The sequence below is a fragment of the Streptomyces mexicanus genome (assembly GCF_902506575.1).
Taxonomy (GTDB): Bacteria; Actinomycetota; Actinomycetes; order Streptomycetales; family Streptomycetaceae; genus Streptomyces; species Streptomyces mexicanus.
In genome coordinates this window covers 3927496-3984644 of sequence record NZ_LR732544.1, presented here as the reverse complement: position 1 = coordinate 3984644, position 57149 = coordinate 3927496, and the positions used below count along the sequence as shown (strand labels likewise).

General features: G+C 69.7%; 52 protein-coding genes and 1 pseudogene (1 of these 53 running past the window's edge). 23 read left to right on the top strand and 30 right to left on the bottom strand.

The genetic code is table 11. The annotated features are described in order from the left end of the window. The 7 genes from gyrA to dnaA all read right to left on the bottom strand — a co-directional run. On the bottom strand, positions 1 to 1164 hold the start of the coding sequence (gene gyrA / locus GV126_RS17805) for a DNA gyrase subunit A (RefSeq protein ID WP_159667772.1). The gene continues 1431 nt to the left of window position 1, outside the view; only the first 1164 of its 2595 coding nucleotides appear in the window; the start codon lies at positions 1162 to 1164; the stop codon falls past the left edge of the window. 42 nt (positions 1165 to 1206) lie between these two features. Then, the gene (gene gyrB, locus GV126_RS17800) at positions 1207 to 3285 is read right to left on the bottom strand and encodes a DNA topoisomerase (ATP-hydrolyzing) subunit B (protein WP_028421245.1); all 2079 of its coding nucleotides are present in this window, start codon (positions 3283 to 3285) and stop codon (positions 1207 to 1209) included. Positions 3286 to 3684: 399 nt separating this feature from the next. Then, on the bottom strand, positions 3685 to 4266 hold the full coding sequence (locus GV126_RS17795) for a DciA family protein (RefSeq protein ID WP_159667769.1): 582 nt from the start codon (positions 4264 to 4266) through the stop codon (positions 3685 to 3687). Then, on the bottom strand, positions 4263 to 5384 hold the full coding sequence (gene recF, locus GV126_RS17790) for a DNA replication/repair protein RecF (protein ID WP_159667766.1): 1122 nt from the start codon (positions 5382 to 5384) through the stop codon (positions 4263 to 4265). The genes GV126_RS17795 and recF overlap by 4 nt, the downstream gene beginning before the upstream one ends. Positions 5385 to 5461: 77 nt before the next feature. Then, positions 5462 to 6340 (bottom strand): phosphogluconate dehydrogenase (NAD(+)-dependent, decarboxylating), encoded by an 879-nt coding sequence (gene gnd, locus GV126_RS17785; RefSeq protein ID WP_159667764.1) that lies wholly within the window; start codon positions 6338 to 6340, stop codon positions 5462 to 5464. A 171-nt stretch (positions 6341 to 6511) separates the two neighbouring features. Continuing rightward, a complete protein-coding gene (dnaN, locus tag GV126_RS17780) occupies positions 6512 to 7642 on the bottom strand; it encodes a DNA polymerase III subunit beta (RefSeq protein WP_159667761.1) in 1131 nt (376 codons plus the stop codon). A gap of 1103 nt (positions 7643 to 8745) precedes the next feature. Beyond that, positions 8746 to 10773, bottom strand: coding sequence for a chromosomal replication initiator protein DnaA (gene dnaA, locus GV126_RS17775; protein WP_159667758.1), 2028 nt, complete (start codon positions 10771 to 10773; stop codon positions 8746 to 8748). A 367-nt stretch (positions 10774 to 11140) separates the two neighbouring features. On the opposite strand from dnaA, the gene rpmH reads away from it, so the two are divergent. From rpmH to GV126_RS17730, 9 genes are all read left to right on the top strand, one after another. After that, positions 11141 to 11278 carry a 50S ribosomal protein L34 gene (gene rpmH, locus GV126_RS17770; RefSeq protein WP_003956500.1) on the top strand — a complete coding sequence of 46 codons (138 nt, stop codon included), beginning with the start codon at positions 11141 to 11143 and terminating at the stop codon, positions 11276 to 11278. Positions 11279 to 11299: 21 nt separating this feature from the next. Continuing rightward, complete coding sequence (rnpA, locus tag GV126_RS17765) at positions 11300 to 11671, top strand: ribonuclease P protein component (RefSeq protein ID WP_112466324.1); 372 nt, start codon at positions 11300 to 11302, stop codon at positions 11669 to 11671. Further along, on the top strand, positions 11668 to 12021 hold the full coding sequence (gene yidD / locus GV126_RS17760) for a membrane protein insertion efficiency factor YidD (protein WP_028421252.1): 354 nt from the start codon (positions 11668 to 11670) through the stop codon (positions 12019 to 12021). The genes rnpA and yidD overlap by 4 nt, the downstream gene beginning before the upstream one ends. A gap of 3 nt (positions 12022 to 12024) precedes the next feature. Further along, positions 12025 to 13338: a membrane protein insertase YidC gene (gene yidC / locus GV126_RS17755; protein ID WP_159667755.1), complete on the top strand. Its 1314-nt coding sequence runs from the start codon at positions 12025 to 12027 to the stop codon at positions 13336 to 13338. 15 nt (positions 13339 to 13353) lie between these two features. Beyond that, on the top strand, positions 13354 to 13866 hold the full coding sequence (locus tag GV126_RS17750; RefSeq protein WP_159667752.1) for a Jag family protein: 513 nt from the start codon (positions 13354 to 13356) through the stop codon (positions 13864 to 13866). Positions 13867 to 13983: 117 nt separating this feature from the next. Beyond that, positions 13984 to 14700 (top strand): 16S rRNA (guanine(527)-N(7))-methyltransferase RsmG, encoded by a 717-nt coding sequence (gene rsmG / locus GV126_RS17745; protein WP_028421255.1) that lies wholly within the window; start codon positions 13984 to 13986, stop codon positions 14698 to 14700. Between the two features lie 267 nt (positions 14701 to 14967). Next, a complete protein-coding gene (locus GV126_RS17740) occupies positions 14968 to 16041 on the top strand; it encodes a ParA family protein (RefSeq protein WP_159673855.1) in 1074 nt (357 codons plus the stop codon). After that, positions 16038 to 17150, top strand: a complete 1113-nt coding sequence (locus tag GV126_RS17735) for a ParB/RepB/Spo0J family partition protein (RefSeq protein WP_159667750.1) — start codon at positions 16038 to 16040, stop codon at positions 17148 to 17150. Before GV126_RS17740 ends, GV126_RS17735 begins: the two co-directional genes overlap by 4 nt. A gap of 222 nt (positions 17151 to 17372) precedes the next feature. Beyond that, positions 17373 to 17990: a GNAT family N-acetyltransferase gene (locus GV126_RS17730; protein ID WP_159667747.1), complete on the top strand. Its 618-nt coding sequence runs from the start codon at positions 17373 to 17375 to the stop codon at positions 17988 to 17990. Positions 17991 to 18091: 101 nt separating this feature from the next. On the opposite strand, the gene trxA is transcribed toward GV126_RS17730, so the two are convergent. The 6 genes from trxA to murJ all read right to left on the bottom strand — a co-directional run bounded on the left by trxA (position 18092) and on the right by murJ (position 25510). Continuing rightward, positions 18092 to 18424, bottom strand: a complete 333-nt coding sequence (trxA, locus tag GV126_RS17725) for a thioredoxin (RefSeq protein ID WP_159667744.1) — start codon at positions 18422 to 18424, stop codon at positions 18092 to 18094. Between the two features lie 44 nt (positions 18425 to 18468). Further along, the gene (gene trxB / locus GV126_RS17720) at positions 18469 to 19440 is read right to left on the bottom strand and encodes a thioredoxin-disulfide reductase (RefSeq protein WP_028421260.1); all 972 of its coding nucleotides are present in this window, start codon (positions 19438 to 19440) and stop codon (positions 18469 to 18471) included. Between the two features lie 231 nt (positions 19441 to 19671). Next, positions 19672 to 20640 (bottom strand): RsmA family anti-sigma factor, encoded by a 969-nt coding sequence (locus tag GV126_RS17715; protein ID WP_159667741.1) that lies wholly within the window; start codon positions 20638 to 20640, stop codon positions 19672 to 19674. After that, positions 20637 to 21377 carry an RNA polymerase sigma factor SigM gene (sigM, locus tag GV126_RS17710; protein ID WP_159667738.1) on the bottom strand — a complete coding sequence of 247 codons (741 nt, stop codon included), beginning with the start codon at positions 21375 to 21377 and terminating at the stop codon, positions 20637 to 20639. The genes GV126_RS17715 and sigM overlap by 4 nt, the downstream gene beginning before the upstream one ends. Positions 21378 to 21403: 26 nt before the next feature. After that, positions 21404 to 23125, bottom strand: coding sequence for a protein kinase family protein (locus tag GV126_RS17705; protein WP_159667735.1), 1722 nt, complete (start codon positions 23123 to 23125; stop codon positions 21404 to 21406). Between the two features lie 126 nt (positions 23126 to 23251). After that, the gene (gene murJ, locus GV126_RS17700) at positions 23252 to 25510 is read right to left on the bottom strand and encodes a murein biosynthesis integral membrane protein MurJ (protein WP_236570038.1); all 2259 of its coding nucleotides are present in this window, start codon (positions 25508 to 25510) and stop codon (positions 23252 to 23254) included. A 174-nt stretch (positions 25511 to 25684) separates the two neighbouring features. Between murJ and GV126_RS17695 the strand changes: the two genes are divergently transcribed. After that, positions 25685 to 25885 carry a hypothetical protein gene (locus GV126_RS17695; protein ID WP_438947882.1) on the top strand — a complete coding sequence of 67 codons (201 nt, stop codon included), beginning with the start codon at positions 25685 to 25687 and terminating at the stop codon, positions 25883 to 25885. On the opposite strand, the pseudogene GV126_RS37675 reads toward GV126_RS17695, so the two are convergent. Further along, positions 25862 to 26042, bottom strand: a pseudogene (locus GV126_RS37675) (hypothetical protein); the annotation flags it as partial. The gene GV126_RS17695 and the pseudogene GV126_RS37675 sit on opposite strands and share 24 nt — an antisense overlap. Before the next feature lie 45 nt (positions 26043 to 26087). After that, positions 26088 to 28571: a DUF6049 family protein gene (locus tag GV126_RS17690; protein ID WP_159667732.1), complete on the bottom strand. Its 2484-nt coding sequence runs from the start codon at positions 28569 to 28571 to the stop codon at positions 26088 to 26090. Between the two features lie 346 nt (positions 28572 to 28917). Here GV126_RS17690 and GV126_RS17685 point away from each other — a divergent pair, with 346 nt between their 5' ends. After that, entirely contained in the window at positions 28918 to 30360 is a 1443-nt protein-coding gene (locus GV126_RS17685; RefSeq protein ID WP_159667729.1) for a CCA tRNA nucleotidyltransferase, read from the top strand. A gap of 118 nt (positions 30361 to 30478) precedes the next feature. On the opposite strand, the gene GV126_RS17680 is transcribed toward GV126_RS17685, so the two are convergent. From GV126_RS17680 to GV126_RS17665, 4 genes are all read right to left on the bottom strand, one after another. Then, the gene (locus GV126_RS17680) at positions 30479 to 31009 is read right to left on the bottom strand and encodes an LppU/SCO3897 family protein (protein ID WP_185947329.1); all 531 of its coding nucleotides are present in this window, start codon (positions 31007 to 31009) and stop codon (positions 30479 to 30481) included. A gap of 128 nt (positions 31010 to 31137) precedes the next feature. After that, positions 31138 to 32400, bottom strand: a complete 1263-nt coding sequence (locus tag GV126_RS17675) for an MFS transporter (RefSeq protein ID WP_159667723.1) — start codon at positions 32398 to 32400, stop codon at positions 31138 to 31140. A gap of 84 nt (positions 32401 to 32484) precedes the next feature. Then, entirely contained in the window at positions 32485 to 33567 is a 1083-nt protein-coding gene (locus GV126_RS17670; protein WP_028421269.1) for an inositol-3-phosphate synthase, read from the bottom strand. Between the two features lie 44 nt (positions 33568 to 33611). Beyond that, the gene (locus GV126_RS17665; protein WP_159667720.1) at positions 33612 to 34295 is read right to left on the bottom strand and encodes a PadR family transcriptional regulator; all 684 of its coding nucleotides are present in this window, start codon (positions 34293 to 34295) and stop codon (positions 33612 to 33614) included. Between the two features lie 397 nt (positions 34296 to 34692). Between GV126_RS17665 and GV126_RS17660 the strand changes: the two genes are divergently transcribed. Both GV126_RS17660 and GV126_RS17655 read left to right on the top strand, forming a co-directional pair. Then, positions 34693 to 37398, top strand: coding sequence for a transglycosylase domain-containing protein (locus tag GV126_RS17660; RefSeq protein WP_159667717.1), 2706 nt, complete (start codon positions 34693 to 34695; stop codon positions 37396 to 37398). A 106-nt stretch (positions 37399 to 37504) separates the two neighbouring features. Beyond that, on the top strand, positions 37505 to 39019 hold the full coding sequence (locus GV126_RS17655; protein WP_159667714.1) for a glycosyltransferase family 87 protein: 1515 nt from the start codon (positions 37505 to 37507) through the stop codon (positions 39017 to 39019). Positions 39020 to 39172: 153 nt separating this feature from the next. Here GV126_RS17655 and GV126_RS17650 read toward each other — a convergent pair whose 3' ends face one another. The 3 genes from GV126_RS17650 to GV126_RS17640 all read right to left on the bottom strand — a co-directional run bounded on the left by GV126_RS17650 (position 39173) and on the right by GV126_RS17640 (position 41880). Then, on the bottom strand, positions 39173 to 40204 hold the full coding sequence (locus GV126_RS17650; protein WP_159667711.1) for an alanine racemase: 1032 nt from the start codon (positions 40202 to 40204) through the stop codon (positions 39173 to 39175). Between the two features lie 84 nt (positions 40205 to 40288). Then, positions 40289 to 41410 carry a peptidoglycan bridge formation glycyltransferase FemX gene (gene femX, locus GV126_RS17645; protein WP_159667708.1) on the bottom strand — a complete coding sequence of 374 codons (1122 nt, stop codon included), beginning with the start codon at positions 41408 to 41410 and terminating at the stop codon, positions 40289 to 40291. A 149-nt stretch (positions 41411 to 41559) separates the two neighbouring features. Further along, positions 41560 to 41880: a hypothetical protein gene (locus GV126_RS17640; protein ID WP_159667705.1), complete on the bottom strand. Its 321-nt coding sequence runs from the start codon at positions 41878 to 41880 to the stop codon at positions 41560 to 41562. 264 nt (positions 41881 to 42144) lie between these two features. Here GV126_RS17640 and rpsF point away from each other — a divergent pair, with 264 nt between their 5' ends. The 4 genes from rpsF (at position 42145) to rplI (ending at position 43854) form a co-directional block, all read left to right on the top strand. Then, positions 42145 to 42435 carry a 30S ribosomal protein S6 gene (gene rpsF, locus GV126_RS17635; protein WP_014673750.1) on the top strand — a complete coding sequence of 97 codons (291 nt, stop codon included), beginning with the start codon at positions 42145 to 42147 and terminating at the stop codon, positions 42433 to 42435. A 73-nt stretch (positions 42436 to 42508) separates the two neighbouring features. Further along, entirely contained in the window at positions 42509 to 43072 is a 564-nt protein-coding gene (locus GV126_RS17630; RefSeq protein WP_159667702.1) for a single-stranded DNA-binding protein, read from the top strand. A gap of 80 nt (positions 43073 to 43152) precedes the next feature. Then, positions 43153 to 43389, top strand: coding sequence for a 30S ribosomal protein S18 (gene rpsR / locus GV126_RS17625; RefSeq protein ID WP_003949403.1), 237 nt, complete (start codon positions 43153 to 43155; stop codon positions 43387 to 43389). An 18-nt stretch (positions 43390 to 43407) separates the two neighbouring features. Next, positions 43408 to 43854: a 50S ribosomal protein L9 gene (gene rplI / locus GV126_RS17620; protein ID WP_159667699.1), complete on the top strand. Its 447-nt coding sequence runs from the start codon at positions 43408 to 43410 to the stop codon at positions 43852 to 43854. A 122-nt stretch (positions 43855 to 43976) separates the two neighbouring features. Here the strand turns inward: rplI and GV126_RS17615 are convergent, their stop codons facing one another. Continuing rightward, positions 43977 to 45314 (bottom strand): MATE family efflux transporter, encoded by a 1338-nt coding sequence (locus GV126_RS17615; protein ID WP_159667696.1) that lies wholly within the window; start codon positions 45312 to 45314, stop codon positions 43977 to 43979. Positions 45315 to 45774: 460 nt separating this feature from the next. On the opposite strand from GV126_RS17615, the gene dnaB reads away from it, so the two are divergent. Both dnaB and GV126_RS17605 read left to right on the top strand, forming a co-directional pair. Further along, the gene (dnaB, locus tag GV126_RS17610; RefSeq protein ID WP_028421278.1) at positions 45775 to 47250 is read left to right on the top strand and encodes a replicative DNA helicase; all 1476 of its coding nucleotides are present in this window, start codon (positions 45775 to 45777) and stop codon (positions 47248 to 47250) included. A gap of 98 nt (positions 47251 to 47348) precedes the next feature. Beyond that, positions 47349 to 48734, top strand: a complete 1386-nt coding sequence (locus GV126_RS17605; protein WP_159667693.1) for a serine hydrolase domain-containing protein — start codon at positions 47349 to 47351, stop codon at positions 48732 to 48734. Positions 48735 to 48887: 153 nt separating this feature from the next. Here GV126_RS17605 and GV126_RS17600 read toward each other — a convergent pair whose 3' ends face one another. Together GV126_RS17600 and GV126_RS17595 are read right to left on the bottom strand one after the other, a co-directional pair. Continuing rightward, entirely contained in the window at positions 48888 to 49340 is a 453-nt protein-coding gene (locus tag GV126_RS17600; RefSeq protein WP_159667689.1) for a GNAT family N-acetyltransferase, read from the bottom strand. Between the two features lie 9 nt (positions 49341 to 49349). After that, positions 49350 to 49814, bottom strand: coding sequence for a MarR family winged helix-turn-helix transcriptional regulator (locus GV126_RS17595; protein WP_159667686.1), 465 nt, complete (start codon positions 49812 to 49814; stop codon positions 49350 to 49352). A gap of 137 nt (positions 49815 to 49951) precedes the next feature. Between GV126_RS17595 and GV126_RS17590 the strand changes: the two genes are divergently transcribed. Together GV126_RS17590 and GV126_RS17585 are read left to right on the top strand one after the other, a co-directional pair. Continuing rightward, the gene (locus GV126_RS17590; protein WP_159667683.1) at positions 49952 to 51169 is read left to right on the top strand and encodes an MFS transporter; all 1218 of its coding nucleotides are present in this window, start codon (positions 49952 to 49954) and stop codon (positions 51167 to 51169) included. Between the two features lie 145 nt (positions 51170 to 51314). Next, complete coding sequence (locus GV126_RS17585; protein WP_159667680.1) at positions 51315 to 51731, top strand: GlcG/HbpS family heme-binding protein; 417 nt, start codon at positions 51315 to 51317, stop codon at positions 51729 to 51731. Positions 51732 to 51741: 10 nt separating this feature from the next. Here the strand turns inward: GV126_RS17585 and GV126_RS17580 are convergent, their stop codons facing one another. The 5 genes from GV126_RS17580 to GV126_RS17560 all read right to left on the bottom strand — a co-directional run bounded on the left by GV126_RS17580 (position 51742) and on the right by GV126_RS17560 (position 56224). Further along, a complete protein-coding gene (locus GV126_RS17580) occupies positions 51742 to 52608 on the bottom strand; it encodes a GNAT family N-acetyltransferase (RefSeq protein WP_159667677.1) in 867 nt (288 codons plus the stop codon). A 180-nt stretch (positions 52609 to 52788) separates the two neighbouring features. Continuing rightward, entirely contained in the window at positions 52789 to 53271 is a 483-nt protein-coding gene (locus tag GV126_RS17575; protein ID WP_159667674.1) for an NUDIX domain-containing protein, read from the bottom strand. Positions 53272 to 53380: 109 nt separating this feature from the next. After that, positions 53381 to 54286 carry a LysR family transcriptional regulator gene (locus GV126_RS17570; protein WP_159667672.1) on the bottom strand — a complete coding sequence of 302 codons (906 nt, stop codon included), beginning with the start codon at positions 54284 to 54286 and terminating at the stop codon, positions 53381 to 53383. A 230-nt stretch (positions 54287 to 54516) separates the two neighbouring features. Beyond that, a complete protein-coding gene (locus tag GV126_RS17565) occupies positions 54517 to 55698 on the bottom strand; it encodes a cystathionine gamma-lyase (RefSeq protein ID WP_202035568.1) in 1182 nt (393 codons plus the stop codon). 148 nt (positions 55699 to 55846) lie between these two features. Then, on the bottom strand, positions 55847 to 56224 hold the full coding sequence (locus tag GV126_RS17560) for a phage holin family protein (protein WP_159667669.1): 378 nt from the start codon (positions 56222 to 56224) through the stop codon (positions 55847 to 55849). Between the two features lie 48 nt (positions 56225 to 56272). Here GV126_RS17560 and GV126_RS17555 point away from each other — a divergent pair, with 48 nt between their 5' ends. Beyond that, entirely contained in the window at positions 56273 to 56590 is a 318-nt protein-coding gene (locus GV126_RS17555) for a cupin domain-containing protein (RefSeq protein ID WP_159667666.1), read from the top strand. A 177-nt stretch (positions 56591 to 56767) separates the two neighbouring features. Further along, positions 56768 to 56980 (top strand): DUF5326 family protein, encoded by a 213-nt coding sequence (locus GV126_RS17550; protein WP_159667663.1) that lies wholly within the window; start codon positions 56768 to 56770, stop codon positions 56978 to 56980. Positions 56981 to 57149 lie beyond the last annotated feature (169 nt).

Below are 57149 nucleotides of genomic sequence, written 5' to 3'. Positions count from 1 at the left end.
GGCCTTGCGCAGCCTAAAGCGGGTGCGGCGGACGATGACCTCGATCTGGTGCGTCACCCAGTGGCGGATGAACGCGTCCAGCGACAGCGTGCGCGGCACGCCGTCCACCAGCGCCAGCATGTTGGCGCCGAAGTTCGTCTGCAGGTCGGTGTGCTTGTACAGGTTGTTCAGGACGACCTTGGCGACCGCGTCCCGCTTGAGGACGATCACCAGGCGCTGGCCGGTGCGGGAGGAGGTCTCGTCGCGGACGTCCGCGATGCCGCCGATCTTGCCGTCCTTCACCAGGTCGGCGATCTTCTGCGCCAGGTTGTCCGGGTTGACCTGGTACGGCAGCTCGGTGACCACCAGGCACTGGCGGCCCTGGATCTCCTCGACCTCCACCACCGCGCGCATCGTGATCGAGCCGCGGCCGGTGCGGTACGCCTCCTCGATGCCCTTGCGGCCGACGACGAGCGCGCCGGTCGGGAAGTCCGGGCCCTTGATCCGCTCGATGAGCGCGTCGAGCAGCTCCTCGTGGGTGGCGTCGGGGTGCTCCAGGTACCACTGGGCGCCGGCGGCGACCTCGCGCAGGTTGTGCGGCGGGATGTTGGTCGCCATGCCGACCGCGATGCCCGCCGAGCCGTTGATCAGCAGGTTCGGGAAGCGGGAGGGCAGGACGGTCGGCTCCTGGGAGCGGCCGTCGTAGTTGTCCGTGAAGTCGACGGTCTCCTCGTCGATGTCGCGGACCATCTCCATCGACAGCGGCGCCATCTTGCACTCGGTGTAGCGCATGGCCGCCGCGGGGTCGTTGCCCGGGGAGCCGAAGTTGCCGTTGGAGTCCACCAGCGGCATCCGCATCGCCCAGGGCTGGGCGAGCCGCACGAGGGCGTCGTAGATCGAACTGTCGCCGTGCGGGTGGTAGTTGCCCATGACGTCACCGACCACACGGGCGCACTTGTAGAAGCCGCGCTCGGGGCGGTAGCCGCCGTCGTACATGGCGTACAGCACGCGGCGGTGGACGGGCTTGAGGCCGTCCCGCACGTCCGGCAGCGCACGCGAGACGATGACGGACATCGCGTAGTCGAGGTAGGAGCGCTGCATCTCCGTCTCGAGCCCGACGGGCTCGACACGCTGGGCGATGACGCCGTCGCCTTCAGGGGTGACGGGAGTGTTCTCGTCGGCCATTGCTGGTGGGGATCCTTCCTGGTGCGGTCAGCTGAGACCGACTCAGATGTCGAGGAAGCGGACGTCCTTGGCGTTGCGCTGGATGAACTGGCGGCGGGCCTCGACGTCCTCGCCCATGAGGACCGAGAACAGGTCGTCGGCCTGGGCGGCGTCGTCGAGGGTGACCTGACCGAGCACCCGGTGCTCCTGGTCCATGGTGGTCACCCGCAGCTCCTCGGCGTTCATCTCGCCGAGACCCTTGAAGCGCTGGATCGAGTCCTCGCGGACGCGCTTGCCGCGCTGGCGGCCCAGCTCCAGCAGCGCGTCGCGCTCGCGGTCGGAGTACGCGTACTCGACGTCCTCCCGACCCCACTTGATCTTGTACAGCGGGGGGCGCGACAGGAACACGTGGCCGGCCTCGACCAGCGGCCGCATGAAGCGGAACAGGAAGGTCAGCAGCAGCGTGTTGATGTGCTGGCCGTCGACGTCGGCGTCCGCCATCAGGATGATCTTGTGGTAGCGGAGCTTGCTGATGTCGAAGTCCTCGTGCACGCCCGTGCCGAACGCGGAGATCAGCGCCTGGATCTCCTGGTTCTGCAGGATCTTGTCGATGCGCGCCTTCTCGACGTTCAGGATCTTGCCGCGGATCGGGAGGATCGCCTGGTACTCCGGGTTGCGGCCGGACTTGGCCGAGCCGCCGGCGGAGTCGCCCTCGACGATGAAGATCTCGCACTTGGAGGGGTCGTTGGACTGGCAGTCGGCCAGCTTGCCCGGCAGGGAGGCGGTCTCCAGCAGGCCCTTGCGGCGGGTCAGGTCGCGCGCCTTGCGGGCCGCCACGCGCGCGGTGGCCGCCTGGATGGCCTTGCGGACGATGTCCGCCGCCTCGTTCGGGTTGCGGTCCAGCCAGTCGTTGAGGTGCTCGTAGACCGCCTTCTGCACGAAGGTCTTCGCCTCCGTGTTGCCCAGCTTGGTCTTGGTCTGGCCCTCGAACTGCGGCTCGCTCAGTTTCACCGAGATGATCGCGGTCAGGCCCTCGCGGATGTCGTCGCCCGTGAGGTTGTCGTCCTTCTCCCGCAGCAGCTTCTTGTCGCGCGCGTACTTGTTGATCAGCGACGTCAGCGCGGCGCGGAAGCCCTCCTCGTGGGTGCCGCCCTCATGGGTGTGGATGATGTTGGCGAACGAGTACACGCCCTCGCTGTAGCCGTTGTTCCACTGCATGGCGACCTCGAGGGACAGGCTCTTGTCCTTGTCCTCGGCCTCCAGGTCGATGATCGTGGGGTGCACCACCTCTCCCTTGCGGGAGTTGAGGTACTTCACGAAGTCGACGATGCCGCCCTCGTAGTGGTACGTGACCGTCTTGACCTCGGCCTTCTGGTCTGCGCCCGCCTCGTCCGCGCCGCTGGTGGCCTTCGCCGACTCGCGCTCGTCGGTGAGCCGGATCGTCAGGCCCTTGTTGAGGAACGCCATCTCCTGGAAACGCCGCGAGAGCGTCTCGAAGGAGTAGTCGGTGGTCTCGAAGATGTCCGGGTCGGCCCAGAAGGTGACCGACGTGCCGGTCTCCTCCGTCGCCTCGTGCCGGGCCAGCGGAGCCGTCGGCACGCCCATCTTGTAGTCCTGCGTCCAGCGGTACCCGTCGGTCTTGACCTCGACGGACACCTTGGTCGACAGGGCGTTGACGACGGAGACGCCGACGCCGTGCAGACCACCGGAGACCGCGTAGCCACCGCCGCCGAACTTGCCGCCCGCGTGCAGCACGGTCAACACGACCTCGACGGCCGGCTTGCCCTCGGAGGGGACGATGCCGACCGGGATGCCGCGGCCGTTGTCGACGACGCGGACGCCGCCGTCGGCCAGGATCGTCACGTCGATGGTGTCCGCGTGCCCGGCCAGCGCCTCGTCGACGGAGTTGTCGACCACCTCGTACACGAGGTGGTGCAGGCCGCGCTCACCGGTGGAGCCGATGTACATACCGGGTCGCTTGCGGACCGCGTCCAGACCCTCGAGGACGGTGATGGCGCTGGCGTCGTACGAAGCCGCGGCTCCGCCTGAGGTGGCGGCACCGCTCACGCCGGCGTCGGTGGACGGGATGTTCTCGTTGGGGTTGCCGGAATCGGCCACGAAGCGCCCTTTCTGGCACAGCACGAGCCGGGCTCCTGGAATGCCCCCTTGGGGGGAGGTGCCGGAGCGGCTGCGGCATGGTGCGTTGGTCAGCCTTGATCAGCGTTGCTCAGCTTTTCCCGGACGGTCCCCACGTTCGGGGCGGGATTGTCCTCCAGTCTACCGGTAGCGCTGACAGTGATGGGGGTTTGCCGGTACCTGAGTCCGCATGTGCCGCCCTGAACCGGACTCGGCCGGGTACCGATATGCGGATGGGGGTTCCAAGAGGCTCACAGCGGCACTCAGCGCTTCGAGCCGTCAACCCTTCGCTACTCCCGGGTCAGGTGGGGGTCAGGCAAGTATTCGCATGAGCGTGCGGATGTGACGTGAAGCGCTCGGCCGCGGGCGTGCGCGGCCTTCCGTCACCGTGTGATGTGAAGTACGTCACCCATAGGTGTCGCCGGGCCCGGTGCTGCCCGGAGCGCGCAGCGGGCCGAAGCGGCGGGGGCCCCCGCCGGGGTTGAGCACCTTGATCAGCCGTACGGTGCCGTGGCCCAGGTCCTCGTTCAGCCGGGCCACCAGCGTGGGCGCGAGCACCCGCAGCTGGGTCGCCCACACCGTCGAGTCGCACTGGACCGTCAGCACCCGCTCGTCCTCGTCGTACCGCTGCGGCACGCAGTGCTTGGCCAGGTCCTCGCCGACGATCTGCGGCCAGCGCCCCATCACCCCGCCCACCGCGGCCGGGGTCTCCCAGCCCCGTTCGGTGATCAGCCGGTTGATCGCCGCGCCGAGCGCCATCGGCTCGCGGCCGTCGGCGCGCACGCCGGAGCGTGCTCCTCTGCGCCGCGCCTGCCGCTGGGACTGCGTCGCCTCGCCCCGCGCGCGGGCCGCCTCCTTCGCCGCGCGCAGCGCCACCCGCGCCAGGTCCACGCCCGAGGGCGCGGGAGCCGGGGCGGCCTTCGGGGAGGGCTGCCGGGCCGCGGGGGCGGACTCGTACCGGGCGACCGGGTCGTGCTCGGCGCTCATACCCGCTCCACCGTCCCGCCGGACACGGCGAACCGGGCCCCGGCCAGCACGTGCGGCACGTCGTCGTCGACCGCCGCGGTCACCAGCACCTGTTCACCGGGCGCCACCAGCTCGGCCAGCCGCTCGCGACGCCGGGCGTCCAGCTCGGCGAAGACGTCGTCGAGGATCAGCACCGGCTCGTTGCCCTCGGCGCGCAGCAGGTCGTACGACGCCAGCCGCAGCGCCAGCGCGTACGACCAGGACTCGCCGTGGGAGGCGTATCCCTTGGCGGGCAGCCGGCCGAGCTTGAGCACCAGGTCGTCGCGGTGCGGTCCCACGAGGGTGACGCCCCGTTCGATCTCCTGCTTGCGGGCGTCGGCGAGCGCCGCGATGAGCTGGGCGAACAGGTCCTCGCGCGTGTGCGCCTCGCCGGGCGCGGACGGCTTGTACTCCAGCGCGACCGGGCCGCCGCCCGGGGCCAGCTGTTCGTAGGCCTTGTCGGCCAGCGGCTGCAGCGCGGTGATCAGGTCCAGGCGCTGGGCCAGCAGCTCGGCGCCGGCGCGCGCCAGGTGCTGGTCCCAGACGTCGAGGGTGGACAAGTCCATGGAGCGGCCGCCGTGCCGGCGGGCCAGCGCCGCGGTCTTCAGCAGGGTGTTGCGCTGCTTGAGGACGCGTTCGTAGTCGGAGCGCACGCCCGCCATGCGCGGGGAGCGCGCCGTGATCAGCTCGTCCAGGAAACGGCGGCGCTCGCCCGGGTCGCCCTTGACCAGCGCGAGGTCCTCGGGCGCGAACAGCACCGTGCGGACGATGCCCAGCACGTCCCGCGGCCTGCCCTGGGAGGAGCGGTTGATGCGGGCGCGATTGGCCTTGCCCGGGTTCAGCTCCAGCTCGACCAGCTGCTGCCGCTCGCCCTGCCGGACCTGCGCCCGGATGACGGCCCGCTCGGCGCCCATGCGGACCAGGGGGGCGTCGGAGGCGACCCGGTGGCTGCCGAGGGTGGCGAGATAGCCGACGGCCTCGACGAGATTGGTCTTGCCCTGGCCGTTGGGGCCGACGAAGGCGGTGACGCCCGGGTCGAGCGGGACCTCGGCCCGGGCGTAGGAGCGGAAGTCGGCCAGCGACAGATGCGTGACGTGCATGGTCTCTCGCCGGCCTCCCCCAGCGTCGTGGACCGTCGTACGGTCCGGTGGATTGCTTCCTCGCTACGAGGTCGTCGTTACGCCTTCTTCTCGACGGCGTGGCCGCCGAACTGGTTGCGCAGCGCCGCGATCATCTTCATCTGCGGCGAGTCCTCCTGGCGGGAGGCGAACCGCGCGAACAGCGAGGCCGTGATCGCGGGCAGCGGCACGGCGTTGTCGATGGCGGCCTCGACGGTCCAGCGGCCCTCGCCGGAGTCCTGCGCGTAACCGCGCAGCTCGTCCAGGTGCTCGTCCTCGTCGAGGGCGTTGACCGCGAGGTCCAGCAGCCAGGAGCGGATGACCGTGCCCTCCTGCCAGGAGCGGAAGATCTCCCGGACGTTGTCGACGGAGTCGACCTTCTCCAGCAGCTCCCAGCCCTCGGCGTAGGCCTGCATCATCGCGTACTCGATGCCGTTGTGGACCATCTTCGCGAAGTGCCCGGCGCCCACCTTGCCGGCGTGCACCGAACCGAAGTCGCCCTCCGGCTTGAGCGCGTCGAAGATCGGCTGCACCTTGGCGACGTTCTCGGCGTCGCCGCCGTACATGAGCGCGTAGCCGTTCTCCAGGCCCCACACACCGCCGGAGACGCCGCAGTCCACGAAGCCTATGCCCTTGGCGGCCAGCTCCTTCGCGTGCTTCTCGTCGTCCGTCCAGCGGGAGTTGCCGCCGTCGACGACCACGTCACCGGGCTCGAGCAGCTCGGCGAGTTCGTCGATGGTCGACTGGGTCGGGGCACCGGCCGGCACCATCACCCAGACCACGCGCGGGCCCTGCAGCTTGTCCACGAGCTCTTGCAGGCTGTGGACGTCCGCGAGATCCGGGTTGCGGTCGTATCCGATGACGGTGTGGCCCGCGCGGCGGATCCGCTCGCGCATGTTGCCGCCCATCTTGCCGAGGCCGACGAGACCGAGCTCCATCAGTTGTGTCCTTAGGTGTCCGACGTGGCGTGGGGGCACATTCGTACCCGCGTCCGAGCCTAAACCCGGACCTTCCCGCACATCCGTGGGCATAGGCGCTCAAACGCACACACTCGAGGGCGTGGCGCGGCGGCCCACAGGCTGTGGACCACCGCCGCGCCCGCGCGCGAATCAGCCGCTCAGCCGCACCGGCATGATCAGGTACTTGTACGCCTCGTCCGCCTCGGCGTCCATCGCCGGCTTGCCGCTGAGCAGCGCCGGCTTGGTGGAGGTGGTGAAGGACAGCTGGGCCACCGGGGAGTCGATGGCGCTCAGACCGTCCAGCAGGAACGTCGGGTTGAACGCGATCGAGATGTCGTCGCCGTCCAGCTGGGCGTCGACCCTTTCCACAGCCTGTGCGTCGTCGCTGGAGCCGGCCTCCAGGATCAGCACGCCCTGCTCGAAGCTCAGCCGCACCGGGGTGTTGCGCTCGGCGACCAGGGCCACGCGCTTGACGGCCTCCACGAACGGGGCGGTCTCGATGGTGGCCACCGAGTTGAACTCCGTCGGGAAGAGTGTGCGGTACTTCGGCAGGTCGCCTTCGAGCAGACGCGTGGTCGTCCGGCGCCCGGCGCCCTCGAAACCGATCAGGCCCTCGCCGGCGCCCGAGCCGGACAGCGCCAGGATGACGCTGTCACCGCTGGTGAGCGACTTGGCGGTGTCCAGCAGCGTCTTCGCCGGGACCAGGGCGACCGCGGAGGCGTCCGGGTTCTCCGGCTTCCACAGGAACTCGCGGACCGCGAAGCGGTAGCGGTCGGTGGAGGCCAGCGTCACGGTGTCGCCCTCGATCTCGATGCGGACACCGGTCAGCACGGGCAGCGTGTCGTCGCGGCCGGCCGCGATCGCGACCTGCTGCACGGCGGAGGCGAAGACCTCGCCGGGGACGGTGCCCGTGGCGTTGGGCATCTGCGGCAGGGCCGGGTACTCCTCCACAGGCAGGGTGTGGAGGGTGAACCGTGAGGAGCCGCAGACCACCGTCGCCCGTACACCGTCTGTGGAAATCTCCACCGGGCGGTTGGGCAGCGCCCGGGAGATGTCGGCGAGCAGGCGGCCGGAGACCAGGACCGTGCCCTCCTCCTCGACCTCGGCCTCCACCGACACCCGTGCGGAGACCTCGTAGTCGAAGCTGGACAGGCTCAGCTGGCCGTCCTCGGCCTTGAGCAGCAGGCCGGCGAGAACAGGCGCCGGCGGACGGGCCGGGAGGCTGCGTGCCGCCCAGGCCACTGCCTCCGCGAGTACGTCGCGTTCCACCCGGATCTTCACCGTAAGCCGCCTCCTGCTGCTGTTGCTTCTGAGTCCTCCGACTCGGTGTCACCGCCCACTGCGACGGGAAGGACACCGGGGACCAGTCTGACGCACGGCACTGACAGTAGGTGCCCATCGCGGTCAAGTCGCTCCGAGGGGCAGCCGGGCTCGAGAGAGCCAGTTGTGCACAGGGCCCACTTCGAAACGAATTCCGCGCTCTCTCTAGTCGGGAGTAGTAGTAGGGCCTGTGGATACCGTGGATAACCTCGTTTGCCCAGGTCAGCGCAGGAATTTTGTCCACGGGCCCTGTGGGCGGCGACGGTGGACAACTCGGGGGCTCTGTGGAGAACAGGAAGTTCTGCACACCCCACCCACAGCCCGAGGGCAGTTCTCCCCAGCTGCGTCCCCAGATTTACCCACGTTTCCCACACCCCAATCCGGCAGGTTCGTGTGACGCCTTTCACTCGACGCGGTGAGCGGGGACGGAGGGTTGCCGAACAGTGGACAGGGATGTGGAGAAGACGCCGATCACTGGGGACAACCGGCCGCAACCTGTGGGTTGCCCGTGGACAACTTCCTGCACAGCCTGTGGATCCTCGCTTCGTCCACAGCCTGTGGAGAGCGCTCGTCCACGAGTCCACAGGCTCCTGAGCTGCGAGGACGACTCTCGCACAGCGGAGCTGTGGACACCGTTCGGGACAACTTCGCAGTCCCCAGCGTGTGGACGGAAGAAAGTCACCGAATCTGTGGAGAAGGGCCGTAACCAGGTCACTAATCGAACAGCGGGCGTGGCCGCCGGCCACCCGACTCGGGCGCCCGCCGGGTCCGCGGATGCGGAAAGGGCGCGTCGGCGGCTCGGCTGCGCGGGCAGGCGACCGACCGGGTGCGCGGATACGCCGACCGACCGGGTGCGCTGCGCGGATACGGGGGGCGCGTCGGTGATTGCGTGGGCCGGGAGGTCCAGGGAAGGCGCGCGGTGGTGGCTGCGTGGGCCGGGAGGCCGACAGAAGTGGAGCGTGGTGGCTGCGCGGGCGGGGAGACCGACCTGCCGGTCCGCGGATGCGGAAAGGGCGCCCCCGGATCGTTCCCGGGGCGCCCTCGACGCCGATCTCGGCGGGCCCTCAGCCGTTCTTGATGCGGTTGGTCAGCTCGGTGACCTGGTTGTAGATGGAGCGCCGCTCGGCCATCAGCGCGCGGATCTTGCGGTCGGCGTGCATGACGGTGGTGTGGTCGCGGCCGCCGAACTGCGCGCCGATCTTCGGCAGGGACAGGTCGGTCAGCTCACGGCACAGGTACATGGCGATCTGCCGCGCCGTGACCAGCGCGCGCCCGCGCGAGGTGCCGCACAGGTCCTCGACCGTCAGCCCGAAGTAGTCGGCGGTGGCCGCCATGATGGCCGTCGCCGTGATCTCCGGGGCGGAGTCCTCCCCACCGGGGATCAGGTCCTTCAGGACGATCTCCGTCAGGCCCAGGTCCACCGGCTGCCGGTTCAGCGAGGCGAACGCCGTCACCCGGATCAGCGCGCCCTCCAGCTCGCGGATGTTGCGCGAGATGCGGGAGGCGATGAACTCCAGCACCTCCGGCGGGGCGTTCAGCTGCTCCTGCACCGCCTTCTTGCGCAGGATCGCGATGCGGGTCTCCAGCTCCGGCGGCTGGACGTCGGTGATCAGTCCCCACTCGAAGCGGTTGCGCAGCCGGTCCTCCAGGGTGACCAGCTGCTTGGGCGGCCGGTCGCTGGAAAGCACGATCTGCTTGTTGGCGTTGTGCAGCGTGTTGAACGTGTGGAAGAACTCCTCCTGCGTCGACTCCTTGTCCGCCAGGAACTGGATGTCGTCGACGAGCAGGATGTCCATCTCGCGGTAGCGCTTGCGGAAGCTGTCGCCCTTGCCGTCGCGGATGGAGTTGATGAACTCGTTGGTGAACTCCTCCGAGCTGACGTACCGCACGCGCGTGCCCGGGTACAGGCTGCGCGCGTAGTGCCCGATGGCGTGCAGCAGGTGCGTCTTGCCGAGCCCGGACTCGCCGTAGATGAACAGCGGGTTGTACGCCTTCGCGGGGGCCTCGGCCACGGCGACGGCGGCCGCGTGCGCGAACCGGTTGGAGGCCCCGATGACGAACGTGTCGAACAGGTACTTGGGGTTCAGCCGCGCCGTCGGCTCGCCGGGACCGCCGGCCGAAGCGGACTGCCCGCCCGACGGGCCGACGGCGCCGGATCCGCCCGGCCCGGCCGGGCCCGCGCGGTGCACGGGCCCGGAGCCGGTGGGCGGCTCGGGCAGCTCGCGGCGCCCGGGCTCGCGCGGCTCGTAGTCGCGTTTTTCGTAGTCCCGCTGGTCGAAGTCGCCGCGCGCGGAGTCGTACTCCGGGCGCGACGGATCGTACGGGGGGCGGTCCACCGGGCGCGCGCGGTAGTCCTGCGGCGCCGCGGAGTAGGTGTCCTGTCCGGGGCCGTAGGCGTCCGCGGCCCCGTAGCCGTCCCGGGAGCCGTACGGCGACTCCTGTGCGGGCGAGGCGTACGGGTCACGTTCGGGGAAGCCGAGCCGCTGCTGCTGCCAGCCGTAGTCGTCCTGGCCGTGGCGCGGCCAGGCGCCGGGCTCGGGACGCTGGTACTCGGCGTAGTCGGTGTACTCCGAGGGGTAGGCCGGGCGGGCGGTCGGCAGCGCATCGCCGTCGGCCGGCTGCGGGCCGGTGCGTGGCGGCGGCAGCTGGTCACCGGGGGTGCCCGGGTGCTGGTCGGCGCGCGCGGGGCGGGGTCCGTCGGACCGGTGCTCGGCGCGGTGCCGGCCATAGCCCTCGTAGCCGCCCTGGCCGGAGGGCAGCTCCTGCTCCTCGTAGCGCGGCGCCGGGGTCGGCGGCGTGGGCGTGCGGGGTTCGCCCACGGAGCTGTCGACGGTGATCGCGATACGGATCGGCCGGCCGCACTCCCGGGTCAGGGTCTCGCTGACGACCGGGGCGAGGCGGCCTTCGAGCACGCCCTTGGCGAACTCGTTCGGCACGGCGAGCAGCGCGGTGTCCGCGACCAGCGCCAGCGGCTGGCACCGGCGGATCCAGTGTTCGTCCTTCGCCTCGACGCCCTGTCCGCGGCCCTCCCCGAGGAGCTGCTCCAGTACTCGCGGCCACACTGCGGCAAGATCGGCGGGTACGTCAGCCACAGGGCACGCTCTCTCACGGGTCCCACGAACGTGTGGTTCGGGACGGGTCGGGATGTAAACGGGGGACAAGGGAACGAATGGGAGTCCGGCCACGGTAGTCAGCGCAGCGGGTACGGTTCAAGTTGTTGTCCCCAGGCTGTGGACAAGTGTGCCGCGCCCCGGGCTGGTTTGACCGGACGGCGTAACCGCGCGTACCGTAGCGAGGTCGAGTTGTCGATGGCTGCTGCCGCCTGCCTCCGAAGGGCACAGATCACGTCAAGGTGATCGGTAAGCGGTGCACTCGGGCGTCACTGCGAGCTACTCGTGGGCGCACGGTGACAGCCAGGACGGCACCCCGCCACTACCGATTTCTTTCTGGAGCCCCCGAGTGAGCAAGCGCACCTTCCAGCCGAACAACCGTCGTCGCGCGAAGACCCACGGCTTCCGGCTGCGTATGCGCACCCGTGCCGGCCGCGCGATTCTCGCGTCCCGCCGTAGCAAGGGTCGCGCCCGTCTGTCCGCCTGATCCCGGTCAGGTCATGACGTCGTGCTGCCCACCGAGAACCGGCTGAGGCGGCGCGAGGACTTCGCGACCGCGGTTCGACGAGGCCGTCGGGCAGGACGCCCGCTCCTCGTCGTCCACCTTCGTAGCGGTGCCACGGACCCGCACGCGCCAGGGGAGAGCGCTCCCCCGCCGCGTGCGGGTTTCGTCGTGAGCAAGGCAGTGGGTGGCGCGGTCGTGCGCAACACGGTCAAGCGCAGACTTCGCCATCTGATGCGTGAGCGGGTCGCCCTGCTGCCCCCCGGTAGCCTGGTAGTCGTACGAGCGCTGCCCGGGGCGGGCGACGCCGACCACGCACAGCTGGCCCGAGACCTGGATGCCGCCCTTCGACGATTGCTGGGAGGGGGCGCGCGATGAAGTACCCGCTGCTGGCACTGATCAAGTTGTACCAGTGGACCATCAGCCCGTTGCTCGGGCCGGTGTGCAAGTACTACCCGTCGTGTTCCCACTACGGCTACACGGCTATCGACCGGCATGGTGCGATCAAGGGAACGGCACTGACCGCCTGGCGCATCCTGCGGTGCAACCCGTGGTCGCTGGGCGGTGTGGACCACGTTCCGCCGCGCAAGCGTCCGCGGTGGCACGAATTGCTGCGCGACGCCTGGCGCGCACGCAAGGGCGGGCCCTCCGCCGCCGAAACGGCCACCGACGGGACCCTCCCGTCGAGCCCGGCCGCGAAGACCTCGTCCCATGCCCAAGGAGCATGATTAGTGGACACGATTGCCAGCCTCTTCAGTTTCATCACCTGGCCCGTCTCCTGGGTCATCGTCCAGTTCCACAAGGTGTACGGCGCGCTCTTCGGCGCCGACACGGGGTGGGCCTGGGGCCTGTCCATCGTGTCCCTGGTGATCCTCATCCGCATCTGCCTGATCCCGCTCTTCGTGAAGCAGATCAAGGCGACGCGCGCGATGCAGACGCTCCAGCCGGAGATGAAGAAGATCCAGGAGCGCTACAAGAACGACAAGCAGCGTCAGTCCGAAGAGATGATGAAGCTGTACAAGGAGTCGGGCACCAACCCGCTCTCCTCGTGCCTTCCCATCCTGGCGCAGTCCCCGTTCTTCTTCGCCCTGTACCACGTGCTCAGCGCGATCGCGACGGGCAAGACGATCGGCGTCATCAACGAGCCGCTGCTCGCCAGCGCCCGCCACGCGCACATCGTCGGCGCTCCGCTGGCCGCGAAGTTCATGGACAGCTCCGACAAGGTCGCGGCGCTCGGCGCCTCGCTGACCGATGTCCGGGTCGTCACCGCGGTCATGATCATCATGATGTCGGCGTCGCAGTTCTACACGCAGCGCCAGCTGATGACCAAGAACGTCGACACCACGGTGAAGACGCCGTTCATGCAGCAGCAGAAGATGCTGATGTACGTCTTCCCGATCATGTTCGCCGTCTTCGGCATCAACTTCCCGGTCGGTGTCCTCGTCTACTGGCTGACCACCAACGTGTGGACCATGGGCCAGCAGATGTACGTCATCCACAACAACCCGACCCCGGGTTCCAAGGCCCAGGCCGCCTACCTGGAGCGCCTGTACAAGCACGTCACGCACCACGGCAAGACCCGCAACCGGCGTGAGCGTGCCATCGTCAAGGCGATCGTCGCCAAGGGCCGCGACCGCAACGAGTTCGAGCGCAAGTTCATCAACGGCCTGAACAAGGCCGGCCTGGCGGCCCAGCCCGATGGCACCGTGGTGAAGAGCGAGACCGCCGTCGTCGCGCAGTCCGAGGACGGTACGACCACCACCACCGCGACGACCGCGCCCCGACGCCAGCAGCCCAAGCGGCAGACCAAGGCCCAGCGCCAGTCGGGCGGCCCGAAGGCGGCCGGTGAGTCCGTGGCGGACGACTCCTCGACGTCGCTGGACAAGCCCGACCAGCCCCAGGACGCCGCGCCCGCCACAGCCGGCAAGGCCGCCGCGAAGCCCGGGAACGGCGCCCGCAGCAAGGCCCAGTCCGGGCAGCGCAGCAAGGCCCAGTCCGGCCAGCGCAAGGGCCCGCAGCGGCCGAAGTCCCCGTCCAAGAAGTAAGAAGGAGTCCATCCCGTGACGGAAGGCACCACCTCCGCCGCTGCCGAGGGCGCAGACACCCTGACCCGCCTGGAGCAGGAGGGCGACATCGCGGCGGACTACCTCGAGGGTCTGCTGGACATCGCCGACCTCGACGGCGACATCGACATGGACGTCGAGGGCGACCGGGCCTCCGTGTCGATCATCAGTGACACGGGCAGTCGCGACCTGCAGAAGCTGGTCGGCCGGGACGGCGAGGTGCTGGAGGCGCTGCAGGAGCTGACGCGGCTGGCCGTGCACCGGGAGACCGGCGACCGCAGCCGTCTGATGCTGGACATCGCCGGCTACCGCGCCCGCAAGCGGACCGAGCTGTCCGAGCTGGGTGCCAAGGCCGCGGCCGAGGCCAAGAGCAGCGGCGAGGCCGTGCGGCTGAAGCCGATGACCCCGTTCGAGCGCAAGGTGGTGCACGACGCGGTCAAGGCCGCGGGCCTGCGCAGCGAGTCCGAGGGCGAGGAGCCGCAGCGCTTCGTCGTCGTGCTCCCCGCCTGAGCGGTTCCACAGTCCCCTCGGCCCCGTCTGTAGCGCAGGCGGGGCCGAAACTTTCTCAGCCTGATAGTTCTGGTGGTCGGCGCGGACGCGCTGATGCGGTACGGAAGGACGGTCCCCGTGACGGAGGCAGCTGAGCTTCCCCCTGCGCCCGAGCAGGCACGCGACGTATTCGGTGAGCGCTTCGCGGATGCGGTCCGGTACGCCGAGCTGCTGGCCGAGGCAGGAGTGCAGCGAGGGCTCATCGGCCCGCGCGAGGTGCCGCGCCTGTGGGAGCGGCACCTGCTGAACTGCGCCGTGCTCTCCGAGGTGGTCCCCGAGGGGGTCACGGTGTGCGACGTCGGCTCCGGCGCCGGTCTGCCCGGTATCCCCCTGGCGCTGGTCCGGGACGACTTGAAGATCACGCTGCTGGAGCCGCTGCTGCGCCGCACCAACTTCCTCACCGAGGTCGTCGAGCTGCTCGGCCTGGACCACGTCACCGTCGTCCGGGGCCGGGCCGAGGAGGTCATGGGCAAGCTGCCGCCGGTGCACGTGGTCACCGCCCGGGCCGTCGCGCCGCTGGACCGGTTGGCCACCTGGGGGATTCCCCTGCTGCGCCCGTACGGCGAGATGCTCGCGCTCAAGGGCGACACGGCCGAGGAGGAACTGAAGAGCGCCGCGAGTGCGCTCAGCAAGCTCGGCGCGGTCGAGACGTCCATCCTGCATGTGGGTGAAGGAGTGGTGGACCCGCTGTCCACCGTCGTGCGTGTCGAGGTCGGGGAGAGCCCGGGCGGTGTGCGGTTTGCGGCCAAACGGGCGAAGGCGGCCCGGACGGGCCGCGCTCGGCGCCGCCGCTGACCCTGGCCGCATCGGCGACTCCTACTCCACACAAGCTGCCAAACTCGGGCATGACGGAGTGTCGCGACAGTTCGGCCACGGCTGCTGTGCATCGTGTTTCACGTGAAACGTCGCTCACTGCTGCACGGCATCATCAACCGTGGCCGCGCTGCGGCCCAACCGCGTGACCGCAGGCCTCTCGGTTCACCCGGACAGGGAACGGAGTTGTCCACAGAGCCGGTTTTCTCCACAGAACAACAGGCCTCACTGGTTCGCGACCCCGAAGGCATGGGAGGCTCTGTTTGTCCCGAGCCTGAAGTCGAGGAGAGTGAATCCTTGCGGTCCGACGCCAACATCGCGGGACCGATGACCGATCCGGTCCCCGGCCCCCGTACCGAGTCGACGGGGGAGCATGTTTCACGTGAAACACCGCCCCCGATGGACGACACTCCCATCGGTCGAGCTGCCCAACTGGCGGTCGAGGCTCTGGGCCGTGCCGGCGAGGGGCTCCCGCGGCCCGAACGGACACGCGTCATCGTGGTCGCCAACCAGAAGGGCGGCGTCGGCAAGACGACGACCACCGTCAACCTCGCCGCATCGCTGGCCCTGCATGGCGCACGCGTGCTGGTGATCGACCTGGACCCGCAGGGCAACGCCTCCACCGCGCTGGGCATCGACCACCACGCCGAAGTCCCGTCCATCTACGACGTGTTGGTGGAAAGCAAGCCGCTGGCCGAAGTCGTCCAGCCTGTCCGGGACGTCGAAGGTCTCTTCTGCGCCCCCGCCACGATCGATCTCGCCGGTGCGGAGATCGAGCTGGTGTCCCTGGTGGCGCGGGAGAGCCGCCTGCAGCGCGCGATCCAGGCCTACGAACAGCCGCTGGACTACATCCTCATCGACTGTCCGCCCTCGCTGGGGCTGCTGACGGTGAACGCGCTGGTGGCGGGGCAGGAGGTCCTCATCCCCATCCAGTGCGAGTACTACGCCCTGGAGGGCCTGGGCCAACTGCTGCGCAACGTCGACCTGGTACGGGGCCACCTGAACCCCACGCTGCATGTGTCGACCATCCTGCTCACCATGTACGACGGCCGGACGCGGCTGGCGTCCCAGGTGGCGGAAGAGGTGCGCAGCCACTTCGGCGACGAGGTGCTGCGGACGAGCATCCCCCGCTCGGTCCGTATCTCCGAGGCACCCAGTTACGGGCAGACGGTGCTGACTTACGATCCTGGATCAAGTGGCGCTCTCTCCTATCTGGAAGCGGCACGAGAAATCGCGCTGAAGGGTGTGGGCGTCAGCTACGACGCCACCCACGCCCACATCGGCGCACAGAGCGACCCGAGCATGGTGGAGGGGATGCAGTGAGCGAGCGACGGAGGGGGTTGGGGCGCGGACTGGGCGCACTGATCCCTCCTGCCCCAACCGGGGAGAAGACGGCGGCCCAGGCGGCACTGGGGGGTGGAGCCACTACTTCGCCGGCGTCCGTCCCGCTGCTCACCGCCGAGCGCAGTGACCGTGGGGTCGCCGCGGCTAAGGTGGCCACGCTGCCCTCGGTTTCACGTGAAACAGAGGAGCCGTCGGCGAGTGGCGCCCCGGGCCTCCCGGCACCGCCGGTGGGGGCTCACTTCGCGGAGATCCCTCTCGACTTCATCACCGAGAATCCCCGTCAGCCGCGCAAGGTCTTCGATGACGAACCGCTGGCCGAGCTGGTCACCTCGGTCAAGGAAGTCGGCCTTCTCCAGCCCGTGGTCGTGCGGCAGCTCGGCCCCGAGCGCTATGAACTCATCATGGGTGAGCGCCGCTGGCGCGCCTGCCGTGAGGCGGGATTCGAGAAGATCCCGGCGATCGTACGGGCCACCGACGACGACAAGATGCTGCTGGACGCCCTGCTGGAGAACCTCCACCGGGCCCAGCTGAATCCGCTGGAAGAGGCGGCCGCCTACGACCAGTTGCTGAAGGACTTCAACTGCACCCATGACCAGCTGGCCGACCGTATCGGCCGCTCCCGGCCGCAGGTCTCCAACACGCTGCGCCTGCTGAAGCTCCCGGCGGCGGTACAGAGCCGGGTCGCGGCCGGGGTGCTGTCGGCCGGCCATGCCCGGGCGCTGCTGTCGGTGGAGGACCCGGAGGAGCAGAACCGGCTGGCTCGCCGCATCGTGGCCGAGGGGCTGTCGGTACGGGCCGTCGAGGAGATCGTTCAGCTGATGGGGGCGGGGCCACAGACAGCCTCACGCTCCAGGGGGCCGCGTGCCGGTGCCCGGGTCTCCCCGGCGCTGTCGGAACTCGCGACCCGGCTGTCCGATCGCTTCGAAACCCGGGTCAAGGTCGACCTGGGCCAGAAGAAGGGCAAGATCACCGTCGAGTTCGCCTCCATGGAGGATCTGGAGCGCATCCTCAGCACGCTGGCCCCCGGAGAGGGCCCGGTGCTGCAGAAGAGTCTCGGGGACGGCGCAGCGGAGGAAGCGGACGCCTGAGGCCGCCCCTGCGCGAGCGACCGCTTCGGCTCGGGGCGCGCAGGGTGCTCGACAGAGGCGGGTCGTGTCCGGTGGGTACCGGAACACGGCCCGCTCTTTGCGTTGAGACGGTATCGAGGGAATCGCATCGTGGTTACGATGCGATCGAGTATGCGTTTCCCCTCATCGTCGGTCGACGGCCGCTCGTGACGTTGCAGGCGAAGGAAGCGAGGAACAGCCTTCATGGGCCGCAAGCTCCTACCGCTCACACTCGACAACCTTCAGGACCTGCCCAAGCGCTGTCGGGCGTGTGTTTTCTGGGAACTGGACCCGGTCAGTGGTGAGGCCGCGGTGAAGGCAGGCACCCCCGCGCTGGAGAAGGAGGCATGGATCTCCGCCGTGCTGCTGGACTGGGGTTCCTGCGGCCGGGTCGTCTACGTCGACGATGTGCCGGTGGGCTTCGTGCTCTACGCTCCCCCCGCCTATGTGCCGCGGTCCACGGCGTTCCCCACGAGCCCCGTGTCCCCTGACGCGGTCCAGCTGATGACCGGATTCATCATGCCGGGCTACCAGGGACAGGGACTGGGCCGTGTGATGGTCCAGACGGTCGCGAAGGATCTGCTGCGCCGAGGCTTCAAGGCCATCGAGGCATTCGGCGACGCCCGGTGGAAGGAACCCGCGTGCATGCTGCCGGCCGAGCATTTGCTGGCGGTGGGGGTCAAGACGGTACGGCACCATCCCACTCACCCGCGCCTGCGGCTGGAACTGCGGTCCACTCTGTCCTGGAAGGAAGACGTGGAGATGGCGATCGACCGGCTGCTGGGCGCGGTGCAGAAGGAACCGGCGCTGCGGCCCCTGTGAGCCTCGTCGGCCCCCGGACAGCCGAATGGGTCGGCCCGATCGGGCCGACCCATTCGTGTTTCACGTGAAACGTGCGCCGTCGGCTGCGACGGCCCCCTCCGTCACTCGGAGATGAAGTCCTCGAGGTCGCGGAGGATGGCGGCCTTCGGCTTCGCACCGACGATGGTCTTGGCGACCTCGCCCTTCTGGTAGACGTTCAGCGTCGGGATCGACATGACGCCGTACTTCGCGGCCGTAGCCGGGTTCTCGTCGATGTTGAGCTTGACGATCTCGATCTTGTCGCCGTGCTCGGCGGCGATCGCCTCCAGGGACGGCGCGATCTGGCGGCACGGACCGCACCAGGCGGCCCAGAAGTCCACCAGGACGGGCTTGTCGCTCTTGAGGACGTCCTCCTCGAAAGAGGCGTCGGTCACGTTCTTCAGGGTGCCTGCCACGGCGGGCTCCTTCACTGGTTCGGGCTGTGGGGTGGGAGAGGGTCTCAGACGGTGGTCTTCTCGGGCTCGGCCTTCTGCTCGTTGTCCGCGAGGGCGGCGAGGAAGCGCTCGGCGTCGAGAGCAGCGGAGCAACCCGTGCCGGCGGCGGTGATCGCCTGCCGGTAGGTGTGGTCGACGACGTCACCGGCAGCGAAGACACCGGTGAGGTTGGTACGCGTGGAGGGCGAGGCCACCTTGAGGTAGCCCTCCTCGTCGAGGTCCAGCTGTCCCTTGAAGAGTTCGGTCCGCGGGTCGTGGCCGATCGCGATGAACAGACCGGTCACCGGCAGATCCGAGAGCTCCCCGGTCTTGACGTTGCGCAGCTTCAGACCGGACAGCTTCTGCTCGCCCTGGATCTCGGCGACCTCGCTGTCCCAGATGAACTTGATCTTCGGGTCCGCGAAGGCACGCTCCTGCATCGCCTTGGAGGCGCGCAGGGTGTCACGGCGGTGGACGATCGTCACGGACTTGGCGAACCGGGAGAGGAAGGTGGCCTCCTCCATCGCGGTGTCGCCGCCACCGATCACGGCGATGTCCTGGTCCTTGAAGAAGAAGCCGTCGCAGGTGGCGCACCACGAGACACCGCGGCCCGACAGGGCGTCCTCGTTCGGCAGGCCGAGCTTGCGGTGCTGCGAGCCGGTGGTGACGATGACCGCCTTCGCCCGGTGCACGGTGCCCGAGGTGTCCGTGACGGTCTTGATCTCACCGGTGAGGTCGACGGAGACGATGTCGTCCGGGATGAGCTCCGCGCCGAAGCGCTCGGCCTGGGCGCGCATGTTGTCCATGAGCTCAGGGCCCATGATGCCGTCGCGGAAGCCCGGGAAGTTCTCCACCTCGGTGGTGTTCATCAGCGCACCACCCGCGGTGACGGCGCCCTCGAACACCAGCGGCTTCAGGGACGCGCGCGCGGTGTAGAGCGCCGCCGTGTAGCCGGCAGGCCCGGAGCCGATGATGATCACGTTACGGACGTCGCTCACGGCTTGATTCCTCGTCTCTGGACGGTGTCCTACTGCCGGGGGGAGCCTTTCTCGCTGACTCTCACCCCACCCAACGGATCCTAAGGGGCGCGCATTCCCGGTGTGCCCGGGCACACGGAGACACGGCTGCGGGGCCTGCTCGGGCCGGCCGTGTCCAGGGTCGGCGTGCCCGGGCTGGGCGTCCTTGAGGCCGGCATGCCCGGGGCAGTGCACGCTCGGGGCCGGGCGTGCTCAGGGCCGGGCGTAGGAGTGGGAGAGCAGCACCGTCGCCCGGGCCGTGGGCTGCCGGACACAGGTCGCGTCGACGACATAGGCGGTGACGCGGGTGCCGTCACCGGAAGCGTCGGGCAACACGACGAGATAGGCGTCCTTCCCGCGGTAGGTGCCCTTCTCGGCGGCGAGCGGACTGTCGGCGCTGTTGACGCCCTGCCGGACGCATGCCGGGACCGAGACGGTGGGAGCGCTCTTGAGGACGTTCGGGTTGCCGGTCCCGCTGTCGCTGCCGGTTTCGGAGTTCGTGCCGAAGCTGTGAGGCGCATGAGTGGTGCCGTGCGTCCGTTGCGCCGTGCCGAGGAGGCTCGTCACCTGCCGCTGGAGCGTTCCTTCGGAGAAGGTGTCCGCGGAGGCGCTCGGCCGGCCGTGTGCCGTGGCGGGTGTCCCCTTGTCGTCCTGCAGGGTCGCCACCAGCGTGGAGGCGAGGCCCAGGGCGGCCACGGCGAAGGCGGTGGCGAGCACGGTGGTCCTGCGCCGAGAACGAGGTGTGAGGGGCTTGCGGCCCGGCCCTGTGCCGACCGTGCGGGCGCGGCCCGCCGGGCGGTCTGCCGGGCGGTGCACGGGGCCATCCGTGGAACTGTCCGCAGAATGGTCCACGGGAGGGTGCGCGGCAGGACCGGCCGAGCGCTCGGCCGCCGGTGTTTCACGTGAAACATGCGCGCCCACGTCGCCACCATCGGCCATGCGCTCGGCGGCGAGTGCCGCGTCGATGCGGTCCGCGATGTCCTCCGGCATGCCCTGCGGCTCCGGCACCGAGCCCAGCAGAGCCCGGATCTCTTCCAGCGAGGCGCGCACGTCGGCACACGCGGTGCATGCGTCCAGGTGCCGGCGCAGTTCCTGCGCACGGGCGGGAGCGAGGAGTCCTTCGGAGAGATCGGCGATCTCCGTGACGTCCGGGTGCCCTGCCGTATCCGTCGTGGATGTCACGCTCGCCCACCTCCGCCCTTCGCAGCAGCTGGATCACTCGGTCCCGGGTCCGTCGGTCCCGGAGCTCTCGGCCTCTCGGGCTGGGGGCCCGCTGCCGGTGGGACGGATGCCCCCGGCACCCGGTTCCCTCGTGTTCCCCGCTCCCTGTCGTCATCGCTGCCCTCGGGCCGCAGATGGCCGAGCAGCGGCAGGAGCCTGGCCCTGCCCCGGGCGCACCGGCTTTTCACTGTGCCGGTGGGCACGCCGAGGATCCTGGCGGCCTCGGCGACGGGATAGCCCTGCATGTCGACCAGCACCAGGGCGGCCCGCTGGTCGGGCGGGAGGGTGCCCAGCGCCTCCACGAGCTGCCGCTGCACGTCGTTGCGCTCGGCGGGCGCCGATGCCGACTCGTGCGGCTCCAAAAGCTGCTCCAGGCGCTCGGTGTCGTCCACCGGCGCGGTCTTCCGCGAGGCCGCCTTGCGGGCGCGGTCCAGGCAGGCGTTGACCGTGATCCGGTGCAGCCAGGTCGTGACCGCCGACTGTCCACGGAAGGTGTGGGCGGCCCGGTAGGCGGAGACGAACGCGTCCTGCACGGCGTCGGCGGCCTCCTCACGGTCGCCCAGCGTCCGCAGGGCGACCGCCCAGAGACGATCGCGGTGGCGGCGTACCAGCTCGCCGAAGGCGTCGGGGTCGCCCGCGACATGGCGGGCGAGGAGGTCCTGGTCGCCTATGTCGCCGTAGGCGGTGCCGTCCGCCATCGGACCCCCTCCCCCTCGGTGAGCGGTCAGCCCGTGAACTTCACTTCGGTGACGGCCTGTTTGTAGCCGGCACGCGAGTACGCGCTCGGGTCGTCGCCCGAGAAGGGCACAGCCGTGAGCCAGACCAGGACGTACCGCGTCTTCACCGGCTTGGTGACCTTGACGGTCGCCGTGCTCCCGCTCGTCGTGACACTGCCGATCTTCTGCATCGACTCCAGGGACGGCGGCGTCAGGGAGTCGGCGGAGTACAGCTCGACCGTGGTGTGGTCGCCGCTGTAGCGCAGCCCCACGGACGCGGTGGCGAGGTCCTTCGCCGAGCCGAGGTCGTAGACGATGCCCACCCCCGGCTTGTACGGCGCGAGCGCCGGGCCGTCGACGAACGTGTTGGTCTTCCAGTAGGTCGAGCTGTTGCCGTCGTAGGTCTTCGCCACATCGCCGGGGTGCTGGGCGTCCCCCTTGGCGACGAACTCCTGCGCCGCCTGGATGCCGATGGGCAGCGACGGCTTGTGCTGGTCGTTCTTCTTGTCGCTGCCGTCCTGCGTCTGCGTCTGGCTGTCCTTGCTCGACTTGCCGCCCTGGTCCATCAGGGCGTCGGCCAGCTGCCAGCTGCCCAGGCCCAGCGCGGCGATGAGGAGGGCGGAGACGGCCCACTTCAGCGCCTTGCCGGTGCGGCTCTGCAGCGGGGGCGGCGGGGCCGGCACCGGCTGTGTGACGCCGGGGAGCGCCGACGGACGGCCGTAGGTGCCCTGCTGGTACGACGTGCTCTGGTAATCCGGAGGGGCGGTGAACGCGGGCTCCGGCGGGCGGATGCGCGGCATCTCGCTGATCGCCTTCACCAGCTCCTCCGGCGTGGTGCACGGAGCCTCGTGGCGGGAGGCGGTCGCGCCGTCGTTGGCGAGGGCGCGCATGGCCAGCTCGGACAGGCCGCGGTGGACGCCGGCGCGCACCTGGTCGGGGGCGATCAGGCCGAGGTCCTTGGGCAGGCCGGACAGACCATAGGCGTCGTTCTCGTACGGCCAGCGCTGGGTCAGCGCCGCGTACAGCAGAGCACCGATGGCCTCGGTGTCGGCGCGCTGCGGCGTGTCGGAGCTGATGCCGCGCAGCGCCGCGTTCACGGCGAGGCCGCGGATGCGCCACTGGCCGGTGGAGGTGCGCAGCACGGCGTTGGGGTTGAGCCGCAGATGGGCGAGGCCCTCACGGTGGGCGGCGGCCATGGCGGAGGCGACCTGGCTCACCAACTGGTAGGCGTCGTGCGGTTCCAGCGGGCCGGCGGACAGCAGCGTGGTCAGCTCGGTGGCGTCGGGCAGCCATTCGTGGACGACGTAGACCAGGTCGTTCTCCTCGACGGCGTCGAGGACCTGGACGAAGCGGGGGTCGCCGAGCAGCGCGGAGGAGCGGGCGGCGGCCAGCACGGAGCGGGCGCGCGCGTGGTCCGCCGGCAGGACGTGCACGCCGACGGCACGACGGAGCTTTTCGTCAACGGCTCGCCAACTGCTGAATCCGTCCAGACGGGTGACGCACTCTTCGAGCCGGTAGCGTCTGGCGAGCTTGTGGCCGCTGTGCAGTTCGGGCGGTGTCGTCTTCCGGCCGGGAACCTGGCTGCCGCCGCTGCCCTGCGCGTCGTCGTTGTCCGTGCCCCGCTCCCGGTTCTGGGCCACACCGTCGGCCGTGGCCTCCGCCTCGGCGGTCAGCGGCTTGTCACCGCTGGTGTCAGCCACGTCGACGGCAGCCGTGCTCCGTTCCGCCACCGTCGCTCCTGCCTCCCCATGATCGCGATCATCGCGCGCTGTCCGACGCCGAAACCAATTGTGCCCACAGTCCGCTGCTATGCACGACACGCAGCCACGGACGATGGTTGTGCGCCTACCCCTGTCTCAACGCCCCAGCCGTCCGCGGACCATGCCCACGAGCGAGTTCAGTTCCTCGATGCGCATGCGGCGGGCGGCGACGAAGAAGACCCCGAGCAGCAGGACCCCACCGGCGAGCAGCGCGGCGAACGAGCCGACCACGCCCTGCCCGAGCGTGTGGCCGATGCCGTAGCAGGCCGCGCCACTGAGCGCGGCCGCCGGTACGGAGGCGATGCACAGCCGTGCGTACGTCCGCATGACGCGCGAGCCGTCCAGGTCGCCGCCGAGCCGCTTGCGCAGCCGGTTCCAGGCGACTCCCACGCCGATGGCGTAGGCGATGCCGTACGAGGCGGCCATGCCGATGACCGCCCAGCGGGCCGGGAGCAGGAAGTAGCACAGGGCCGAGGCGCCCGCGTTGACCGCGGCGATGACGACCGTGTTGTAGAAGGGCGTCCGGGTGTCCTCGTAGGCGTAGAAGGCACGCAGGACGACGTACTGCACGGAGTACGGGATGAGGCCGAGACCGAAGGCCATCAGCATGTAGCCCATGTTGGTGGCCTCGCTGGTGCCGGAGGTCCCGAAGATCAGCGTGCACATCGGGATGCCGAGCGCGACGAAGCCGAAGGCGACGGGCACGATCGCCACGGCCGTGGTGCGCAGGCCCTGGGAGATGTCGTCGCGGACGGCGCCGGCGTCGCCCTCGTGGGCGGAGCGGGAGATCCGCGGCAGCAGGGCGGCCATCAGGGAGACGGTGATGATGGCCTGCGGCAGGCCCCAGATCAGCTGGGCGTTGGCGTAGGCGGCGTAGCCGGTGCCGTCCACGGGCGAGCTCGTGCCGGCCGCGGTGGACAGCCGGGTGACGACGATGTTGCCGGCCTGGTTGGCGAGCACGAACAGCAGCGTCCACTTGGCGAGGGCCGCTGCCTTGCCGAGCCCGTGCCCCCGCCAGTCGAACCGCAGCCGCAGGCGGAAGCCGGTCTCCCGCAGGTAGGGGATCATCGCCAGGGCCTGGACGACCAGGCCCAGCAGGATGCCGACGCCGAGCAGCCGCTGGCCCTCGGGCGGGATGGTCGACACCTTCATGCCGGAGTCCGCGGCGCTGCCGTAGACCCAGATGAACATGCCGAGCGTGACGATGATGACGATGTTGTTCAGGACGGGCGTCCACATCATCGCGCCGAACTTTCCGCGCGCGTTGAGGACCTGCCCCATCACCACGTGGATGCCCATGAAGAAGATCGAGGGCACGAAGTAGCGGACGAAGGTGATGCCGACCTGGTCGGCCGCCGGATCGCCGGCCACGGACGGGGAGAGCAGCTTGATCAACAGGGGCGCCGCCACGACCGCGAGGACGGTGAGGGCGCCGAGGGCGACCATGACCAGGGTCAGCAGCCGGTTCGCGTACGCCTCGCCGCCGTCGTCGTCCTCCTTCATCGCCCGGACGAGCTGCGGCACGAACACGGAGTTCAGGCCGCCACCGACGGTCAGGATGTAGATCATCGTCGGCAGCTGGTAGGCGACCTGGAAGGTGTCGCCGAGCAGACCGACGCCGAGCGCGGAGACGATCATCGCCGAGCGGATGAAGCCGGTCAGGCGCGAGACCATCGTGCCCGCCGCCATCACGGCGCTCGACTTCAGCAGCCCCGCGGCCTTCCCGCCCTTCTTCGCCGGCGCGGGAGCGGGCTCGGCGGTCGCCACGGACGTCAGCGCAACCGTCTCGGCTCCCCCCGCGGTGGGCGCGTACGGTCCCGCCGCGCCCTGGCCGGCCGCCGGGACGGATCCGGGACCGGCGACCGGCGGGAAGTCCATGGGCGGGCGTCCGCCCGTCTCCTGCGGGGGCTGGTAGCCGTGCGCGGCGGAGGGCTGGTAACCGCTCTGGCGGGGGTCGTAGCCGTAGTGCTGCCCGTGGTTCTGGTAGCCGCTCTGTGCGGGGTCCTGGTGGCTGTTCTGCCGGGGGTCCGCATAGCCGCCCTGCTGCGGTTCCGCGTAGCCGCCTTGCTGTGCCTCTCCGTAGGCGTTCTGCGGAGGCTCCCCGTAGCCGCCCAGCTGAGCGTTCCCGTAGCCGTTCGGCCCGGGGGAGGCGGATCCGTTCTGGCGGGGGTCCTGATACCCGCCCTGCTGCTGGTCCCGGAACAGGTGGGCGAAGGCGTCCGGCTGGTGCTGCTCCTCGCCGGAGTTGCTGACCAGGTCGTCGACGCCCACGAACTGCGTGGTGCGCGGGTCCTCGCCGTACGGCAGGTACTGGGTGGCCCCGGACGGCTCCGGGGGCGGGGTCCGGGCCCACACGCGGGGGTCTGGCCCTTATACACCTCTCCGAGCCCACCAGACAGGCAGAAAACCCGTATGCCGTCTTCTGCTTGCTAGAAAAAAACTTCTGCTTTAAAAAAACAAAAAAAAGAGGGATAATAGAGAACAAGGTGACATATACACAAACACACGTCAGAGAGTAACTGTGTAACGGTGATCGATCTCAGATGCGGCTCGGGCCACCCCGACGCGCCGCCGCCCGGGCGCGGCCAGGTGCCGCACCAGCCCCCGGCGGACGCGTGCCTCCAGGACGCCTACGCGGAGGGTCCCTCCCGGGCGCAGGCCCTCGCCGCCCAGGACCCGGTCGGCGAGGCCCTGTCCGACCGTGCCGCCCGACCGGGTCCTGGGCGGTGAGGTCCTGCGCCCGGTAGGGATCCTCCGCGTAGGCGTCCTGGAGGTACGCGTCCGCCGGGGGCTGGTGCGGCACCTGGCCGTGCCCGGGCGGCGGCGCGTCGGGGTGGCCCGAGCCGCCCACGGCCTGGCCGCGGTCACCGTCGTACGGCGCGTTCATGCTTACCCCACCTCATCGTCCCGGGCCCCTGCGGCCACGACATCCTCAACGGTCCACTTTCTCACCCGTGCCGGACGGGTCGGCGTTTCCCGCTGCGGTGTCCGGTGCCCGGTCACTCGGCTGCTCGGAGGCGTCTGCCCGGGTGCGGGTGCCCGACTCCTTCGGGAGACGTTCGGCGGTGGCTTCGGGGTTCTCCGGGCGCTGCGGGTGGTGCGAGGTGCCGTGCTCCGGTCCGGACGACGCGGCCGGGCCGGACTCGCCGGGGTCCTCGGCACCGTCCTCGGCGCCGTGGGCGTCCTGCGCGTCCTGCGTCTCCTGCGCCGGCTCCGCGTCCTGCCGGGCTGCGGCGCGCTTGCGCTGGGTGTACATGCGGAAGCCGGCGAGCACGAGCAGCAGCACGCCGCCGCCGATGACCAGCATCACCGTCGCGGTGATCTCGGTGACCTTGACGTCGAAGGTGACCGGAGCGCCGTACTCCTGGCCGTCCTGCGTGTACAGCTGGGCGATCACCGTCACCGGACCGTTGGCGTTGGCCGACGTGGTGAACTTCACGGACTGGCTGTGGCCGCCCGAGACGGTGATGGGCTGCTCGTCGTAGGCGCCGCCGCCGATCTTGAGGCGGGTGGGGTTGGTCGAGGTGAGCCGCAGCACCAGGTGGTCGACGCCCTGCACCAGGTTGTTCTGGACGGTCACGGGGATCGTGGCGCTGTGTCCGGAGAGCTTGGTCTCCGACTTGTCGATCAGCTTGACCTCGTCGGACAGATCGTCGAGGTATGCCTCCACGCCGTCGCGGAAGTTCTCCGCCGCGTCGTCACGGCCCCGCCAGGACGTCGACATCTCGCGGTTCATGGCCCGGCCGAACGGCGTCACGACCCGCGAGGGGTAGGTGAGCACCACCTTGAAGTTGTCGACCTTGTCCTGGGTCCTAGCGATCGCCTCGAAGGCGGGCCGCCTGAGTTCCTGCTTGCGCAGCGAGGAAGGGTAGTCCGAGGCCGACGGGACCCTGGTCGTGGCACCGGGGTCCGGCTTGGCCTTGGCGGCCGCGGACAGGTCCTGGGACTCCGACCAGGTGCTCTGCTGCAAGGCGGTCAGTGCCTGCGCCATGGCCCGGGCCTGGCTCGCGCTGGGCATGCGCTGCGGGGCGACGACGATGCTGCGCTGCTTGCTCGTCTGATCGTTGAGCGCCAGGCTCTGGGCGAGGAACCGCTGCACGGCGAGCGTGCCGTCACCGGCGTGCGACAGATCGCCCTCGAAGGCCGTCGACAGCCGTGCGTCGGCGACGACCGCCGTGGTGCCCGCGCCGATCGGGCGAGCCGCCGAGGGCGTGTACGTCAGGCCGTCGGACTCCTGGAGGCTGTCGCTGCGCGCGATGACCTTGTCCGCGCCCGCGGAGGTGGCGACCCTGATGATCGACGGGTCGACGGCGCCGTCCACCGGCCAGGCGAAATCCGTGTCCGGTGTCACGTGCAGCACCGTCTCCACCGTGCCGGCGGCGACGTCGGTGGCGTCCTTGAGCTGACTCAGCGAGCCGGTGACGCTCGTGCCGTGATGGGCGAGGGAGGCCAGGTCCGGGTCGGCGAACGGCAGCGCCACGACCTCCTTGCCCGCCACCGCCTGCTGCAGCTCGGCGAGCCACTGCTTGGCCACCGCCTGGTGGGTGCCGGCGACAGGGGTGGAGTCGGCGTCGCTCTGGATGCGGTAGTTGCGGGTCATGGCGTCGACGGACGCCAGCAGGTCCGGGTCGATCACCCAGGTGACGTCGAGGTCCTTGCCCAGCGTCAGCATGCGTTCCAGCCGGCCGCCGGGGGAGATCTCCTTGGCGAGGTCGTCGTTGAGGAACACCGGTGTCTGCTGTGCGCCGGGGCCCGTCTCCGCCGTCATGTGCACCTTCGACACCAGCGGCCACAGGAACGTCGTCTTGGTCTTGGTGTCCGCCTCGCCGGGCTGCCAGGGCAGGAACGTGTGCTGGATGCCCAGGACCTGCTCCCAGGGCTGGGAGGAGGTCCGGCCCGAGAGCGAGACGGAGAACTCGTACACCCCGTCCGCGTCGAGGTGCAGTTTGCCGACCGGCACGGAGATGCTGAAGTGCTGTGCGACGCCGGGGGACAGCTGGTCGAACTTCTGGACGTACTTGCCGTCGATCTCGCCGCCGTCGGCCGCGGGGTCGAAGCCGGTGCGCTCGGCGACCTCGTCGATGGCGGAGCGGGTGTCCAGGTGCTCTCCCACCCGCAGACCCACATGGGCGTCGGTGACCGGCTGCTTGCCCTTGTTGGTCACCGTGCCCGAGACCGTCAGCGTGTCGCCGTCCGAGGGGGCGCTGGGGCTGAGCGAGTCGAGGGAGACGGCCACGGTGCGCGAACCGGAGGCGGCCCGGGCGGCATCCTGCCCGGAGGCGTGCGCGGACGTGGCGGCGGGCAGCTGCAGCAGACCGGCCAGCAGGGGCGCGCCGGCGAGCAGGGCCCCGGCCCGCCGCAGCCAGCGACGGGCAGGTGAGGGACTGGTCCCCTGGAAGTCTGCCGCCTCGGCCACGCGCTCGCCCGTCCCTCGTCGTCAGTGGTCGTCGGAATGTGCGTCCAGGCATGGTAACGATGCGCGCGGAGCGGAAGTGCCGCGGAGGCGGTCACAAGATCAGCGGGCGATCCCTGCTGTCCTGCATATCCCCCTATCCACGGATGATGTGCGGTGCGCCACAAAGAGGTGGTCTCGCTCCCCTACGCCATCTACGCGATCTACGTCAGCCGATGCGGCGCATACGTCCTTCTGTTTTCGGTTCGGCCCCTTCTGCGCGGAAGGATCAACCTTCCTGAGGAGAGGGAGGCGGGCGCCGGGGAAAGCAGTCCTGCCCGAGGGGCCGGGCCACGTACCCTTTTCTGTTGTGCCGAACGCCAACGATGACACTTCCCCTGCCCTGAGCCAGGTGCAGCAGCGCGCGGTGAGCGAGCTACTGCGTGTGGCCCCCGTCGCCGACGACCTCGCGCGCCGCTTCCAGGAGGCCGGGTTCTCTCTCGCCCTGGTCGGCGGCTCCGTCCGGGACGCGCTGCTCGGTCGGCTCGGCAACGACCTGGACTTCACGACGGACGCCCGCCCCGAGGACGTATTGAAGATCGTGCGGCCCTGGGCGGACGCGGTGTGGGAGGTCGGGATCGCGTTCGGCACGGTCGGCGCGCAGAAGCAGGGTTACCAGATCGAGGTGACCACCTACCGGTCCGAGGCCTATGACCGGACCTCGCGCAAGCCCGAGGTGTCGTACGGCGACTCCATCGAGGAAGACCTCGTCCGGCGGGACTTCACCGTCAACGCGATGGCGGTGGCGTTGCCGGAGAAGAGGTTCATCGACCCGCACGGTGGTCTGGAGGACCTGGCCGCGCGTGTGCTGCGCACCCCCGGGACGCCCGAGGACTCCTTCTCCGACGACCCGCTGCGCATGATGCGGGCCGCACGCTTCGCGGCCCAGCTCGACTTCGAGGTGGCCCCCGAGGTCGTCGCGGCGATGAAGGAGATGGCCGGACGCATCGAGATCGTCTCCGCCGAGCGGGTACGGGACGAGCTGAACAAGCTGATCCTGTCGGCCCACCCGCGCAAGGGCCTGACCCTGCTCGTCGGCACGGGGCTCGCCGACCGGGTACTGCCCGAGCTGCCCGCCCTGCGCCTGGAGAGCGACGAGCACCACCGTCACAAGGACGTCTACGACCACACGCTGATCGTCCTCGAGCAGGCGATCGCGCTGGAGGACAACGGCCCCGACCTCACCCTCCGCCTCGCCGCGCTGCTGCACGACATCGGCAAACCGCGCACACGCCGTTTCGAGAAGGACGGCCGGGTCTCCTTCCACCACCACGAGGTGGTCGGGGCGAAGATGACCAAGAAGCGCATGACGGCTCTGAAGTACTCCAACGAGCTGGTCAAGGACGTCTCGCGCCTGGTGGAGCTGCACCTGCGGTTCCACGGTTACGGCACCGGGGAGTGGACGGACTCCGCGGTCCGCCGCTACGTCCGCGACGCCGGCCCGCTCCTGGACCGCCTCCACAAGCTGACCCGCTCCGACTGCACCACCCGGAACAAGCGCAAGGCGGCCGCGCTGTCCCGTGCCTACGACAGCCTGGAAGAGCGCATCGCTCAGCTGCAGGAGCAGGAGGAGCTGGATGCCATTCGTCCGGACCTCGACGGCAACCAGATCATGGAGATCCTGGGTATCAAGCCGGGCCCGGCCGTCGGCCGCGCTTACCAGCACATGCTGGAGCTTCGCCTGGAACACGGCCCGATGGGGCACGACGCGGCGGTGACGGCCCTGAAGGAATGGTGGGCCGAGCAGAGCTGAGGCCGGACAACGGCGCGTCATGTTTCACGTGAAACGTGACCACGAAGGGGCGGTGTTTCACGTGAAACACCGCCCCTTCGGCGTGACTGCTGCCCCTCGGCGGAGACCGGTCCGCCCGCTACTTGGTTTCCTTCAGGCAGAGCACCACGTCATGGCCGCCGCCGTACTGGACGTAGGAGATCGTCGCGTCGGCGACGCTCTGGCACTTGTCCTCGTCGGTGGAGCCGTCGAACTTCTGCACCACCGTGTACTGCGCTTCACCGGAGGAGCAGTCGACCTCGTTGAGGTCCGGCTTGGTCATGGTGCCCTCGTTGTGCATGCAGGAACCCACCGAGGTGGTCTCCGCGTCGTCACGCGTCAGGAACCATCCCGCGCCGAACTTCAGGAGCGCCACGATGACGGCGACGACGATGGCCCCGACGATCCGGACGGCCTTCTTGCCCATACGCTTGCCGGCCGGTGCGGGCGGCGGAGGAAGGGGAGCGCCCTGCTGCTGCGGGAAGGGCGCGTACGGCTGCTGCGGCGGATAGGACTGCTGCGGAGGGTAAGGCTGCTGCGCGACTCCCGGCTGGCCGGGCTGCTGCCCCAGGGGAGCGGTGGGCGCCTGGGCGTACGGGTTCTGGCCCTGGGGCGGCGGCGGAGTGGTCACGTGGGAGTCCCCCTGTGGAACGTAGGCAGGATGACGCGGACATGGCGTCGACATAAGACCCACGTAAGCTACAGGCCCCCGCTGACAGCCCGGTGTCCTCCAGGAGGTCTGTGTCACTGATGTGACACTTACTGGCGGACGAACCGGCCCATGCCGGCCGCAACCACGGCATAGATCACGGCGACCGTGACCACCAGCGCGGCCGAGCGGCCGTCCGGCGGCAGCATCAGGGCGGCGACGCCCGCCGCACTCACGAAGGCGACGTTGAACAGCACGTCGTACACGGAGAAGATCCGGCCGCGGTAGCCGTCCTCGACCGTGGACTGCACGACCGTGTCCGTGGCGATCTTCGCCGCCTGGGTGGTCAGCCCCAGCACGAAGGCCGCGACCAGCAGGGGGCCCACGGCGAACGGCAGGCCCAGGGCGGGTTGCAGGATCGCGGCCGACAGGGCGCACACGACGATCCAGCGCACCGGGCCGAGCCGGCCGGCCGCCCACGGGGTCACCACGGCCGCGGCGAAGAAGCCGGCTCCCGAGAACCCCAGGGCCAGCCCGAGCAGGCGCAGTCCCTCCCCCGTGTCCGAGGTCAGCCCGTAGCGGCACAGCATCAGCAGCATCACGGTCAGCGCGCCGTAGCAGAAGCGCATCAGTGACATCGCGGTCAGTGCCCGGGCGGCCGTCCTGTGCGGCGGCGCGATCAGGTGCGCCATGCCCGCCGTCAGCTCCCGTGCCGTACCCGTCAGGGCCGTGCCGAGCGAGGGCCGCACCACGCCCCGGTCCGGACCCAGCAGTTCCGGTGCCATGAGCAGCGACACCAGGGCGGCGCACAGATACAGGGCGGCACCCAGCAGCACCACGGCCGCGTCGGAGTCCGCCCCCACCAGACGCAGCACGAAGGCGAGGCCGCCGCCCGCGAACGCGGCCAGCGAGCCCGCCGTCGGCGACAGCGAGTTCGCCATCACCAGCCGCTCGGCATCGACCACGCGCGGCAGCGCTGCGGACAGTCCTGCCAGGACGAAGCGGTTCACGGCGGTGACACACAGCGCGGAGACGTAGAAGAGCCAGTCCGGGACGGCGGCCACCATCAGCGCGGCCGTGGCGGCCGCCAGCGCCGCGCGCACCAGGTTGCCGTGGAGGAAGACCTGGCGGCGCCGCCAGCGGTCCAGCAGCACACCGGCGAACGGCCCGACGAGGGAGTAGGGCAGCAGCAGCACCGCCATCGCGGAGGCGACCGCGGCGGGGGACGCCTGCTTCTCCGGTGAGAAGACGACGTAGGGGGCCAGCCCCACCTGGTAGACGCCGTCGGCACCCTGCGAGAGCAGCCGTATCGCGAGCAGACGCCGGAAGTCCCTCAATCGGAGCAGCGTGCTCAGGTCACGGACGACGGCCATGCGGCACAGCCTCACATACGGAAGGGTCCCCGGGGCAATCGCCTCGGGGACCCTTCCGGCCCTGGCAGGAGCGTTCGGCGCGGCTTAGCGCTCGACCTCGCCGCGGATGAACTTCTCGACGTTCTCGCGGGCCTCGTCGTCGAAGTACTGCACCGGCGGGGACTTCATGAAGTACGAGGACGCGGACAGCACGGGGCCGCCGATGCCGCGGTCCTTGGCGATCTTCGCGGCGCGCAGCGCGTCGATGATGACGCCCGCGGAGTTCGGGGAGTCCCAGACCTCGAGCTTGTACTCCAGGTTCAGCGGGACGTCACCGAAGGCGCGGCCCTCCAGGCGCACGTAGGCCCACTTGCGGTCGTCCAGCCAGGCCACGTAGTCGGACGGGCCGATGTGGACGTTCTTCTCGCCCAGGTCCCGGTCGGGGATCTGGGAGGTGACGGCCTGCGTCTTGGAGATCTTCTTGGACTCCAGGCGCTCGCGCTCGAGCATGTTCTTGAAGTCCATGTTGCCGCCGACGTTCAGCTGCATCGTGCGGTCCAGGATGACGCCCCGGTCCTCGAACAGCTTCGCCATGACGCGGTGCGTGATGGTGGCGCCGACCTGCGACTTGATGTCGTCACCGACGATCGGCACACCGGCCTCGGTGAACTTGTCGGCCCACTCCTTGGTGCCGGCGATGAAGACCGGAAGGGCGTTGACGAAGGCGACCTTGGCGTCGATGGCGCACTGGGCGTAGAACTTCGCCGCGTCCTCGGAGCCCACGGGCAGGTAGCAGACGAGGACGTCGACCTGCTTGTCCTTCAGGACCTGGACGACGTCGACCGGCTCCTCGGCGGACTCCTCGATGGTCTGGCGGTAGTACTTGCCCAGGCCGTCCAGGGTGTGGCCGCGCTGCACCGTCACGCCGGTGGAGGGGACGTCGCAGATCTTGATGGTGTTGTTCTCGGAGGCGCCGATGGCGTCCGCGAGGTCCAGGCCGACCTTCTTCGCGTCGACGTCGAAGGCGGCGACGAACTCGATGTCCCGCACGTGGTAGTCGCCGAACTGCACGTGCATCAGGCCCGGGACCTTGGACGCCGGGTCGGCGTCCTTGTAGTACTCGACGCCCTGCACCAGCGATGCGGCGCAGTTGCCCACACCGACGATGGCTACGCGAACCGAACCCATTCCGGTTGCTCCCTGTGTGTACTCGGTGAAGCCCCGACGGGACCTCACGTGGCGGTGTCGCCGGGCGTATCCGGCCGGGAAGGATCCCCGGACCGGGGCAGGCCGCCCGTCGCTCCCTGTGTGGTGTCCTGCTGAGCGGTCCCCCCGGCGGCGGAACCCTTCAGGTCCCGCCCGGCCCGCTCGCTCTCGATGAGCTCGTTCAGCCAGCGCACTTCGCGCTCCACGGACTCCATCCCGTGGCGCTGGAGCTCGAGGGTGTAGTCGTCGAGGCGCTCCCGGGTGCGTGCGAGGGAGGCACGCATCTTCTCCAGGCGCTCCTCCAGCCGGCTGCGGCGGCCCTCCAGCACGCGCATGCGCACATCCCGCGACGTCTGCCCGAAGAAGGCGAAGCGCGCGGCGAAGTGCTCGTCGTCGTACGTGTCGGGGCCGGTCTGGGAGAGCAGGTCCTCGAAGTGCTCCTTACCTTCCGCCGTCAGCCGATAGACGATCTTGGCGCGGCGCCCCGCGAGCGGAGCGGCCAGGGCGTCCTCGCTGGTGTTCCCCGGTTCCTCGGTCAGCCAGCCGTTGGCGACCAGCGTCTTGAGGCAGGGGTAGAGCGTCCCGTAGCTGAAGGCGCGGAAGACACCCAGTGACGTATTGAGTCGTTTGCGCAGCTCGTAGCCGTGCATCGGGGACTCGCGAAGCAGACCGAGTACGGCGAACTCAAGGATCCCGGAACGCCGGCCCATACGTCGCCTCCTCTCTGCCGCGACCCGGGCCGGCGGATGCCGCTCCGGGTGCCGTGACGGTCTTTATGTCGTGCTGATGTATCGACTCGATACATCCCGACGATAGAACGGCCCCGCGCGTGCGACAAGGGGGGACATGGTGAACGGGATCACATCACTGTTTCGGTGGTGGCAAGTTGCCTGTTTTGGGGTGAACTTCGGGGCACGGCAGGTTGTGGCGATGCGTAGTCTGTGCGCCATGCAAACCGCCGGGAACCGAGTGACGCCTGGGGACGTCCTCGTCCCCGGTGCAGTACGGGTGAATGCGTGACCGACCACATCCGTACTCGGGGGGACCGGAAACCAGCCGCCGTTTCCAGGCGCGCAGGGGTGCGCCTGCCCGAGGAGTAATCGTTCGATGAGCGAGCACCGTCGCAAACCGCCGCAGCCGCAGGGAGGCGGACGAGCCGCGGCCCGGCGTGGCCAGTCCGGTCCGGCCTCCGGCCGCCGTGCGGCACCGCGAGGCGCCAACGGATCTCCTGCCGACTCCTACGGGTCCACTTCCTACGGATCGGGCTCGTACGGCGCGGGAGAGGAAGCACGCCCGTACGGCGGGCGCGCCGCGGCCCGCAGGGCGGCACAGAGAAGCGGTGGCCGGCGCAGAGGGGCCGGGCCCGGCGGGCCGAACGGTCCCGGACGCGGACGCGGGCGCGCGGCACCGCCGGGACGGAAGCGGCTCATCGACTACCCGCGGTCCGACAAGTACGGCTGGCAACGCTGGATGCCGTCCTGGAAGCTGGTGGCCGGGCTGTTCATCGGCTTCGTCGGCAGCCTGGTCGCGGTGGCCGGAGTCGGCTACGCGATGGTGGACGTGCCGGACGTCGCCAAGACGGCCATCGCCCAGAACAACGTGTACTACTGGGCCGACGGCAGCGAGATGGTGCGGACGGGTGGTGAGATCAACCGCCAGATCCTGAACTACTCGGACATTCCCCGGGAGATGCGGTACGCGGTCATCTCGCAGGAGAACAAGACCTTCGAGACCGACAGCGGCATCGACGTGAAGGGCATCGCCCGGGCCGTGTTCAACATGGCGCGGGGCGGACAGACCCAGGGCGGATCCACCATCACCCAGCAGTACGTCAAGAACGCCATGCTGGACGACCAGTCGCAGACCATCTCCCGCAAGTTCAAGGAGATCTTCGTCGCGATCAAGGTCGGCGCCAAGGTGCCCAAGAAGCAGATCATGGCCGGCTATCTCAACTCCGCGTACTACGGGCGCGGGGCCTACGGCCTCCAGGCGGCTTCGCGCGCGTACTTCAACAAGGACGCCAAGGACCTGAACGCCGGGGAGTGCGCCTTCCTGGCGGCGATGCTCAAGGGCGCGACGTACTACGACCCGGCGGGCGCGACCTCCATCGACCCGAGCGCCACTCCGGAGGACAACAAGAGGCGTGCCCTGACCCAGATGCAGGACACGCTCGACAAGATGGTCAAGTACGGCCACCTCAGCGCCGCCGAGCGGGCCAAGTACACCACGCTGCCCAAGTGGCAGAACCCCCGGTCGAACACCCGGCTGAGCGGCCAGATCGGCTACCTCGTCGACCTCGCCAAGGCCTACGTCATCAACAACACGGACATCACCGCCGACGACCTGCAGCGCGGTGGCTACCAGATCCACACGACCTTCGACAAGAAGAAGGTCCAGGAGCTGGAGACGGCGGTCACCAAGGTCCGGCAGGCCAACATCAAGCCCAAGGAACGCCCGAAGACCGACACCTACGTCCAGTTCGGCGGGGCCTCGGTGGACCCGAAGACGGGCGCCATCGAGGCGATCTACGGCGGTGAGGACGCCACCAAGCACTTCACCAACAACGCCGACGCCACCGGTGCGCAGGTCGGTTCGACGTTCAAGCCGTTCGTGCTCGCGGCGGCGATGCGCGACGGCGTGCGGAACCCCCACCTGGGGCCGACGCAGGGGCCGGGCGAGCGCACCCTGGTGTCCCCCAAGAGCCGCTACAGCGGCAAGAACAAGCTCAAGATCAAGACCTACGACGGGAGCGTCTGGACGAACGAGAAGGGCGAGGAGTGGTTGCAGCGCAACGACGGCGACGAGTCGGTGGGCTCCCCGCCCGACTACATGATCGACCTGCGTGAGGCCATGCGGCAGTCCGTGAACTCCGTCTACGTGCAGCTGGGCATGGACGTGGGCCTGGACAAGGTCAAGCAGGCGGCGCTGGACGCCGGTCTGCTGCGGAACAGCCTGACCGGCACCACCTACCCCTCCTTCTCCATCGGCATCTCGGACCCGAGCGCCATCCGGATGGCCGGTGCCTACGCGACCTTCGCCGCCAGCGGCAAGCAGAACGACCCCTACTCGGTCACCAAGGTCGTGAACCAGGACGGCCCGGTCTACACGCACCGGAGCGCGACCAAGCAGGCCTTCACCGCCAAGGTGGCCGACAACGTCACCGACGTCCTGAAGACCGTGGTGGACAAGGGCACGGGTACCCACGCACAGCTGCCCGGGCGTGAGGTGGCCGGCAAGACCGGCACCACGGACGGCAACAAGTCCGCCTGGTTCGTCGGCTACACCCCGCAGCTGTCCACGGCGATCAGCATGTTCCGGCTCGACGACGACGCGAGCAACAAGCAGCGCCAGTTCCTCGAGATGTACGGAACGGGTGACCAGGAGAAGATCCACGGCGCCTCGTTCCCGGCCGAGATCTGGCACGACTACATGCTGCAGGCGCTCAAGGGCGAGCCGGCGGAGTCCTTCCCGGCACCGCAGCCCATCGGCGAGGTCGTCCACGCCGCTCCCAGCCCCACGCCCACGCCGACGGTCACCCGGACCCAGTCGCCGACCCCGACGCCGACGCCCACGCCCAGCGCGACGCAGACCAGCCCGTCGCCCACGCCGACCGAGTCCCACTGCGGATTCTTCGGCTGCGCCGACAACGGCGGTCAGACCGGTGACAACGGGGGCACCGACAACAACGGCGGCGCGAACGGCGGCGACTTCCCGTCCCCCAGCTCCAGTGAGACGGCCGACGCCGGTGGCACCGGAAACAGCCGGGGCAACGGCAATGGCAATGGAGGCTTCTTCGGAGGCGGCAACCCCTAGCGGGTACGCCACCCGTCGTCGGTGTTTCACGTGAAACGTGGGCCGTCGCACCCGCCAGGTGCGGCGGCCCACGCGCGTCCCCGGCCGCGTACGGCAGGATGGCGGCATGCCCCGTGCTGAATCGACGCAAGCGAGCGTGCACCAGCCCGACCCCGGCCCGGTGCGGCCGACCCAGGAGGACCCGGTCGCCGCAGCCGGCAGCGAGCTGATCGGCGGTCCTCTCGGTCGGCGTGCCCTGCTCGGCACGTCCTGGTGGACCCCGGTACGGGTCGTCGCGCTCGTCGCGATCGGCATGTTCGCGCTCGGCCTGGTCCAGAAGGCGCCGTGCTACCACAGCGCCTGGTTCTTCGGCGCGAGCTCGCAGTACACCAAGGCCTGCTACTCGGACATCCCGCACCTGTACCAGGGGCGCGGCTTCTCCGACGGTCTGGTGCCCTACTTCGACAAGCTCCCCGGCGACATGCCGTACCTGGAGTACCCGGTGCTGACCGGCGTGTTCATGGAGGTGGCATCCTGGCTCACCCCGCACAGCGGCAGCATCCAGCACCAGGAGCGGTGGTACTGGATGGTCAACGCCGGGATGCTGATGGCGTGCGCGGCCGTCATCGCCGTCTGTGTGGTGCGCACCCACGCCCGGCGGCCCTGGGACGGCCTGCTGGTCGCCCTGGCCCCGGCCTTCGTCCTGACCGCGACCATCAACTGGGACCTGCTGGCCGTCGCCCTGACGGCTGCCGCCATGCTGATGTGGTCCAGGGGCCGTTCCCTCGCCTTCGGCGTCCTGCTGGGGCTGGCCACCGCGGCCAAGCTCTACCCGGTCCTCCTGCTCGCCCCGCTGCTCTTCCTGTGCTGGCGCGCGGGCCGATGGCGGGAGTACGGGCGAGCCCTCGCCGGTGCGGTCGTCGCCTGGCTGGTGGTGAACCTGCCGGTGCTGGCCTTCGCCCGGGAAGGCTGGTGGCAGTTCTACCGGTTCAGCCATGACCGGGGCGTGGACTTCGGCTCCTTCTGGCTGATCTGGGCACAGAACTCGAGCCACCCGCCCAGCACCGACTTCGTGAACACCACCGCCACGCTCCTGGTGGTGCTGTGCTTCCTCGGCATCGCCGCCCTGACGCTGACCGCTCCGCGCCGGCCGCGCTTCGCCCAGCTGGCCTTTCTGGCCGTGGCGGCCTTCATCCTCACCAACAAGGTCTACTCGCCGCAGTACGTGCTGTGGCTGGTCCCGCTGGCGGTCCTCGCGCGCCCCAAGTGGCGGGACTTCCTGATCTGGCAGGCCTGCGAGGTGGCGTACTACCTCGGCATCTGGATGTACCTCGCCTACACGACCAGCGGGGACGCGCACAAGGGACTGCCGGCCGACGGCTACCACTGGGCGATCGCCGTGCATCTGGCCGGGACGCTCTACCTGTGCGCGGTCGTCGTCCGCGACATCCTGCTGCCCGACCGGGACGTGGTGCGCCGGGCCGGGGACGACGATCCCTCGGGCGGCGTGCTGGACGGTGCGGAGGACGTGTTCGTCCTCGGGGGCGCGGCCCGTCCCGCACATCACGCGGCGCACGCCGAGGTGGCGCAGGTGCGGTGGGGCAGCCGGCCGGTGCATGCTCCGGAGGACCGTTCACCGTGAGCGAACGGCGGGCGTGAGGGACGTGCCGAAGGCCGCATCCGGCAGGCGCCGGGTGCGGCCTTCGTACATGTACGGGTCGGCGAGCTGCGGCCGAGTCGGCAGTGCGCTCAGCGGTCCACGAGCCGGTCGCTCAACGGACCAGGCGTCGGTCGCTCAGCGGTCCACGAGCCGGTCGAACTGCGTGGTGGTGTGCCGCAGATGGGCCACCAGCTCGTCACCGACCTTCGGTTCCGGGGCGTCCGAGGGCACGAAGAGGATCGAGACCTGCATGTGCGGCGGCTCGGCGAACCAGCGCTGCTTGCCGCCCCAGACGAACGGCGACAGGTTGCGGTTGACCGTGGCCAGGCCGGCGCGGGCCACCCCCTTGGCGCGGGGCATGACGCCGTGCAGCGCCTTGGGCGCCTCCAGGCCCACCCCGTGGGACGTGCCGCCCGCCACCACCACCAGGAAGCCGTCGGAGGCCGCCTTCTGCTGCCGGTAGCCGAAGCGGTCGCCCTTGGCCACCCGGGTCACGTCCAGGACCGCGCCGCGGTACTCGGTGGCCTCGTGGTCGCCCAGCCACAGCCGCGTGCCGATGCGGGCGCGGAACCGGGTCTGCGGGAACTGCTGCTGCAGCCGGGCCAGTTCGTCGGTCTTCAGATGGCTGACGAACATGGTGTGCAGCGGCAGCCGGGCCGCTCGCAGCCGGTCCATCCAGCCGATGACCTCCTCCACGGCGTCCGAGCCGTCGGTGCGGTCCAGCGGCAGGTGGATGGCGAAGCCCTCCAGACGGACGTTCTCGATGGCGGCGTGCAGCTGCGGCAGCTCCTGCTCACTGACGCCGTGCCGCTTCATCGAGGACATCACCTCGATGACGACCCGGGCCCCGACCAGGCCGTACACCCCGTCGACCGACGACACCGAGCGGATCACGCGGTCGGGCAGCGGCACCGGCTCCTCGCCGCGCCGGTAGGGCGTGAGCACCAGCAGATCGCCGCTGAACCAGTCCTTGATGCGCGCGGCCTCGTAGGTCGTGCCGACGGCGAGGATGTCCGAACCCATGCGGGTGGCCTCCTCCGCCAGCCGTTCGTGCCCGAAGCCGTAGCCGTTGCCCTTGCAGACCGGGACCAGCCCCGGGAACTGCTCCTGCACGTGCTTGTGGTGCGCCCGCCAGCGCGCGGTGTCGACGTAGAGCGTGAGCGCCATGGCCGGACCCGGAACCTTTCTCGTGGCTGCGGTGGATCAGAAGTAGGGAAGAGGTCGACGAAGTCGACGTGGGGAACGCCGAGGTCAGCGGCGCGACATGTAGATGTCGAGGGCCTTGTGGAGCAGCTTGTTCAGCGGGAAGTCCCACTCGCCCAGGTACTCGGCGGCCTGACCGCCGGTGCCGACCTTGAACTGGATCAGACCGAAGAGGTGGTCGGACTCGTCCAGCGAGTCGGAGATGCCGCGCAGGTCGTAGACGGTGGCGCCGAGCGCGTAGGCGTCGCGCAGCATCCGCCACTGCATCGCGTTCGAGGGCCGGACCTCGCGGCCGATGTTGTCGGAGGCGCCGTAGGAGTACCACACGTGCCCGCCGACGACCAGCATCGTCGCCGCGGCCAGGTTCACGCCGTTGTGCCGTGCGAAGTACAGCCGCATGCGGTTGGGGTCCTCGGTGTTCAGCGCCGTCCACATGCGCTGGAAGTACGACAGCGGACGCGGCCGGAAGTGGTCGCGCACGGCCGTGATCTCGTACAGCCGCTGCCATTCCTCCAGGTCGTAGTAGCCGCCCTGGACGACCTCGACGCCGGCCTTCTCGGCCTTCTTGATGTTGCGGCGCCACAGCTGGTTGAAGTTCTTGTGCACCTCTTCCAGGGAGCGGCCCGCCAGCGGCACCTGGAAGACGTAGCGCGGCTGGACGTCGCCGAACCCGGCGCCCCCGTCCTCGCCCTGCTGCCAGCCCATGCGGCGCAGCTTGTCGGCGACCTCGAAGGCGCGGGGCTCGATGAAGTCGGCCTCCAGGTCCCGCAGGCGCTTGACGTCGGCGTCCTGGATGCCCTTCTTGATGGTCTCCGCGTTCCAGCGGCGGATGATCACCGGCGGGCCCATCTTCACCGAGAAGGCGCCCTGCCGCTTCAGGTGCGCCAGCATCGGCTGGATCCAGTCGTCGAGGTTCGGCGCGAACCAGTTGATGACCGGGCCCTCGGGCAGGTAGGCCAGATAGCGCTTGATCTTGGGAAGCTGCCGGTAGAGGACGAGGCCGGCGCCCACCAGTTCGCCCGTGCGCTCGTCGAACCACCCGAGGTTCTCCGAGCGCCACTCCGCCTTGACGTCAGCCCAGGCCGGGACCTGCATGTGGCTCGCCGCCGGCAGGCTCTGGATGTAGGCCAGATGCTGCTCTCGACTGATGGTCCTCAGGGTCAGGCTCATTCGGGGCGCTCCTCGGGCTGGCGTGTCCCCTTGGGTCAGGGGCTCCGGCTCTCGCGCCGAAGCCTACTGCGCCAAGGATGCGGCCCGTCCGGGCCTAGGCCATCCGGCCCTGCCGAGGAGCGCCGGGCGCCGCAGAGGGAGCGGATACCTCAGCCGCCGACGAACCCTGAGACGGCCGGGCTGTGGGCGAGACCGAAGTAGAGACCGATCGCGGAGGCGCCGAGCCCGAGAATCAGGCCGAAGCGCTCACGCGTGGTCTCCGAGACGAACTGACCGTACCCGCCGGCCACGACTCCGACGAATCCTGTGCAGGCGGTCAGGAGGTGGAGGCTCGGGAAGCCGGCGGTGACGATGGAGACCAGGCCGAGGATCGCGGTGACGGCCAGCAGCGTGTCCTGCAGCGGGTGCGGCCTTCCGTCGGTGGCCAGCAGGCCGCTGTTGGGCTTGGTGGGTCGCATCATCTGTGCCATTGCGGGACCTCCTGTGGAAGGCACTGGCTTTCGTCCTGCACCACCCGATGTGTACAGATTGTGTCCCCTGAAGACCGGATTTCAACCGTACGGCGGTCGCCGGGTAGTCTGTAGCTTCTGCACTGATGCCCGTCGGCCGGTTCGGCCGAGTGGGCCCCTTTGTCAGTGGGGCCTGGTTTACTCGGTGACATCGGTGCCAACGCATCACAACCCTCCTGCCACGGAACGACCGTGGCCGCTGAGTCCAAAGGAGGTGGGTTCCACATGCGTCACTACGAGGTGATGGTCATCCTCGACCCCGATCTCGAGGAGCGCGCTGTCTCCCCGCTGATCGAGAACTTCCTTTCCGTCGTCCGTGACGGTGGCGGAAAGGTCGAGAAGGTCGACACCTGGGGCCGTCGTCGTCTCGCGTACGAGATCAAGAAGAAGCCCGAGGGCATCTACTCGGTCATCGACCTGCAGGCCGAGCCTGCGGTCGTCAAGGAGCTCGACCGCCAGATGAACCTGAACGAGTCGGTCCTCCGGACCAAGGTCCTCCGCCCCGAGACCCACTGAGCCCTTCCGCTCAGCCGGTCTCGGGATTCGAGTAGCAGCACCAGCAGCCAGCACACCCGCCGAGAGGTACCCCATGGCAGGCGAGACCGTCATCACGGTCATCGGCAATCTTGTCGACGACCCCGAGCTGCGCTTCACCCCCTCGGGTGCGGCGGTCGCGAAGTTCCGCGTCGCGTCCACGCCCCGCACCTTCGACCGCCAGACGAACGAGTGGAAGGACGGCGAGAGCCTCTTCCTGACCTGCTCGGTCTGGCGTCAGGCGGCGGAGAACGTCGCCGAGTCGCTCCAGCGAGGCATGCGCGTCATCGTGCAGGGCCGGCTGAAGCAGCGGTCCTACGAGGACCGTGAGGGCATCAAGCGCACGGCCTACGAGCTGGACGTCGAGGAAGTCGGCGCCAGCCTGCGCAACGCCACGGCCAAGGTCACCAAGACCAGCGGCCGCGGTGGCCAGGGCGGCTACGGCGGCGGCCAGGGCGGTGGCGGTGGCTGGGGCGGCGGCCCCGGCGGCGGCCAGCAGGGCGGCGCACCCGGTGACGACCCGTGGGCGACCGGCGCTCCCGCCGGTGGCAACCAGGGCGGCGGCTGGGGCGGCGGCTCCGGCGGCGGTGGCGGCTACTCGGACGAGCCCCCCTTCTAGGCGTCGCGCCGGTCCTTCGGGCCGGAGCGAGGCGAAGGCGGGTCGTTACCCGAACTTCTTGATCACACAGGAGAAACACCATGGCGAAGCCGCCTGTGCGCAAGCCTAAGAAGAAGGTCTGCGCTTTCTGCAAGGACAAGGTCACGTACGTGGACTACAAGGACACGAACATGCTGCGGAAGTTCATTTCCGACCGCGGCAAGATCCGTGCCCGCCGCGTGACCGGCAACTGCACGCAGCACCAGCGTGACGTCGCCACGGCCGTGAAGAACAGCCGTGAGATGGCGCTGCTGCCCTACACCTCCACTGCGCGCTAAGGGAAGGGTGAGCCACTCATGAAGATCATCCTTACCCACGAGGTCTCCGGCCTCGGCGCCGCGGGCGACGTCGTCGACGTCAAGGACGGCTACGCTCGCAACTACCTGATCCCGCGGAAGTTCGCGATCCGCTGGACCAAGGGTGGCGAGAAGGACGTCGAGCAGATCCGTCGTGCTCGCAAGATCCACGAGATCCAGACCATCGAGCAGGCCAACCAGATCAAGGCCCAGCTCGAGGGTGTGAAGGTCCGTCTGGCCGTCCGCTCCGGCGACTCCGGTCGTCTCTTCGGTTCCGTCACCCCGGCCGACATCGCCTCCGCGATCAAGGACGCCGGCGGTCCCCAGGTCGACAAGCGTCGCATCGAGCTGGGTGCGCCGATCAAGACCCTGGGCGCCCACGAGACGTCCGTGCGTCTGCACCCCGAGGTTGCCGCCAAGGTCAACATCGAGGTCGTCGCGGCCTGATCGTCGCGTTCGTCAGCGTCAGCTGGGAAGGGGCCGTACCTGTTCCGGGTACGGCCCCTTCCCGGTTCCGCGGAGCGTTTCACGTGAAACGACGCCCCTGTGCGGGCGTGGCCGTGCGTCGCTCAGCGCGTCGCCCCCGTCACCAGCCACCGGCCTGAACGAGACCGCAGCCACAGCGTCACCAAGCGCACGGCCATCATGAGCGTCATGGCTGCCCAGAGAGCGGTCAGCCCTCCGCCGAGGCGGGGCACCGCCAGCGCGGCCGGGACGAAGACCGCCAAGGTGATCAGCATCGCCCCGGCCAGATAGGGGCCGTCGCCCGCGCCCATGAGCACGCCGTCGAGGACGTAGACGATCCCGCAGATCGGCTGGGACAGGGCCACCATCAGCAAGGCCGGCAGGGCCGTGGTCCTGACGGCGGAGTCATCGGTGAACAGGGGCAGGAACACCGGACGCGTGACGATCACGAGCAGCCCGAGAACCACGCCGACCGCCACGCCCCACTGGACCATACGACGGCAGGCCGCCCGGGCACCCTCGGCGTCCTCGGCGCCCAGACAACGGCCGATGATCGCCTGTCCGGCGATGGCGATGGCGTCCAGAGCGAAGGCGAGCAGGCTCCACAGGGACAGGATGATCTGGTGGGCGGCGATGTCGGCGTCGCCGAGACGCGCCGCGACGGCCGTGGCGATCATCAGGATGGCCCGCAGGGAGAGTGTCCGCACGAGCAGGGGAACACCGGCCTGTGCGGACGCCTTGATACCGGCGGCGTCAGGGCGCAGCGAGGCACCGTGCCTCCGGGCCCCCCGCACGACGACCGTGAGGTAGACGGCCGCCATGCCGCACTGGGCGATCACGGTTCCCCAGGCGGAGCCCGCGATACCGAGTCCGGCGCCGTAGACCAGGCCCGCGTTGAGCGCGGCGTTGGCGACGAACCCCGCGACGGCGACCGCGAGCGGAGTCCTGGTGTCCTGCAGCCCCCGCAGGACACCGGTGGCGGCCAGGACGACGAGCATGGCCGGGATCCCCAGAGCGGAGATGCGTAGATACGTCGTGGCGTACGGGGCGGCGGTGTGCGAGGCGCCGAAGAGGTCCACCAGGGCGGGAGCGGTGGGGAGGAAGACCGCGATGACGGCGGCACCGAGCAGCAGGGCCAGCCAGATGCCGTCCATGCCCTGGCGGATGGCGGCCTGGAGGTCGCCCGCGCCGACGCGTCGGGCCACGGCGGCCGTGGTGGCGTAGGCGAGGAAGACGAAGACGCTGACCGCGGTGGTCAGCAGGGCCGACGCGACACCGAGTCCGGCGAGCTGTGCCGTGCCGAGGTGGCCGACGATCGCACTGTCGGCCATCACGAAGAGCGGCTCGGCGACGAGGGCGCCGAAGGCCGGGACGGCCAGCGCGATGATCTCTCGGTCGTGCCGGCGCCGGGTGGCCGCAGGGTGTGCGGGGGCCTGTGTCATGAGCATCAATCTAATCATCCACAGGTAAGGGATGCAAAGTCATTGCGTTCCTTACTTATGGTCTCGTGCTGTGCACTTGTGCGCACCGTTCGAAGTGATCTTGGGCTGACTGGGGAAGTTTTTCTTCTGCACAGCCCGTGGATGGGAAAGGCGCAGGTCAACGCGGTGTTCGTGGAAGGGTCGAGGGCTTGTTCACAGGGCTGTCCACCGAGTCGTGCACAGGTTTCGCGGAGTTGTCCACAGCATCCGGCCGCTCGTCCACATGGCCTGTGGATAACCAGATTGGCTGACGGTGCCCGGGGGCCTACCGTGGTCCGGCGCCCGCTCCGTCGGACCGGCTTCCGAACCCGTACAAAAGGACGCCGCGGAACCGGAGCCGGGCTTCTCGATCTGTCAGTGCCGTGGCGTAGAAAGAAGACGCACGGCGAGGTCCGCTCGGCGGACGGGAGGAGGCCGCTCGGTGAGCATTTCCGAGCCCTTGGACGACCCGTGGGCCGACAGCGGACCCAGTGATCGTCTGCCCGCCTCCCGTCGGCGCCCCGACGCGCCCCGCCGGGACGAACAGCACGAGCGCGGCCGGGACGACGACCGATGGGACGGCGCCGGCTCGTCGTTCGAGCGTGTCCCCCCGCAGGATCTCGAGGCGGAACAGTCGGTCCTCGGCGGCATGCTGCTGTCCAAGGAGGCCATCGCCGACGTCGTGGAGATCCTCAAGGGCCACGACTTCTACAAACCCGCCCACGAGACGATCTACCAGGCCATCCTCGACGTCTACGCCAAGGGCGAGCCCGCCGACCCCATCACCATCGCCGCCGAGCTGACCAAGCGCGGCGAGATCAACCGCGTGGGCGGCGCCTCCTACCTGCACTCCCTGGTGCAGACCGTGCCCACGGCGGCCAACGCCGCCTACTACGCGGAGATCGTGCACGACCGGGCGGTCCTGCGCCGCCTGGTCGAGGCCGGCACACGGATCACGCAGATGGGATACGCCGCCGACGACGACGTCGACGAGATCGTCAACCGCGCCCAGGCCGAGATCTACGCGGTCACCGAACAGCGCACCAGCGAGGACTATCTCCCGCTCGGCGACATCATGGAGGGCGCCCTCGACGAGATCGAGGCGATCGGCTCGCGCAGCGGTGAGATGACCGGCGTGCCCACGGGCTTCACCGACTTCGACTCGCTCACCAACGGCCTGCACCCCGGTCAGATGATCGTCATCGCCGCCCGCCCCGCGATGGGCAAGTCCACCCTCGCGCTGGACTTCGCGCGGACGGCGGCGATCAAGCACAACCTGCCGAGCGTCATCTTCTCGCTGGAGATGGGCCGCAACGAGATCGCGATGCGGCTGCTGTCCGCGGAGGCCCGCGTCGCCCTGCACCACATGCGCTCGGGCACGATGACCGATGACGACTGGACCCGGCTGGCCCGCCGCATGCCGGACGTCTCGGCGGCCCCCCTCTACATCGACGACTCCCCGAACCTGTCGATGATGGAGATCCGCGCCAAGTGCCGGCGGCTGAAGCAGCGCAACGACCTCAAGCTGGTCGTCATCGACTACCTGCAGCTGATGCAGTCGGGCGGCTCCAAGAGGGCCGAGAGCCGTCAGCAGGAGGTCTCGGACATGTCCCGGAACCTCAAGCTGCTGGCCAAGGAGCTGGAGATCCCGGTCATCGCGCTCTCCCAGCTCAACCGTGGCCCCGAGCAGCGCACCGACAAGAAGCCGATGGTCTCGGACCTGCGTGAGTCCGGCTCCATCGAGCAGGACGCCGACATGGTCATCCTGCTGCACCGCGAGGACGCCTACGAGAAGGAGTCCCCCCGGGCCGGCGAGGCCGACCTGATCGTCGCCAAGCACCGCAACGGCCCCACAGCGACGATCACGGTCGCTTTCCAGGGCCACTACTCGCGGTTCGTCGACATGGCGCAGACCTGACCGATGCCCCTCACCCTCCGGCAGGAACAGTGCGCCCGGGCGGGGCGGGGCCGTGAAATGGGCTCGACGGGTGCGGGCGCACCCGATGGACTGGGGGGATGACATCACCTCAGGATGAGCTGCTGCCCGGCACCCGCCGGGCCCTGTCGCACCGGATCGCTGTCGCCCAGGCCGAGGGGCGGACGCCGTCGCTCGTCGCGGCCGTCGTACGCGACGGCCGGACGGTCTGGCACGGCGCCCGCACGTCGGTGGACGGACATGCCCCGGACGAGACCACCCAGTACCGGATCGGTTCGATCACCAAGACCTTCACCGCCGTGCTCGTCCTGCGGCTGCGTGACGAGGGCGTCATCGATCTGGGGGACCCGCTGGAGAAGCATCTGCCGGGAACCGGTGCCGGGGAGGCCACCATCGCCGACCTGCTCGCGCACACGGGCGGCCTGGCCGCCGAGTCCCCCGCACCGTGGTGGGAGCGGACCCCCGGCGCGTTGCGGCCGGAGGTGGCCGACGTCCTGGGCGAGGATCCGCTGCGGCACCCGGTCGGCCGGCGGTTCCACTACTCGAATCCCGGCTACACCGTGCTGGGTGCCCTGGTGGAGAAGCTGCGCGGCGCACCCTGGGAAGACGTCCTGCGGTGCGAAGTGCTCGAGCCGTTGGGGCTCGACCGTACGAGTGGTCGCCCCACGGCACCGCACGCAGGCGGTTGGGCGGTGCACCCCTGGGCCGACGTGCTGCTGCCCGAACCCACCGAGGACCTCGGCCTCATGGCCCCCGCAGGACAGCTCTGGTCCACGACCGGGGATCTGGCACGCTTCGCGGCCTTCCTCGCCCGGGGCGACGAACGGGTGCTGAGCGCCGAGTCAGTGCGCGAGATGCGGACCCCGGCGGCCCCGCCCGCAGCGCCGGACGTGGTGACGGGGTACGCCTATGGCCTCGGGCTCGAGCTGCGGCGTTCGGGCGAGCGGCTGCTGGTGGGGCACTCCGGATCCCTGCCGGGCTTTCTCGCCTCGCTCACCCTCGCGGTGGACGACGATGTGGCCGCCGTGGTGCTGACCAACTGCACGTCCGGTGTGCCGGTGGTCGCGGTGGGGGCGGACCTCGTCCGGATCGTCGCCGAGGCCGAACCGCGCATTCCGGAGCCCTGGCGACCGCTGCGCGACATCGATCCGTCGGTACTGGAGCTGGCCGGGCAGTGGTACTGGGGGACGCACGGCTTCGGCCTGCGGCTGACCGCCGACGGGCTGCTCTCCCTGGAGCCGCTGTCCGGCCCCGGTCGGCGCTCCAGGTTCCGTCCGAACGGCGACGGCACCTGGACGGGACTGGAGGGGTACTACGCCGGCGAGGTGCTGCGGCCGGTGCGCCGACCGGACGGCTCCGTGGACCACCTGGACCTCGGGTCGTTCGTGTTCACACGGCAGCCGTACGACGAGAACGCGGCGGTGCCCGGTGGCGTCGACCCGGAGGGATGGCGGGGCATCAAGTAGCCGACCGGTGGCCGAACACCTGCGGCAGTACGCCACAGGGGCCTGTTTCACGTGGAACAGGCCCCTGTGGCGTCGATCCCTGGAACACGCACCCGACGTCGATCCCTGAACACGCGCCCGGCAAGCGTGACATGGGACAGACCCTCGCCGTCGTCACAACGGCAGCTTGAACCCGATGTGGGACGCCTCGAAGCCCAGTCGCTCGTAGAACCGGTGGGCGTCGATCCGTGTCCTGTCGGACGTCAGCTGTACCAATTGGCACCCGAGGCGCCGGGATTCCTCGATCGCCCACTCGATGAGTCGAGTGCCCAGCCCGTCCCCCCGCGCGTCGGCGTGGATGCGCACGGCCTCGATGATCGAGCGGACGGCCCCTCGCCGTGACAGCCCGGGGATGACCGTGAGCTGGAGGGTGCCGACGACGCGCCCTTCACGGACGGCGACGACCAGGTGCTGGTTCGGGTCGGCACGGAGCCGTTCCAGCGCGGCCAGGTACGGCTCGAGGTCGTCGGGCGACTCCCGCTGGGCGCCCAGCGGGTCGTCCGCGAGCATGGCGACGATGGCCGGGACGTCGTCGGCGACGGCCTGCCGTATCTCAAGATCTCCCATGGCCGCACCCTATGCGGTGGCCGGTGCCTTCAGAGACTCAACGGCGCGGACCAGCGGCGCCAGTTCCGGGTTCTTCGCCGCCTCGTCGAGGGCCTCGCGCAGGGCTGCGTCATTGGTGGGCCGGGCCTCTTCCAGCAACTTCAGACCGGCGTCCGTGACGTTGGTGTAGATGCCGCGGCGGTCGGTGGGGCACAGGTAGCGCTCCAGCAGCCCACGGTCCTCAAGGCGGGTGACGAGACGGGTGGTGGCGCTCTGGCTGAGGACGACCGCGTCGGCGACCTGCTTCATCTGCAGATGGCCGCCGTCGCCGTCGTGCTGCCGGCTGAGCACATCGAGCAGCGAGTACTCGCGCACGCTCAGGCGGTGCTTCGCCTGCAGGGCCCGCTCGATGTGCGCCTCGATCCTCCCGTGCAGCAGAGAGAGGGCGCACCAGCCCTGGGCGAGGGCGGTGAGCGCGGGGTCCGTCGCTGTCATGAGCGTTTCCTCCATCCCGGGCGGCTGCCTCCAGCTTAGAGCAGTGACGCGATAGTCGGCGTTTGCGTATAGCCAGCGTCTGCAATTAATGTGGACGCAAGCAAAGCGCTCCTGCAATCGTTTGGGAAGGTTCCTTCATGCCTCTCGCGCTTCTGGCCCTGGCGATCGGGGCCTTCGGGATCGGCACGACCGAGTTCGTGATCATGGGCCTGCTGCCGGAGGTGGCCGGCGACTTCGGCGTCTCCATCCCCACGGCCGGTCTCCTGGTGACCGGATACGCGCTCGGCGTCATGTTCGGCGCGCCGCTGATGACCGTGCTCGGCACCAAGATCCCGCGCAAGCGGATGTTGATGCTGCTGATGGGCCTGTTCATCGCGGGAAATCTGCTGTCCGCCCTGGCCCCCGCGTTCTCGGTGATGCTGATCGGCCGGGTGGTCGCCTCCCTGGCACACGGCGCCTTCTTCGGTATCGGCTCCGTCGTCGCCGCCGACCTGGTGGCCCCGGACAAGCGGGCCGGTGCCATCTCGATGATGTTCACCGGTCTGACCGTCGCCAACGTCGTCGGCGTCCCGCTCGGCACCTTCGTCGGTCAGTCCGCCGGGTGGCGTGTCACCTTCGGTCTTGTCGCGGCGCTCGGTGTCATCGGCCTGCTCGGCATCGCCCGGCTCGTCCCGGAGGTCTCCGGCCCGCAGGGTGCGCACCTGCGCCACGAACTGGCCGCCTTCAAGAACGTACAGGTGCTGCTCGCCATGGTGATGACGGTGCTCGGCTTCGGCGGTGTCTTCGCGGCCATCACGTACATCGCGCCGATGATGACCCACGTCGCGGGCTTCTCGGACGGCTCCGTCACCTGGCTGCTGGTCCTGTTCGGCCTCGGCATGGTGGGCGGCAACCTGGTCGGCGGCAAGTTCGCCGACCGCGCCCTGATGCCCCTCCTCTACCTCTCGCTGGGTGCCCTCGCCGTGGTGCTCGCCCTCTTCACGCTGACCGCGCACCACAAGATCCTGGCCGCGGTGACCATCGTGCTGATCGGTGCTTTGGGCTTCGCGACCGTCCCGCCGCTGCAGAAGCGCGTCCTGGACCAGGCCCACGGTGCCCCCACCCTGGCCTCCGCCGTCAACATCGGTGCCTTCAACCTCGGCAACGCGCTGTCCGCCTGGCTCGGCGGCCTGGTGATCTCCGCGGGCTTCGGCTACACCGCGCCCAACTGGGTCGGTGCCGCCCTCGCGGCGGGCGCCCTGGTCCTCGCCGTCGTCTCCGCCGCCCTGGAGCGCAGGGGGATCACCGGCCGCTCCACGGGGACCACCGTCATCGGAGCCGTCCCGGCGGAACAGCCGACCACCGTCCACCACTGAGCCGGGGGCCGGCCGGCATCAGGAGCCGTGCCCGGGCCCGGCTCACCTCGCCGAACGACCCCAGGCCGTGCCTCCGCCCAGCTCTTTCCTCGGAACCACACGTACGACCGCGCCTCTCGGCGCATCTACTCAGGAGAACACCTCGATGACCACCACCGTCTCCCCGCTGACCACGCAGGACGCCGAGGCCCTCATCGCCGCGGCCCGACGCGCCGCCGAGGCCGCGGGCGTGCCCGTCAGCATCACCGTGCTCGACGGCGGCGGGCACCTGCTCGCCTTCCGGCGCGACGACCGAGCCGTCCTCATCTCCGGTGAGACCAGCACCCGCAAGGCCTACACCGCCTTGCAGCTGGACGCTGCGACGGCCGACCTCGTCGACGCCGTCCAGCCCGGCGGTCTCTTCCACACCCTGCCCACCGCGCTCGACCGGCCGCTGCTGTTCATCGCGGGCGGGGTGCCCGTACGGCGGGACGGCCGGCTGATCGGAGCGATCGGCGTGGGCGGTGGCACGCCGGAGCAGGACCACTCCTTCGCCGTCGCCGCAGTGGAGACGGCCGCCTGAGACGTATCCCTCAGCCGGCCGCCACGGTCAGCGGAGCGAACCGGCGGGTCCAGTCCCCCGGTAGCTCCGCGATGCCGTACGTCATCACCGCGTTGAAGGCCACGGAGGCCAGCCCACGCTGCTTGAGCCAGGTGAGGAGTTCTCCGTGGCGCACGTCGACGTCGGTGCGCAGAGGCCGGTCCGTCCGAGCGGCGAGGAAGGAGACCAGTGCCTTCGCCGTCTCCGCGTCCCGGGCGATGAGCGGACCGACGACATGGGTGTCCATGTTCGGCCAGGCCGCCGCATACCCGATGATCTCCCCGCCGTCCTCGGCGACGCACAGCTGGTCGGCAAAAGCGGGCAGCCGGGTGATCACCGGGGTGCGGTCGGCACCGAAGACCTCCCCGTCCAACCGGAGGATGGCCGTCAGGTCCTCGGCGGTGGCCGCTCGTGTGGCGACGCGCGGGGGCGTCTCCTGTGGTTCGAAACGCCCGCACACCATCTCGGCCCGGCCGGTGACCTTGAAGCCGAGTTCCTCATACAGGGGGCGGCCGTTCTCCGTCGCGTACAGCGTCAGGGGTGCGGCACCCGCCGACGAGACGACGTGGCGCATCAGCCGGCGGCCGACGCCTTGCCGGGCATGCCGTTCGGCGACCAGGACCATGCCGACGGCAGCGAGATCCGTGCGGCCTGGAGGGCCGTACGTGGTGACGACACAGGCGGCGACGAGACCTCCGGCGGGATCGTCCATGCCGTATCCGTTGCCGGCGGTCAGCAGGAGGCCCCATTTGTGTTCCTCGCGGAGCCATCCCCGGTTCTCGGACAGGTCGGCGCAGGCGGGCAGATCCCGCAGCGTCAGGCGGCGGATGGGCAGAGCGGCAGGGGAAGGAGTCGACACGCAGGTCAGGCTGTCCGACCGGCCGGGCCGTCGTCCACTTCTTTCGGGCGAGATGTACGTGCTTTTGGCCAAGCCGTGGCCCGCCGGACCTGTCTTCCGGGATGTCGTGACCCGCTGTCCGAGAGCGGGACGATATCTCGTCGCAGGCCGCACCGTTTCACGTGAAACGGCAGCAACCGGTCAGCCGAGGTCCGCGGCGAGCAGGGCCCGGACGCCTTCGATGTTCCCGTCCAGGTAGTGCCGCAGCGACAACGGCACCAGATGCACAGAGGCGATTCCGACCCGGGTGAACGGCACCCGTACGATCTCGTACTCGCCGGCGGGCTCCTCCACCTCGGGGCCGTGCCGCAGCGAGGGATCCATCGACTCCAGTCGGCAGACGAAGAAGAACTGGACCTTCACCCCGGTCGCACCGCCGTCCTCACCGATGTGTTCCACGGTGTCCACGAAGCAGGGCACCACGTCGGTGATCTTCGCGCCCAGCTCTTCGTGCACTTCGCGACGCAGGGCGTCGACGACGGTCGGGTCGCCGGGCTCGACCCCGCCACCGGGAGTGACCCAGTAGGGATCGACACCGGGCTTGGTGCGCTTGATCAGGATCAGGTCGTCGCCGTCGAGGAGAACGGCTCGAGCGGTGCGCTTGACCACGGGGCGGACGGTCATGGGAGAAATGTGGCCCGCTTGGTTCCACGTGAAACATCGCGCAACGTCACCGCGCGAGCCCGTCCCGCCACGCCTTTCTGGAGTGCGCGCCACGCCCTTCCGAGGTGCGTCAGCACCAGTCGAACGCCGCCCGCAGCAGCCAGTCATGGGCACGGGCGATGTTGGGCATGGCCAGTGTTCCGGTCCGCACCACCAGGAAATAGGTACGCAGCGGCGGGACCGGCGGTTCGTGCAGCGCGACCACGTCGCCGCGTTCCAGGGCATCGACACACAGATAGCGGGGCAGCACCGCGAGCCCGGCGCCCGCCGCCGCGCAGGCCAGCACCGCGCGCAGGTCGGGAACGATCACAGTGCCGGACGCGGTCGGCCGGGAGTCGAAGACCGAGGCCCAGTAGCGGGAGACGAAGGGAAGCGATTCATGGACCTCGACGACAGGGACGTTCTCCAAGGCGGGCACGTCCTTGTCGCGCAGAGTGACGGAGTCGACTTCCTCCGCCCAGCGCGGTGCGGCGATCAGAACGTGCTCCTCGTCGCACAAGGGCGACGCCGTGAGCAGTGCGCCCCGTGGCCGTGCCGTGCTGATGGCCAGGTCGTGGTGTCCGGCGGACAGCCCCTCCAGGACCTCCTCGGCGTTCCCGAAGGAGGCCCGCAAGGCGAAGCCCTGGCCGTCCTCGCCGGTCAGCTCGGTCAGAGCGGGCAACGCCCGTTCGGCGGTGAACTCGGGCGGTCCCGCCAGGTGGAGCGTCCGCAAGGAGGACTCGTCGTCGAGTCCGGACTCCGCTATCTCCACCAGCGCGTCCAGATGAGGCGCGGCCTTGTGGGCCAGCTCGTCGCCGACGGACGTCGGCGTGACACCACGGGCCTGACGCAGGAACAAGGGGCGGCCCAGCTGTCTTTCGAGCGTGCGGATCTGGGAGGTCACGGCCGGCTGGGAGAGGCCCAGCAGGGCCGCGGCGCGGGTGAAGGAACCCGCCCGGTGGACGGTGACGAAAGTACGCAGCAACGCCAGATCCACGGCTCGTCCTCCCCTCCCGGCGCTCTCCGTCCGGTCCCGGCCGCACGCCCAACTATAAATATGTCGATAGGCCCCTGTCGCTACCGTGATTGGACACTGACAGGCAGTCAATTAGCCTGGTGCGCACGGTTCTTCGCGCGCGGAACCGAAGGCGGTCCGAGCCACGAGGGGGGAGGCTCGGACCGCCGGTCACCGCATGGCAGGACACCGGTCAGGCGTCCGGCACGCGATCAGTCCGCCGATTCCTCCAACGCGCGCAGCACGTCCGCGATCAGGTCCTTGGTGTCCTCGGCACCGACGGACAGCCGGATGAAGCCCTCCGGTACCGCGTCCCCGCCCCAGCGCCCGCGCCGTTCCGCGGTGGAGCGCACCCCACCGAAGCTGGTCGCGTCGTCCACCAGTCGCAGCGCGCCGAGGAAACGCTCGGCACGCTCCCGCGTGGGCAGCGTGAAGGACACCACGCAGCCGTAGCGGCGCATCTGCCGGGCGGCGATCGGGTGCGAGGGGTCGTCCGGAAGCCCCGGGTACCGCAGGCCGGTCACCTCCGGGCGGGCGCGCAGCGCCTCGGCCAGGGCCAGTGCGGAGGCGTTCTGCCGGTCCACACGCAGCTGCAGGGTGGCGATCGAACGGTGTGCGAGCCAGGCCTCCATCGGCCCGGGGATCGCACCCACGATCTTGCGCCAGCGCCGGACTCCCGCCATGGCCTCGCTGTCCCGACCGGCGACGTAACCCAGCAGGATGTCGCCGTGACCGCTGAGCTGCTTGGTGCCGCTGGCCACCGCGAAGTCCGCGCCCAGCTCCAGCGGCCGCTGCCCCAGAGGAGTCGCCAGGGTGTTGTCGACGGCGACCAGAGCTCCCTGCGCGTGGGCCGCCTCGGCCAGGCGCCGGATGTCGCACACGTCGAGACCGGGGTTGGAGGGGGACTCGATCCACAGCAGCCGGGCCCCCTCCAGCACCTGAAGCTGGGCGTCGCCGCCGGTCGGCGCGGTACGCACCTCGATGCCGTACGCCTCCAGCTGCGCCCGCACCAGGGGCAGTGCCTGGTAGCCGTCGCTCGGCAGGACGACCGCGTCTCCGGTGCGCAGCTGGGAGAAGAGCACGGAGGAGATGGCGGCCATCCCGGACGCGAACACCAGCGTCTCGACGTCCTCGCGCCCCGGGGCCTCCAGCTCGCCGATGGCCTGCTCCAGGAGGGTCCAGGTCGGGTTCTCGTCCCGGCCGTAGGTGTACGGACCGGTGGGGTCGCCGGGCAGGTGGAAATGGGCGGCGAACACGGGCCCGGGCAGGGTCGGCTCGTGCTTGACCGGCTCGGGAAGCCCGGCCCGCACCGCGCGGGTGCCCTCACCGGCATCGGCCGGGAAACCGGTCGTCCGCTGGATGTTCTCCGCGCCGTCAGCGGCGGAAGCGCTCATGCAGCCCGTCCCTTCATGTGCTGTCGTACCGCGGCCGGGCAGACCGGGCCGCCGCCCCCCACCCTCTCAGGAGACCCTGCGCCATCGCCCGGTGCCCTTGCCCGGAAGCGAGGTAGGGCGCGCGGCGGTCCGTGCCACGCACGGCGGTTCAGTCCTCGTCCGGCAGGACCATGTGCAGTGCCCAGGAGACGACCGAGACGATCAGGCCACCGACGACGGCGGTCCAGAAGCCCTCGACGTGGAAGCTGAGCTGGAGCTTGCCGCACACCCACGAGGTCAGCAGCAGCATCAGCGCGTTGACCACCAGGGTGATCAGCCCGAGCGTCAGGACGAACAGCGGGAAGGTCAGGACCTTGAGCACCGGCTTGACCAGCCAGTTCACCAGTCCGAAGACCAGAGCGACCACGACCAGCGTGCCGGCCTTCTTGGCCGTGCCGTCCCCGGTCAGGGTGATCTTGTCGAGCAGCCAGACGGCGACCGCCAGGGCACCCGCGTTGGCGATCGTCTTGACTACGAAATTCTTCATGTGTCTGATCGTTGCAGACCAGACCGACGACGAGCACGGGCGAGGACGATGAAGGCATTCCGGCTGGACGAGCTGGAGGCGGAACGAGCCGCCAACGAGGGCGCCTACCTGCAGTTCCTGCGGGAGCGGAACATGTCGGTCGGTCTCTACGCCCTCGATGCGGGCGATCCCGACCCGCAAAAGCCCCACAACCAGGACGAGGTCTACTTCGTCGTGAGCGGCCGCGCCTCGATCACGGTCGGCCTGGAGACGACCGAGGTGGCGCGCGGCAGCGTCGTCTACGTCCCGGCCGGAGTCGCCCACAAGTTCCACCACATCAGCGAGGACCTGCGGGTCCTGGTGGTGTTCTCTCCGCCGGAGGCCTGAGGATCCGTATCAGGGTTCCCTAGGGGGACGCTCAGGGGAGGACAAGGGATGCGAGGCCCCCGCAGGTCCCCCTGACGGCCCTAGCATCGAATGCAGACAGGGACGGCCCCGGCGCGCAGCGCACCGGGGCACCGACAGGATCCGGCGCAGGGCCGGCCGAGAGGTAGGGACAAGGCAATGCGAGAGATCTTCGCGGGTCTGCCGTGGTGGGTGAAGTGGATCGCGGTGCCGGTCATCGCCCTGGTCGTCTTCGGTGGCCTGATCGCGACCGTGGTGGGCTTCGTGATCGGCCTGCTGTTCAAGCTGTTGGTCTTCGTCGCCCTGGTCGGCGGTCTGATCTACATCGTGCGGAAGTTCATGGCGGGTTCGTCCTCGCGCGGCGACTGGTGAGCCGCGAGGGGCGCCGGTGGCCGTGACGGCCATCACCGGTTCCCTCGCGGGAGGGAAGTTTCCCGGACAGGCCGAGCGTGAGCGCCGAGGGACGGATAAGGTCCGGGAATCGACGCGGGGTCAGGCCCCCGCGGGCAGCGAACCCCCACCCGTGTTTCCCCGCACGGGC

What these genes read in the sequence shown, in the direction of transcription:
- GV126_RS17650 (WP_159667711.1), bottom strand. Translation starts at nt 40,204, where the DNA reads ATGGCGCTCACGCTCTACGTCGACACCGCGCGCTGGCGGGCGCACCAC.
- GV126_RS17555 (WP_159667666.1), top strand. Translation starts at nt 56,273, where the DNA reads ATGAAGGCATTCCGGCTGGACGAGCTGGAGGCGGAACGAGCCGCCAAC.
- GV126_RS17795 (WP_159667769.1), bottom strand. Translation starts at nt 4,266, where the DNA reads ATGAGCGCCGAGCACGACCCGGTCGCCCGGTACGAGTCCGCCCCCGCG.
- gnd (WP_159667764.1), bottom strand. Translation starts at nt 6,340, where the DNA reads ATGGAGCTCGGTCTCGTCGGCCTCGGCAAGATGGGCGGCAACATGCGC.
- sigM (WP_159667738.1), bottom strand. Translation starts at nt 21,377, where the DNA reads ATGGCGGACGGCACCGCCTACGGCGACATAGGCGACCAGGACCTCCTC.
- GV126_RS17585 (WP_159667680.1), top strand. Translation starts at nt 51,315, where the DNA reads ATGACCACCACCGTCTCCCCGCTGACCACGCAGGACGCCGAGGCCCTC.
- GV126_RS17575 (WP_159667674.1), bottom strand. Translation starts at nt 53,271, where the DNA reads ATGACCGTCCGCCCCGTGGTCAAGCGCACCGCTCGAGCCGTTCTCCTC.
- GV126_RS17675 (WP_159667723.1), bottom strand. Translation starts at nt 32,400, where the DNA reads ATGGCCGTCGTCCGTGACCTGAGCACGCTGCTCCGATTGAGGGACTTC.
- rplI (WP_159667699.1), top strand. Translation starts at nt 43,408, where the DNA reads ATGAAGATCATCCTTACCCACGAGGTCTCCGGCCTCGGCGCCGCGGGC.
- GV126_RS17740 (WP_159673855.1), top strand. Translation starts at nt 14,968, where the DNA reads ATGGGAGGCTCTGTTTGTCCCGAGCCTGAAGTCGAGGAGAGTGAATCC.
- GV126_RS17565 (WP_202035568.1), bottom strand. Translation starts at nt 55,698, where the DNA reads ATGAGCGCTTCCGCCGCTGACGGCGCGGAGAACATCCAGCGGACGACC.
- GV126_RS17595 (WP_159667686.1), bottom strand. Translation starts at nt 49,814, where the DNA reads ATGACAGCGACGGACCCCGCGCTCACCGCCCTCGCCCAGGGCTGGTGC.
- yidD (WP_028421252.1), top strand. Translation starts at nt 11,668, where the DNA reads ATGAAGTACCCGCTGCTGGCACTGATCAAGTTGTACCAGTGGACCATC.
- GV126_RS17630 (WP_159667702.1), top strand. Translation starts at nt 42,509, where the DNA reads ATGGCAGGCGAGACCGTCATCACGGTCATCGGCAATCTTGTCGACGAC.
- GV126_RS17550 (WP_159667663.1), top strand. Translation starts at nt 56,768, where the DNA reads ATGCGAGAGATCTTCGCGGGTCTGCCGTGGTGGGTGAAGTGGATCGCG.
- GV126_RS17730 (WP_159667747.1), top strand. Translation starts at nt 17,373, where the DNA reads ATGGGCCGCAAGCTCCTACCGCTCACACTCGACAACCTTCAGGACCTG.
- rpsF (WP_014673750.1), top strand. Translation starts at nt 42,145, where the DNA reads ATGCGTCACTACGAGGTGATGGTCATCCTCGACCCCGATCTCGAGGAG.
- GV126_RS17670 (WP_028421269.1), bottom strand. Translation starts at nt 33,567, where the DNA reads ATGGGTTCGGTTCGCGTAGCCATCGTCGGTGTGGGCAACTGCGCCGCA.
- GV126_RS17615 (WP_159667696.1), bottom strand. Translation starts at nt 45,314, where the DNA reads ATGACACAGGCCCCCGCACACCCTGCGGCCACCCGGCGCCGGCACGAC.
- rpsR (WP_003949403.1), top strand. Translation starts at nt 43,153, where the DNA reads ATGGCGAAGCCGCCTGTGCGCAAGCCTAAGAAGAAGGTCTGCGCTTTC.
- GV126_RS17665 (WP_159667720.1), bottom strand. Translation starts at nt 34,295, where the DNA reads ATGGGCCGGCGTTCCGGGATCCTTGAGTTCGCCGTACTCGGTCTGCTT.
- GV126_RS17600 (WP_159667689.1), bottom strand. Translation starts at nt 49,340, where the DNA reads ATGGGAGATCTTGAGATACGGCAGGCCGTCGCCGACGACGTCCCGGCC.
- GV126_RS17605 (WP_159667693.1), top strand. Translation starts at nt 47,349, where the DNA reads ATGACATCACCTCAGGATGAGCTGCTGCCCGGCACCCGCCGGGCCCTG.
- GV126_RS17590 (WP_159667683.1), top strand. Translation starts at nt 49,952, where the DNA reads ATGCCTCTCGCGCTTCTGGCCCTGGCGATCGGGGCCTTCGGGATCGGC.
- GV126_RS17660 (WP_159667717.1), top strand. Translation starts at nt 34,693, where the DNA reads ATGAGCGAGCACCGTCGCAAACCGCCGCAGCCGCAGGGAGGCGGACGA.
- GV126_RS17560 (WP_159667669.1), bottom strand. Translation starts at nt 56,224, where the DNA reads ATGAAGAATTTCGTAGTCAAGACGATCGCCAACGCGGGTGCCCTGGCG.
- recF (WP_159667766.1), bottom strand. Translation starts at nt 5,384, where the DNA reads ATGCACGTCACGCATCTGTCGCTGGCCGACTTCCGCTCCTACGCCCGG.
- femX (WP_159667708.1), bottom strand. Translation starts at nt 41,410, where the DNA reads ATGAGCCTGACCCTGAGGACCATCAGTCGAGAGCAGCATCTGGCCTAC.
- GV126_RS17655 (WP_159667714.1), top strand. Translation starts at nt 37,505, where the DNA reads ATGCCCCGTGCTGAATCGACGCAAGCGAGCGTGCACCAGCCCGACCCC.
- GV126_RS17640 (WP_159667705.1), bottom strand. Translation starts at nt 41,880, where the DNA reads ATGGCACAGATGATGCGACCCACCAAGCCCAACAGCGGCCTGCTGGCC.